This is a genomic window from Streptomyces sp. NPDC053432, assembly GCF_055585365.1.
Window position 1 is genome coordinate 192,518 of record NZ_JBVJKF010000010.1, and the last position, 56,224, is coordinate 248,741.

The window sequence follows — 56,224 nt, forward strand, 5'->3', positions numbered from 1 at the left end:
AACGCCGACGAGGCCGGATGGGGCACCGCCCAGACCCCGCGCCTCGAACGCCGGCGGGGATGGAAGATCGGGTTCGAGGGTGGCCTCAGGCGCCGGAGGGGCGGGGGTTCGCAGGGGACCGGCCCGCCGAGGGCCGGAGGCGGCGAATGGTCATCGACATCAGCGCCGCCACCGCGCACAGCGCGCCCGACGCGTACCAGACCGGGTCGTACGAGCCGAAGGCGTCACGGGCCAGGCCGCCGAGGAAGGCCACCGCGGCCGCGCCGACCTGGTGGGAGGCCAGGACCCAGCCGAAGACGATCGCGCTGTCCTCCCCGTACCGCTCCCGGCACAGGGCGATCGTCGGCGGAACCGTCGCCACCCAGTCCAGGCCGTAGAAGACGATGAAGAACACCAGCGGCGGCCGCACCGCCGGTGCCAGCAGTACCGGCAGGAAGAGCAGCGAGACGCCGCGCAGGGCGTAGTACACGGCCAGCAGGCGCCGGGCCTCGAAGCGGTCCGTGAACCAGCCGGACGCGATCGTGCCGACCACGTCGAACACGCCGACCACGGCGAGCAGTCCCGCGGCCGCCGTCACCGGCATGCCGTGGTCGTGCGCCGCCGGTACGAAATGGGTCCGGACGAGCCCGTTGGTGGAGGCGCCGCAGATCGCGAAGGTGCCCGCCAGCAGCCAGAAGGGCCCGGTCCGGGCCGCCTCGAACAGGACGGTCACGGCCCGCCGCGCCGCGCCCGGGGCCGGCGCCGGCTTCGGGGTGTACGTGCCCCCGTACGGGGCGAGGCCCACGTCCGCCGGGTGGTCGCGCAGCAGCAGCCACACGAAGGGGACCACGGCCAGCGCGGACAGGGACACCGTGACCGCCGCCGGCCGCCAGCCGTGGTGTTCCACCAGCCAGGACAGCAGCGGCAGGAAGATCAGCTGCCCGGAGGCGCCCGCGGCGGTCAGGACGCCCGTGACCAGCCCACGCCGCGCGGTGAACCAGCGGTTGGTCACCGTCGCCGCGAAGGCGAGCGCCATCGAGCCGCTGCCCAGGCCCACCAGCACACCCCACAACAGCACCAGTTGCCAGGCGGCGGTCATCCACACCGTGGCCACGGAGCCGAGGGCGATGACGGTCAGGGCCAGCGCGACGACCTTCCGGATGCCGAAGCGGTCCATCAGCGCGGCGGCGAAGGGGGCGGTGAGCCCGTAGAGGGCGAGGTTCACGGAGACGGCGAGGCCGATCGTGGCGCGCGGCCAGTCGAACTCCTCGTGCAGCGGCTCGATGAGCAGACCGGGCAGTGAGGCGAAGGCGGCGGCGCCGATGATCGTCACGAAGGCGACGGCCGCGGCGAACCAGGCGCGGTGGACGCGTCCGGCCGCGCGGGCCGCGGCAGGGGCGGCGACAGGGGCGTCGGTGGAGGCGACGGTGGAGGCGGGCCCCGGGGCGGCCTCCGGGGCGACCTCCGAGGCGGCCTCCGAGGCGGCCTCCGGGGCGGGCCCGGGAGTGGCTCCGGAGGCGGCGGGTCCGGGGGTGGGTGCTGTCTGCGTCACGTAGGCAGCTTCCGGGCCGCGGGGCACCCTTCGACAGTGGCCGGACCGACATGCTTCGCTACGATCGGGCCATGAAGCCGCATCGCGTCGCCGTCCTCGCGCTCGCGGGCCTGCTGCCCTTCGAGCTCGGCATCCCGCACCGGATCTTCGGTTACTCCAGGGACGCCGACGGGCGCCCCCACTACGAGACCCTCACCTGCGGACTGCGCCCCGGACCGGTGTCCACGAACGCCGACTTCGCGGTCCACGTCGAGCACGGCCCCGAACTCCTCGCCACGGCCGACACCGTCGTGGTGCCGGCCTCGTACGAGCTCGGCCCGGTCCACGAGAAGGGCGTCCTGACCGACGAGCTGGCGGCGGCCCTCGCGCACATCCGGCCCGGCACCCGCCTGGTCTCCATCTGCACCGGCGGCTACGTGCTGGCGGCGGCCGGATACCTGGACGGCCACCGGGCCACCACCCACTGGGCGTACGCGGAGCACTTCCAGCGGCTCTTCCCGGCCGTACGGGTCGACGCGAACGTGCTCTACACCGACGACGGGGACGTCCTGACCTCCGCCGGCGTCGCCTCCGGCATCGACCTGTGCCTGCACATCGTGCGGCGCGACCACGGCGCGGCCGTCGCCAACGACGTGGCCCGGCGCACCGTCGTACCCCCGCACCGGGAGGGCGGGCAGGCCCAGTTCATCGAGCGCCCGGTGCCGCAGCCGCAGTTCGCCAGCACCGCGGCGGCCCGGGCGTGGGTGATGGACCGGCTGCACGAGCCGGTCAGCCTCGGCGACCTCGCCCGGCAGGAAGCGGTGTCCGTACGGACCTTCACCCGCCGGTTCCGGGAGGAGGCGGGCGTCAGCCCGGGCGAGTGGATCACCGCCCAGCGGGTGGAGCGGGCCCGGCAGCTGCTGGAGCGGACCGACCTCCCGATCGAGCGGGTCGCACGGGAGGCGGGCTTCGGGACGGCCCAGTCGCTGCGCAAGCACGTGCAGGCGGCGCTCGGTGTGAGCCCGACCGCGTACCGGCGCACCTTCCGGGCCGGAGGCCGGCCCGCCGCCTGACACTGCCACCTTCTGATGGGCCATCAGTTCGCGCGGGGACCGTGCATTGACTTCTCCCGCCCGCCGCTCGTGAATGGCCCCCAGCAGAGCGGAAGGGGCGGGCGGTGCGAACAGGGGCGCGGAACCGAAGGTGGTCGGCGGCCGTCGGCATGGCGGTGCTCGCCGCCACGACCGGAGGCGCCCTGAGCGCACCGGCCGCCGCCGAGGGGGAGACCCCGGTGGGCCAGGTGGAGTTCCCCACCCACTGCCTGCCGCCCCAGGAAGCCGGACTCCCGCCCGCCGACGGGCCGACCACCGCCAGGATCACCGTCGACAACCCTGCCCCGCGGGTCGGCGACACCGTCACCGTGACGTACCAGGTGGCCCGCACTCCCGCCGTGAACCCCGCCGGGGCCGCCGGACTCCCCGCGGACGCCCTGACCCCGACGGGGCGGGTGCTGCTCTCCGGCGCACAGAGCGGCGAGGTCACCGTGGTCGGCGCCCAGCGCAACGACCCCGTCCCGGCGGGGGCGGTCCTGCCCGCCGTCACCATGACCGGCACCTTCACCGTCACCGCCCCCGGGCAGACGGCCCTCGCCCCGGGCGGCTACACCCTGCACACCAGCCACCCGCTGGGCCTCGACACCGTGTGCACCCCAGCCGCCGCCGAGCCGTCCGGGGTCGCGGTCTCGGCCCGCCTCACCGCGAGCGACCTGCCCACGGCCAACCTGCGCAGCGTCTTCCTCGGCGCCCCCTCCGGGAAACCGGGGGCCGAGGTCGAGGTCACCGCGGCCGGCTTCACCCCCGGCGCGGCCGTGACGGTCGCCGGGCGGGCGGGCGCCGCGGAGACCGCCGACCGGGTCGCCGCCACCGCCGACGGGCGGGGCGTGGCGGTGGCGGTCCTGCCGGTCAAGGACAAGGCCACCACGGCGGTGGTCGCGTACGAGGGCGCGGCGTGGTCGGCGCGGCGGGGGTCCGGGCCGGCGGCGTACGCGGTCGTCGACGCCGGTCGGACCGCCGCGGCGCCGACCGCCACGCAGCGGGTCGCCGCCACCGTCGAGCCGGGCGCGCTGGCGATGAGCCAGGCCGGCGAGGACATCGCCCTGGGGGCGGTCCCGTACGGCGACGGGGGCGCCGCGCCGGGCCGGATCGGAACCGTCACCGTCACGGACGCGCGGGGCGGGCCGGCCGGGTGGTCCCTGATCGGCAAGGTCACCGACTTCACGGGACCGGGCGGGGTGCGCATCCCGGGGGCGTCGCTGTCCTGGACGCCGGTGTGCGTGGCGGCGCCGGGGAGCGCGAGCGCGTGTACGGCGGGCAGTGCGGGGGTGGTGGGGCCGGAGGGGGCGGTGCTGGCGTCCACCGGTGACGCCCCGCTGGTCGGCGGGACGTTCACCGTCGACGCGGCGGTCACGCTCCAGGTGCCGCGGTACACCCCGCCGGGCGCGTACACGGCGGTCCTGACGCTGACCCTGTCGTGACGGGCCCGCTGCCGGTGCGCGGTGCCGCGCGGGCCCTGGCCGGGCCCGCACCTCAATCGTCGGCGGGGCTGGGTGTTCCAGCCCCTCCGGCGCTTGAGGAGCGGGGTCCGGGGCGGAGCCCCGGTTTCGGGAAGGGGCGGGGTGGACGGCTCTGCGCAGCGGCCGCCGTGACGGGCGTGCTTCTGCTCGGGCCCGTGGGGACGGCCGCGGGGGCCGACAACGGGCAGTGGTCCGTGCTGCCGGCCGCCAACGCCGTGGGGCAGCGGCCGTACTTCTACCTCGCGGCCGCCCCCGGCGCGGCCGTCACCGACGCCGTCACCGTCGCCAACCGCACCGACCGCCCCCGCACCTTCCGCCTCTACGCCGCCGACGCCTACAACACCGCCCGCGACGGCGGCTTCGCCCTGCGCGGGCCCGACGAGCCCCGCCGGTCCACCGCCGCGTGGGCGCGGCTCGACCGGGAGACGGTGACCGTCCCGGCCCGGAGCGCGGTCGGCGTCGGGTTCACCGTCACCGTGCCCGACCGGGCCGAACCCGGCGACCACCCCGGCGCGATCGTCGCCCTGGAGGAAAGGCCCGCCCCCACCACCGCGCAGGGGGTGGGCGTGCAGCAGGCCGTCGCCGCCCGGCTGTACCTGCGGGTGACCGGCCCGACCGCCCCCGCCCTCGCCGTCGAGGGGGTCCGGGTCGAGGCGAAGGGCGCCCGCGCGGAGGTTTCGTACACGCTCCGCAACATCGGCAACGTCACTCTCCGGCCCCGCGCCGACCTCACTGCCACCGGGGCCCTCGGCCGGACCCTGGCCGCCGGCCGCCCGCTCGCCGGACTGCCCGCGGAACTGCTGCCGGGTCAGGAAGTGCGGCTCAGCGCCCGCTGGGACGGCCCGCCCGCCGTGGAACGGGCCCGGGTGACGATCCGTGCCCGGGCCGACGGGGCCACGGCCCGGGGCGGCGCGGACTTCGCCGCGTATCCGCCGCTCACGGCCATCGTGGCCCTCGTCACCGTGGCCTGGTCGGCGCTGGGAGCCGCATCGGGGAGAATGGCCCGTATGAGCGATCGTTCCCCCGAGTCCACCGCCCCGCACCGTGCGGGCTTCGCCTGCTTCGTCGGCCGCCCCAACGCCGGCAAGTCGACACTGACCAACGCACTCGTGGGCACCAAGGTCGCGATCACCTCCAACCGGCCGCAGACCACGCGCCACACGGTCCGCGGCATCGTGCACCGCCCCGACGCGCAGCTGGTGCTCGTCGACACGCCCGGCCTGCACAAGCCGCGCACGCTGCTCGGCGAGCGGCTCAACGACGTCGTGCGGACCACCTGGGCCGAGGTCGACGTGATCGGCTTCTGCCTGCCGGCCGACCAGAAGCTCGGCCCCGGTGACAAGTTCATCGCCAAGGAACTCGCGGCGATCAAGAAGACCCCCAAGATCGCCATCGTGACCAAGACGGACCTGGTGGAGTCCAAGGCGCTGGCCGAACAGCTCCTCGCCATCCACCAGCTCGGCGCGGAGCTCGGCATCGAGTGGGCCGAGATCGTGCCCGTCTCCGCCGTCGGCGACAACCAGGTCCAGCTGCTGGCCGACCTGATCGCGCCGCTGCTGCCGGAGAGCCCGCCGCTGTACCCGGAGGGCGACCTCACCGACGAGCCCGAGATGGTCATGGTCGCCGAGCTGATCCGCGAGGCCGCCCTGGAAGGCGTGCGCGACGAACTGCCGCACTCCATCGCCGTGGTCGTCGAGGAGATGATCCCGCGGGAGAACCGCCCGGCGGACCGCCCGCTGCTGGACATCCACGCCAACGTCTACATCGAGCGGCCAAGCCAGAAGGGCATCATCATCGGCCCGAAGGGCTCCCGCCTGAAGGAGGTCGGGATGAAGTCGCGCAAGCACATCGAGGCGCTGCTCGGGACCCCGGTCTTCCTCGACCTCCACGTGAAGGTCGCCAAGGACTGGCAGCGGGACCCCAAGCAGCTCCGCAAGCTCGGCTTCTAGGAGCGCGCCGGCGCCTCAGCGCAGGCGCCGGACCTTGAGCACGTTGTCGTAGCCGGGGCCCGGACGGTCGGCCTCGGCGCCGGTCCGGGCGTGCTCGGCGCACACCAGGACCTCCCAGTCGTCCCCGGCCAGCTCCAGGTCCGCCAGGACCTCCTGCGGGGTGGGGAAGTGCAGCTCCGGGTGGGGGTTGCGGGCCCCGTGCTCCCCGCCGCCGTGGCCGCCCACCAGCAGGACCCCGCCCGGGGCGACGGCCGCCGCGGCGGTACGCAGGATCCGCTCGCGGGGCATGTCCCCCGGGCTGTGCAGGAAGCAGGCGGAGACCAGGTCGAACTCGCCGCCGGGGAAGGACTCCCCGAGGTCGTGGTGCTCGAAGGCGATCCGGTCGTCGACCCCCGCCTCGGCGGCGTGCTCGGCGGCCCGGCCGAGGGCGACCTTCGAGATGTCGACGCCGGTGACCCGCCATCCCCTGCGGGCCAGCCAGACGGCGTCCGCGCCCTCCCCGCAGCCGAGGTCCAGCGCCCGGCCGGGGGCCAGGTCCTCGGTCTCCCGGAGCAGGAGGGCGTTGGGATTGCCGCTCCAGATGCGGGTGCTCTCGCTGTAGCGGCCGTCCCAGAACTCCGCCTCTCCGGCGGGCTCCGCGGCGGGGGAGTCGGCGTGGGTGTGGGCGTGGGCGTGGGCGCCGGTGTGCCGGTGCTCGTGCTGATGCATGGGGCCTTCTTCCGGTTCGGGGCTGGATCGTCCGTCCGCTTGCTGCGATGCTCCGCCCGGTGCCCGGGATCCGGCAAACCCTGTTGCCGATCCGGCAAACCCGCCCTGTGGGGGCTACGCCTCCGGGGGCTCCGCGATCAGGGCCGTCGCCACCCGGCGGAAGCCGATGCGGCCGTAGATGCGGGCCACGTCCTCGTCGCCGGCCGACAGGAAGACCGTCCGCACCCCCTGCTCCTGGGCGCGGGCGACCAGCGCCGAGGTGACCGCGAGGGCCAGACCCTGGCGCCGGGCCGACGGAAGGGTGCCGACGCCGACCACCTCGGCGATGTCGCCGACGGGGTTGTACTGGCCCGCGCAGAGCACGACGCCGTCGCGGACGGCCGCGGCCAGGGCGGTGGTGCCCGCCACGAGCTTCCCGGCCACCCGGGCCCGGCCCTCCTCCGCCCACGGCTCGGCCGTCTTGGCCGCCAGTTCCGCCGGACCGGCCTGCCCGACCGCGGTCCCGGGGTCCGCGAAGGCGAGGGCCGGGACGGTCACCGCCGCCTTCAGCAGCGGGTCGTCCGCGCCGAGCAGGCGTACGTCGGGATGCGCGGGGAGGGGCGCCGCCCCGGCGTCCAGCACCATCAGCGGGTGGGCGTGGACGTGGAGTCCCGCCGCCTCCACCGGGCCCCGCAGCGAGGGGGTGGTTTCGGCCACCCACTCGAAGGATTCGGGGACCTTCAGCTCCCGCTGCCGGGCCAGGACCCGCTCCACGTCCGCCATGGTCGCCGCGCCGCCGCCGAGCGCGGGCCGCGCGTAGTACGGCCAGCCCGCGCCCTCCTGGACGAACAGGGTCAGCGGGCCGAAGTCCTCGGCCCGCGCACCGCCCACCCGGGGCACCGTGTCGTAGTACCGCTCCAGCGAGTCCAAGATCATAGTCATCCCGGCATCCAACCAAAGCGGGGCTGCGGGAGCACCCTCTTATCCGGCCCCTTCCCTCAGGCCCCTTCCTTCAGGACGCGCGAGATCAGCGCGCGCTGCGCGTCCGAGAGGTGCGGGTCGTGGCAGGACACCGTCCGCCCGTCCACCGTGATCTCGTACGAGAACCCGTCCCGCACGCCGGCCGGCGCGTGTCCGTGCGCGTCCGGCCGCAGTGCCAGGTGGGCCAGGGCCCGCCACTCGTCCTCGTCCGCGCGGCCCGAGGTGTCCACCTCCGCCCGTCGCTCGATGCCCGCGAAGCCGCCCGTCCGCACCACCTGAATCCGCATGGCAGTCGTCCTACCCCGCGAGCGGCACGCCCACCACCGACCACGCCTTCTGCAGCGCCCGGTGCTCGGCGCCGCCCTCCCCGTACCGGGCCGCGGCCGCCGCGGTGGACAGCCGGGCGAAGTCCGTGAACGTGGCGTTCGAGGCCAGCTGCCCGCCCGTCAGGGTGTCGTACCAGATCTGCCCGGCCCGCTCCCAGGCCTTGCCGCCGAGTTCGGTCGCCGCGACGTAGAAGGCGTGGTTGGGGATGCCGGAGTTGATGTGCACCCCGCCGTTGTCCCGGTTGGTGTTCACGTAGCCGTCCATGGTGGCCGGCTGCGGGTCCTTGCCGAGCTCGTCGTCGTCGTACGCCGTCCCCGGGGCCTTCATCGAGCGCAGCGCGACCCCGGTGACATTGGGGCCGAGCAGCCCGGCGCCGATCAGCCAGTCGGCCTGCTCGGCGGTCTGGTCCAGGGAGTACTGCTTGATCAGGGAGCCGAAGACGTCCGACATCGACTCGTTCAGCGCGCCGGACTGCCCGAGGTAGGCCAGGTTCGCCGTGTACTGGGTGACCCCGTGGGTGAGCTCGTGCCCGATGACGTCGACCGACACCGTGAAATCGAGGAAGAGGTCCCCGTCGCCGTCCCCGAAGACCATCTGGCGGCCGTCCCAGAAGGCGTTGTTGTAGTCCTCGCCGTAATGGACGCTCGCGTCGAGCGCGAGCCCGGAGTCGTCGATCGAGCGGCGCCCGAAAGCCTTCAGGAACAGTTCGTACGTGGCCCCGAGCCCCGCGTAGGCGCGGTTGACCGTGGCGTCCTTGACCAGGGGGTCGCCCTCGCCGCGCACCTTCTTCCCGGGCAGCCGGGTGCGGTGCTGGGCGTCGTAGACCGTCCGGTCCGGATCGTCGGAGGCGGGCGCCCCGAGCGCGGGGGCGATCCCGCGGACGGTGGTGACCCGTCGCCGGGTGCGCAGCATGGCGTCGTGTTCGAGGGTGTTCTGGGCGAGGTCGGCACGCCGGGAGTCCTGGGACTGGGCGGCCTTGTCGAGCAGGTGGGGCGGCACGACGGTGCAGAAGACGGGGTGACGGAGGGCGTGGGAGGCATTCATGCCCGGAAATGTGGCAGCGGGTCACGACGGTGTCACTACCCGCGACCATGATTCATTCGCATGTCCGAAAGTCGCGTCGCGGGGTTGACGGATCAAACGCACTTTCCTCGCGAAGGAGAGTTTTGGCTCACATATGGTGCAAATCGGACTGGGCGGTCTTGCATACTGAAACAGGTCCTCGCGTTACGGCGCGGCTCGGTTAGGCTCGGCCCATCATGCGTTTCGGGCTGCTTCTCCTTAGCTGCCGCGGCGAGGGTCTGTAGTCGTAGGCCGACCCCCTCCCCGCGGAGATTGGTGTTGCGGTTTTTACGACCGCCGTCGGCCGTTCCAGCGAACTACACGCGGACACGCGAGGAGCCCAACGCCATGAGCCAGCAGCCTTTTGTCGGTCGTCCCACGCCCATCACCAACGCGACCCACACCCAGAAGTCCTCCGGGATGCCCATCCACAAGTACGGCCAGTACGAGCAGGTGGACCTCCCCGACCGCACCTGGCCGGACGCCCGCGTCACCAAGGCTCCCCGCTGGCTCTCCACGGACCTGCGCGACGGCAACCAGTCGCTGATCGACCCGATGACCCCCGCCCGCAAGCGCGAGATGTTCGACCTGCTGGTGCGCATGGGCTACAAGGAGATCGAGGTAGGCTTCCCGTCCTCCGGCGAGACCGACTTCGCCTTCGTGCGCTCGATCATCGAAGAGGGCGCGATCCCCGACGACGTCACCATCTCCGTGCTGACCCAGGCCCGCGAGGACCTGATCGAGCGGACCGTCGAGTCGCTGATCGGCGCCAAGCGCGCCACCGTGCACCTGTACAACGCGACCGCCCCGACCTTCCGCCGGGTCGTCTTCCGCGGCTCCAAGGAGCAGATCAAGCAGATCGCCGTCGACGGCACCCGCCTGGTCATGGAGTACGCCGAGAAGCTGCTGGGCGACGAGACCGTCTTCGGCTACCAGTACAGCCCCGAGATCTTCACCGACACCGAGCTGGACTTCGCCCTGGAGGTCTGCGAGGCGGTCTGTGACGTATGGCAGCCGTCCGAGGGCCGCGAGATCATCCTGAACCTGCCCGCCACCGTGGAGCGCTCGACGCCCTCCACCCACGCGGACCGCTTCGAGTGGATGGCCCGCAACCTGACCCGCCGCGAGCACATCTGCATCTCCGTGCACCCGCACAACGACCGCGGCACCGCCGTCGCCGCCGCCGAGCTGGCCCTGATGGCCGGCGCCGACCGCATCGAGGGCTGCCTGTTCGGGCAGGGCGAGCGCACCGGCAACGTCGACCTGATCACGCTGGGCATGAACCTGTTCTCGCAGGGCATCGACCCGCAGATCGACTTCTCCCAGATCGACGAGATCCGCCGCACCAGCGAGTACTGCAACCAGATGGAGGTCCACCCGCGCCACCCCTACGCGGGCGACCTGGTCTACACCGCCTTCTCCGGCTCCCACCAGGACGCCATCAAGAAGGGCTTCGACGCCATGGAGGCCGACGCGGCCGCCCAGGGCAAGACCGTCGACGACATCGAGTGGGCGGTCCCGTACCTGCCGATCGACCCGAAGGACGTCGGCCGCTCCTACGAGGCCGTCATCCGCGTCAACTCGCAGTCCGGCAAGGGCGGCATCGCGTACGTCCTGAAGAACGACCACAAGCTGGACCTGCCGCGCCGCATGCAGATCGAGTTCTCCCGCATCATCCAGGCCAAGACCGACGCCGAGGGCGGCGAGGTCACGCCGAAGGCGATCTGGGAGGTCTTCTCGGACGAGTACCTGCCCAACCCCGAGAACCCGTGGGGCCGCATCCAGCTGCGCTCCGGCTCGACCACCACCGACAAGGACGGCACCGACACCCTGACCGTCGAGGCGGTCGTGGACGGGATCGAGACGGTCCTGAGCGGCACCGGCAACGGTCCGATCTCGGCCTTCTTCGACGCGCTGGCCGAGATCGGCGTCGACGCCCGCCTGCTGGACTACACCGAGCACACCATGAGCGAGGGCGCCTCCGCCGTCGCCGCCTCGTACATCGAGTGCGCGATCGACGGCCGGGTCCTGTGGGGCATCGGCATCGACGCCAACACCACCCGCGCCTCCCTGAAGGCGGTCATCTCCGCCGTCAACCGCGCGGGCCGCTGATCCACCCGCACGTGAACCCCGCTCCTCCCCCGTGGAGGGGCGGGGTTCCGCCGTTCCCGGCCCCCGGGGCCGCCGGCTCAGCGGGCCAGGTAGCCGCCGTCCACCGGCAGCACCACGCCCGTCACGAACGAGGCCGCGTCCGAGGCCAGGAAGGCGATCACCCGGGCCACCTCCTCCGGCTCGCCGAGCCGGCCCATCGGATGCGCCGCGGAGATCTCCGCGAGGTACTCCGGACCGCCCGGCTCGTCGTCGAGCGCCAGCACCCGTTCCGTACGGATGGTGCCGGGGGCCACCGCGTTGACCCGGATCCCGCGGTCCGCCCACTCCACCGCGAGGTGCTTGGTCAGCCCCGACGCCACGAACTTCGCCGGCCCGTACGCGGCCTGCCGCGCCTGCCCGGCCACCCCCGAGATCGAGGACACGCACACCAGCGCCCCGCCGGGCCGCTCCTGCCCGGTCATCGCCTCGATGGCGTACTTGCACGTCAGGAACATGCCGCGGCCGTCCACCGCCATGACGTGGTCCCAGTCCTCGGGACTGGTCTCCCGTACATCCGAAAGAGGGAGCACCCCGGCGTTCGCCACGGCGACGTCGAGCCGCCCGTAGACCTCCACGGCGGCGGCGACCATCGCGCGGTTGGCCTCCGGATCGGCCACGTCGCCGGTCACCGTCGTGATGGCGAACCCCTCGTCGGCGAGCGACGCGCGCAGGGATTCGACGCCGGGGCCGTTGATGTCGGCCGCGGTGACCCGGGCCCCGGACCGGGCCAGCAGCGTGGCGGTGGCCCGGCCGATGCCGCTCGCGGCGCCCGTCACCAGGCAGGACTTCTCGTTCATGGGGCAGACCCTAGGGCTCGGGGGCAGGGGCGCGGATCGGCCAAGTCCGCGCGGCATCGCATGTTGTCCTGTCACACGACTGACGCGGCCTCACCTATGTGGCTAACATCACGCCAACCCGGCGATGTTGCCGGAAGGTTACGGAGGTGCGACGTGCTGCCAGTTCGGGGTGGGGACGGCCGGAAGATGACGGTCTGGGGCATCCGTACCACCTGGAGCACCGTGGGCGACGGGGAGTTCTTCTGTCCGTCGTGCGGTGGCGACCGCAACTACCGCAGGCGCGTCGGGCGCCGCCGGTTCACCGTCATCGGGGTTCCGCTGCTGCCGCGCGGGCAGGCCGGGCCGGTCGTCGAGTGCCAGGGCTGCCGCGAGCGCTTCGACACCGAGGTCCTGGAGCACCTGACCACCTCCCGCTTCACGGCGATGCTGCGCGACGCCGTGCACACCGTGAGCCTCGCCGTGCTCGCGGCGGGCGGTACGGCCTCGCGCGGGGCGCTGGAGGCCGCGGCGGGCTCCGTGCGGGCCGCAGGGTTCCCCGAGTGCACCGAGGAGCAGCTGGAGGCCCTCGTGGCCGCGCTCACCGCGGACGAGGGCCGGCTCGGCCTGTACGACGTACCGGAGTGCTGCGGGGCCGCCCTTTCGATCGAACTCCACGAGGCCCTGGAGCCGCTGGCACCGCACCTGGCGGGACCGGGCCGCGAGTCGATCCTGCTGCAGGGCGCTCGCATCGCGCTCGCGGACGGCCCGTACACCCCGGCCGAGCGGGAGGTGCTGACCACGGTGGGCGCGGCGCTGCGCATCGACGTCGACGAGGTGGGACGGCTGCTGTCGGCGGTGCGCGCTCCGTAGCAGCCCCCCTCTGCACGGTGACGCCCGGACCTTGCTGTCCGGGCGTCTCCGTGTTCCCGGACGGTCACATCCGCTGAGCGGATCACATCCGTCCGAAACGGATGCCTCAGGAGGTAACGATCCGGCCTCACAGGGGTCGAACAGGCCCTCGTGAACGTCCTGTGAACGCCGGAATCACGCCATCCCCACAGGATCGGTCCAAGGGGCGGACATCTGGGGCCGGTGCTTCGACTTCGCGGATCCGAACGCCCGTGAACTGCCTATCCGCAGCTCACGCCCGGTGTGCTTCGCGGGTGCAGGGCTGGAGGGGTCGGTTCCGCGCGGCACTTCGCATAGCGCCCCCGCGGGATCCGCGCCACCGGAGAAACCTACAGATCCGACGTCACCACGGGTCAACAATTTGTGTAAGTCGACGATATCTGTGAGGACCCCCACAGGCGTTCAATTCCGGTCACACGACAAGACGGCGCCGGAAACAAGGCCCGGCTTGGATGCAGCGCAACAGCGTGAACGTGAACGCACTGAAACCCCGGCGGATCAACGGGATAACGGACCCACTCCGGCCAGGGATAACCAGATCTCCTCTCAATTACCTACCTCTTGAAGGGCAAGGCAGAGATGGCACGTGTCGCCGCCCGGCTTTCCAGCAGTGGAGAGCAGAGCACGCACCCGGTCGACGAGGTGCTCCCCCTCCCCAAGCTCGCGCTGTACGGCTTCCAGCACGTACTCGCGTTCTACGCCGGCGCGGTGATCGTCCCGATCATCGTCGGCAGCGCGCTCAAGCTGAGCCCTGAACAGCTCGTCTACTTGATCAACGCGGACCTCTTCACCTGCGGTATCGCCTCCATCATCCAGGCCTTCGGCATCGGCCGGATCGGCGCGCGACTGCCGCTGATCCAGGGCGTGACCTTCACGGCCGTGTCCCCGATGATCGCCATCGGCCTCGGTGCCGGCGGTGGAACCGCGGCCCTGCTGGTCATCTACGGCGCCGTCATCACGGCGGGTATCGCGACCTTCGCGTTCGCCTGGCTCCCCGCGGGCGCCTTCAAGGCGGTCATGCGGCTCTTCCCGCCGGTCGTCACCGGCACGGTCATCACGGTGCTCGGCATCGTGCTGATCCCGGTGGGCCTCAAGGACGCGGCCGGCGGTGTTCCGACGCTCGCCGACGGCGGTGTGCCGACACAGCTGGCCTACGCCGGCGGCACCATGCTCTTCATCCTCGTCCTGATGAAGTTCGGCGGACCGTTCCTGCGCAGCATCAGCATCCTGCTCGGCCTGGTCGGCGGTACCCTCGCGGCCTTCGCGCTGGGCGACGCCCGGTTCGGCAACGTGGGCCAGTCCGACTGGATCGGCGTCACCACGCCCTTCCACTTCGGTGCCCCGAAGTTCGAGTGGTTCCCGATCTTCCTGATGCTGATCGTCATGCTGATCACCATGGTCGAGACCACCGGTGACACCTACGCCGTCGGTGACATCGTCGGCAAGGAGGTCGACAGCGAGGTCGTGGCCCGCGCCCTGCGTGCCGACGGCGCCGCCACCGCCCTCGGTGGTGTCCTGAACTCCTTCCCGTACGTCGCCTTCGCCGAGAACGTCGGCCTGGTCCGCATGACCAAGGTCAAGAGCCGTTTCGTGGTCGTCGCCGCGGGTGTGTTCATGATCATCCTGGGTCTGCTGCCCAAGGCCGCCGCGATCGTCGCCTCCGTCCCGCCGGGCGTGCTCGGCGGCGCCGCCACCGTGATGTTCGGCATGGTCGCCCTGGCGGGTATCCAGACCCTGGCCAAGGTGGACCTCAAGGAGGAGAAGAACGCGCTCGTCGTCGGCGTCTCGCTGGCCCTCGCGCTCTTCCCCGCCACCGTGCCGCTGTACTTCGACAAGCACGTGAGCCCCGACGCGTCCTCGCTGCTCAACAGCGGTGTCACCCTCGGTGCCACGGCCGCCATCGTCCTTAACCTGATCTTCAACGGGCTGGCCAAGGACGACGCCCACGACGCCGTCAGGACCGAGCTGCCGGCCCAGTCGGCGACGGCCCCGGCCGGCGCCGAGAAGGCGGCCGACGCCGTGGCCGACGCCGTCGTGGCCGATGACACGGAGGCCGATGACGCCGAGGCCGATGACGCCGAGGCCGGCAAGGCCGACGCGAAGAAGGTGGACGCGGCGGAGACGGCCGCCTCCTGATCCTCCCAAGGGGTGCTGACCCCTCGTCCGGAGACGCTCATCCGGACGAGGGGTCAACGCTGTCCCGCACGGTCCGGCCGCCCGCCCGCCGAAGGACCGGCCGCGCCGTACGGGACAATGGGCGCATGAGCCTGTTCCGCGACGACGGCATCGTGCTGCGCACCCAGAAGCTGGGTGAGGCGGACCGCATCATCACGCTCCTCACCCGGGGTCACGGACGGGTGCGGGCCGTCGCGCGCGGCGTCCGGCGCACCAAGTCGAAGTTCGGGGCTCGGCTGGAACCCTTCTCCCACGCCGACGTCCAGTTCTTCGCCCGGGGCAGCGAGCTGATCGGCCGCAGCCTGCCGCTCTGCACCCAGACCGAGATCATCGCCCCCTACGGCAACGGCATCGTCACCGACTACGCCCGCTACACCGCCGGCACCGCGATGCTGGAGACCGCCGAACGCTTCACCGAGAACGAGGGCGAGCCCGCCGTGCAGCAGTACCTGCTGCTCGTGGGCGCCCTGCGCACCCTCTCCCGAGGCGAACACGAACCGCACCTCATCCTCGACGCCTTCCTGCTGCGCTCCCTCGCCGTGAACGGCTACGCGCCCAGCTTCCAGGACTGCGCGAAGTGCGGGATCCACGGTCCCAACCGGCACTTCTCCGTCGGTGCCGGCGGGGTCATATGCGGGGACTGCCGGGTCCCCGGAAGCGTCGTACCATCTGCTGAGGCCATCGGGCTGCTCAGCGCCCTGCTGTCGGGGGACTGGGTGACCGCCGACGCGGCGGAGCCGCGGCACGTGCGCGAGGGGAGCGGACTCGTCTCCGCCTATCTCCACTGGCATCTGGAGCGTGGGCTGCGTTCCTTGCGTTACGTAGAGAAGTGACCGAGATCGGAGACCAAAGCGCCATGGCAGTACGCGGATTCCTGGGACGCTCCCGCCGCGAGTACAGGCTTCCCGAGCCGCACCCCTCCGGCGCCGTACCGCCGAAGATCCCGGGCGAGCTGGTGCCGGAGCACGTCGCGATCGTGATGGACGGCAACGGCCGCTGGGCCAAGGAACGCGGCCTGCCGCGCACCGAGGGCCACAAGGTCGGCGCGGAGCGCGTCCTCGACGTCCTCCAGGGCGCGATCGAGATGGGCGTCAAGAACATCTCCCTGTACGCCTTCTCCACCGAGAACTGGAAGCGCTCGCCCGACGAGGTGCGCTTCCTCATGAACTTCAACCGCGACTTCATCCGCAAGACCCGTGACCAGCTCGACGCGCTGGGCATCCGGGTGCGCTGGGTGGGCCGCATGCCCAAGCTGTGGAAGTCCGTGGCCAAGGAGCTCCAGGTCGCCCAGGAGCAGACCAAGGACAACGACAAGCTGACGCTGTACTTCTGCATGAACTACGGCGGCCGCGCCGAGATCGCCGACGCCGCCCAGGCGCTCGCCGAGGACGTGAAGGCCGGCCGGCTCGACCCGTCGAAGGTCAACGAGAAGACCCTCGCCAAGTACCTCTACTACCCGGACATGCCGGACGTGGACCTCTTCCTGCGCCCCAGCGGGGAGCAGCGCACCTCCAACTACCTGATCTGGCAGAGCGCGTACGCCGAGATGGTCTTCCAGGACGTGCTGTGGCCGGACTTCGACCGGCGCCACCTGTGGAACGCCTGCCTGGAGTACGCCCAGCGCGACCGCCGCTTCGGCGGCGCCGTCCCCAACCAGCCGGAGCCCGGCCCCACGGCCTGACCGGCCCCGAGCCGCATCCGGCGGCACACCCGCCGGATGCGGACGTGGCGACCCGGATAGGGTCGCCTGTCATGGACATGGAGTACGGCGCGACGGGGCCCGTCGCGGAGACGGTCGAACTGGCCTATCGGATCACTACGAAGGACCTCGCCGAGGCCGTGCGCCTGCGGGACGCGCGGACGGCGGCCGGCCGCCGCAGGCGGTGGCTGTTCCCCCTGACCGGGACGCTGTCGCTGCTCATCGGGGTCCTGGCGATCACGGGGGACGGAACCGCGGTCCGGGCCGCCGGGTTCCTCACCGGCGGCGTGGTGATGTGGGTGTTCGCGCTGTTCGGCCCGCGCGTCCAGGCGCGGGCCTTCCGGGGGCTGCTGGAGAAGGCGGGTGACTGCCGCACCGTCGTCGACGGCACGGGGATCACGGTGCGGACGGCCACCACGGAGTCGCGCATCTCCTGGGCCGCGCAGCCCACGTACGCGGAGGCCGACGGCGCGTTCGTCCTGCTCAGCGACGACAAGGGGGCGGTGGCCATGACGGTCCTGCCCAAGCGCGGCGTCCGGCAGCCGGCCGACGTCGACCGGCTGCGGGCACTTCTGGACGCGAACCTGCGCCGGATCTAGCGCTGGTTCAGCTTGCGGCCGCGCAGTCCGCGCAGGTGCCGAAGATCTCCACCGTGTGGGCCACGTTGACGTAGCCGTGCTCGGCGGCGACGGACTCCGCCCACTTCTCCACCGCCGGGCCCTCCACCTCGACGGCCTTGCCGCACTTGCGGCAGACCAGGTGGTGATGGTGGTCCCCGGTGGAGCAGCGGCGGTAGACGGACTCGCCGTCGCTGGTGCGCAGGACGTCGACCTCGCCCGCGTCCGCGAGGGACTGGAGGGTGCGGTACACGGTGGTCAGACCCACGGAATCGCCACGGTGCCTGAGCATGTCGTGGAGTTCCTGGGCGCTGCGGAACTCGTCCACCTCGTCCAGCGCCGCCGCGACCGCGGCCCGCTGGCGGGTGGATCGTCCTCGTACTGGCGCGTTCATCTCGCCAGGCGCAGTCGCCACCGGTTCCTCCTCGTATAGGCCTGCGGCCATTGTGCCAGGCGGCCGCCGGGCCTAGACCTTCACGTCGTCGCGGGTACACACCTCTTGGGTGGCGGGGGTCGCCTTCGCCCGTCGCTTGGCCAGGGGCGCCGAGACCGCCGTCATGATCATGAACACGGCGATGGCGAGGAGCACGATCGAGCCGCCGGAGGGGGCGTCGACGTAGTACGTGGTGACCGTGCCGGTCAGCGAGACGAGCACGCCGATGGTCATGGCCACGGCCAGGGTCGCGGTGAACCCGCGGGTGACCCGCTGGGCGGCCGCGACCGGGATCACCATCATGGCGCTGACCAGCAGCAGGCCCACGATGCGCATCGCCACCGTGACGGTGACGGCGGCCGTGACCGCCATCAGCAGGTTCAGCGCGCGCACCGGCAGTCCGGTGACCCGGGCGAACTCCTCGTCCTGGCAGACCGCGAACAGCTGGCGGCGCAGGCCGAGGGTGACGGCGATGACGAACACGGCGAGGATCACCACCGCCGTGATGTCCTCGGCCGAGACCGTGGTGATGGAGCCGAAGAGGTAGCTGGTCAGATTGGCGGTGGAGCCGCCCGGCGCCAGATTGATGATCATGACGCCGCCGGCCAGGCCGCCGTAGAAGAGCATGGCGAGTGCGATGTCGCCGCTGGTCTTCCCGCGGGAGCGGATCAGTTCCATGCCGACCGCGCCGATGACGGCGACGAGGGTGGCCATCCACACCGGGCTGGCGTTGAACAGGAAGCCGAGGGCGACGCCGGTCATCGCCACGTGGCCGATGCCGTCGCCCATGACGGCCTGGCGGCGCTGGACCAGGTACGTGCCGATCGCGGGGGCCGTGAGGCCGACCAGCACGGCCGCGAGCAGGGCCCGCTGCATGAAGGCGTAGTCGAGGAGTTCCATCAGCTCAGCAGTCCCGTCCGCAGGGGCTCGGCGTCGTGCGCCGCGTGGGGGTGTACGTGGTCGTGGCCGGGCAGCGCGTGCTGGCCCACGGCCTCGGGGGGCGGGCCGTCGTGGACGACGCAGCCGTCGCGCAGGACGACGGCACGGTCGATCAGCGGCTCCAGCGGGCCCAGTTCGTGCAGGACGAGCAGGACGGTGGTGCCGGCGGCCACCTGCTCGCGGACGGCGCCCGCGAGGACCTCCTGGTTGGCGAGGTCCACACCGGCCATCGGCTCGTCCATGATCAGCAGTTCGGGCTCGACGGCGAGCGCCCGGGCGATGAGCACGCGCTGGTGCTGGCCGCCGGAAAGGGCGTTGACCGAGACCTCGGCGTGCGTCTCCATGCCGACGAGGACGAGGGCGCGCTCGACGGCGGCCTTGTCGGCCTTGCGCAGGAGGCCGAAGCGGGAGCGGGCGAGCCGGCCGGCGGAGACGACCTCGCGCACGGTGGCCGGGACCCCGCTGGCCGCGGTGGTGCGCTGCGGGACGTACCCGATGCGGGACCAGTCGCGGAAGCGCTTGAAGTCCGTGCCGAAGAGGGAGAGGTCTCCGCCGGAGAGGGGGACCTGGCCGACCACGGCCCGGACCGCGGTGGACTTGCCGGATCCGTTGGCGCCGAGCAGGGCGACGACCTCGCCGCGGCGGACGGTGAGGTCGACGCCGCGCAGCACGGGGCGCGAGCCGAGCGAGGCCGTGGCCCCGCGCAGGGATATGACGGGCTGGTCGTCAGCCGGTCGGGGCGTGGACTGCATGGCTCGCGCCTCCGTTGCTGCTGCTGTCATCACTTGGCTCCGAGGGCCTTCTGGAGGTTCTTCAGGTTGGACCGCATGACCTCGAAGTAGTCAGCGCCCTGGGACTTGTCCGAGATTCCCTCGAGCGGGTCCAGGACGTCCGTCTTCAGACCGGTGTCCGTCGCGAGGCTCTTGGCCGTCTTGTCGCTGGCCAGGGTCTCGAAGAACACCGTGGAGACATTCTCCTGCTTGGCGAGGGCCTGGAGTTCCTTCATCCGGGCCGGGCTGGGCTCGGACTCGGGGTCGACCCCGGAGATGCCCTCCTGGTCCAGGCCGTAGCGCTCGGCGAGGTAGCCGAAGGCGGAGTGGGTGGTGATGAAGGTCCTGGAGGCCGTGTTCTTCAGGCCGTCCTTGAACTCGGTGTCCAGCGCGGCCAGTCCGGCGACGAGTTCGGCGGTGTTCTTCCTGTAGTCCGCGGCGTGGCCCGGGTCGGCCTTCTCCAGGGCCGCGCCGACGCCCTTGGCGATCTCCGCGTACTTGGTGGGGTCGAGCCAGACGTGCGGGTCCTGGCCGCCCTCGCCGTGGTCGTGGTCGTGGCCGTGGTCGTGGCCGCCCTCGCCCTCGCCCTCGTGGGCGTGGTCGTGTCCGGAGGCGCCGTGGACCTCCAGCTCGGTGAGGCTGCCCGCGTCGACGACGTTCTTCACGCCGGACTGGGCGACGGCCTTGTCCACGGCGGGCTGCAACGTCTTGAGGTAGAGGACCACGTCGGCCTCGCCGAGCTGCCCGGTCTGCTTCGGCGTGATCTCCAGGTCGTGCGGTTCGACGCCCGGCTTGGTCAGGGTGGAGACCTTCACGTGGTCCTTGCCGATCTGCTCGGCGAGGAACTGCATCGGGTAGAACGACGCCATCACGTCGAGCTTGCCGTCCTTGCCGCTGCCGGCCGCGCCGGCGCCGGAGCAGGCCGTGAGGGCCGTGGCGCCGAGGGCTACGGAGGCGGCGAGGGCGGCGGTGGGTATGAGGCGTCGTACGTTCATGACATCCATTTTCATCAAAGATGGAAACGATTGTCAAAAACCCTGGTGAGGGGCGCCCGGAGCGGCCGCGGAAGGGGGGTCCCGATTTGAAAGGGGAGGTGCGGGCGCCGGTAACCTAGAGACTTCGCCGTTCGTCCTCGTAATGAAGAGAGCACCGTGGCCGCCGACAAGATCGACACCATCGTCAGCCTGAGCAAGCGCCGTGGCTTCGTTTTCCCCTGCAGTGAGATCTACGGCGGCTCCAAGGCCGCCTGGGATTACGGTCCGCTGGGTGTCGAGCTCAAGGAGAACATCAAGCGCCAGTGGTGGAAGGCGATGGTCACCGGGCGTGAGGACATCGTCGGCATCGACTCCTCCGTGATCCTGGCCCCCGAGGTCTGGGTGGCCTCCGGTCACGTCGCGACCTTTTCGGACCCGCTGACCGAGTGCACCTCCTGCCACAAGCGTCACCGCGCCGACCACCTGGAAGAGGCGTACGAGGCCAAGCACGGCCGCCTGCCCGAGAACGGCCTGGCCGACATCAACTGCCCCAACTGCGGTGTGAAGGGCCAGTTCACCGAGCCGAAGCAGTTCTCCGGCATGCTGGAGACCCACCTCGGCCCGACCCAGGACACCGGCTCCAAGGCGTACCTGCGCCCCGAGACCGCCCAGGGCATCTTCACCAACTTCGCCGTCGTGCAGACCACCTCGCGCAAGAAGCCCCCGTTCGGCATCGCGCAGATGGGCAAGTCCTTCCGCAACGAGATCACCCCCGGCAACTTCATCTTCCGCACGCGCGAGTTCGAGCAGATGGAGATGGAGTTCTTCGTCAAGCCGGGCGAGGACGAGCAGTGGCAGGAGTACTGGATGCAGGAGCGGTGGAACTGGTACCGCGACCTCGGCATCCGCGAGGAGAACATCCGCTGGTACGAGCACCCGAAGGAGAAGCTGTCCCACTACTCGAAGCGCACCGCCGACATCGAGTACCGCTTCAACTTCGGCGGCAGTGAGTTCTCCGAGCTCGAGGGCGTGGCCAACCGCACCGACTTCGACCTCAAGGCCCACTCCGCGGCCTCGGGCCAGAACCTGTCCTACCTGGACCAGGAGTCGGGCGAGCGCTACACCCCGTACGTCATCGAGCCGGCGGCCGGTGTCAACCGCGCCATGCTCGCCTTCATGCTCGACGCGTACGTCGAGGACGAGGCCCCCAACGCCAAGGGCGTCATGGAGAAGCGCACCGTGATGCGTTTCGACCCGCGCCTGGCCCCGATCAAGGTCGCCGTCCTGCCGCTGTCCCGCAACGCGCAGCTGTCGCCGAAGGCCAAGGGCCTCGCCGCCGACCTGCGCAAGTTCTGGAACATCGAGTTCGACGACGCGGGCGCCATCGGCCGCCGCTACCGCCGCCAGGACGAGATCGGTACCCCGTTCTGCGTCACCGTCGACTTCGACACCCTCGAGGACAACGCGGTGACCGTGCGCGAGCGCGACACCATGAAGCAGGAGCGCGTCTCCCTGGACCAGATCCAGGGCTACCTCGGCAGCCGCCTGCTCGGCTGCTAGGTCCGCCCCCGCAGACAGAAGACCGGTGGCCCGGTGCGCGAGGTACGCACCGGGCCACTGGTCCTTTACGCGGTCCCGTCCGCTCAGGCGGTCCCGCCCGCCGCGGCTTCGGCGGCCGCGGCCTCGGCCGCGCGGCGCTCGCCCTCGGCCTGCGACCGCTTCCCGTACATCGCGGTCCAGATGCCCAGCGCGCCCAGCACCCCGTAGATCATGATCGGGCTGACGGCCACCATGGTCTTGGTGTCCAGCACGAACGCCAGCACGACGCGGACGATCGCCTCGGCGACATACGCCACGCCCCAGACGAGGGTCATCCGCGTCATGGTGGTGCGGAAGCCCTCGTACTGCCACAGACCGTTCCACCAGGCGGTGCTCTCCGCAGTGCCGTCCGTGGCGAACTTGCGGCCGAAGTAGAACATCAGCGGCCGCGGCGCGAGCAGCGTGGCCAGGCAGAGCAGCCCGAAGAGGCCGGTCACGCACGAGTCCTTGATGAGCAGGGCGCGGGCGGAGGGGTCGCCGACGAGCGAGACGACGGCCGTGATCACTATGAACACCAGGGTGATGACGGCGAATTCGTCGAGCTTGCGCCGCCAGGCCAGGCTGATGGCGCTGTCGAGCACCGGCCAGGCACTGCTGAGGAGCAGTGCCGAGAACTCGCTCCACCCGTGGTCGTCGACGAGCGTGTTGTACGTGATGATCGGCGCGACCACGTTGAGCCCGATGGTCAGGATCCAGCCGATGGCGGTCGCTGCCCCGGAGCGGGCGGGAGGTGCGGGCCGGCTGGGAGGTGCGGGTCGTGCTTCTTGGGCTGACAAGGTTCCCCCTGGAACGTGCAGTTGAGTGCGGTAGGGGGACCGTAAGGACACGGCGATGACATGTACAAGCTGAGACCACTAAAATGATCACCAAGCGGACCGGACGGAATGATTCCGAACGGATCCAGCCAGGTCAGGCGCGCAGACCTCGGATGATCAGGGTGGTGACGGCCTCGAACTCGGCGATGATCCCGGGCGAGCGCCACTCGGCCGCGTACTGCGGGTCGTGGAACCGGCCGGTGGCGTCGAACACCGCACGGGCCGTGGCCGCCACGTCATCCGCGGCGATCGTGCCCGCGGACACCCCTTCGGCGATGATCCGGGCCAACTGGTCGATCAGCTCGCTCAGGTGGGCGTCGACCACGCCGCTGTTCTCGGCGAGCAGCACCGTGTAGGTGGCGAACAGTTCGGGATCGTCGCCGGCCTTGTGCCGCTTCGCCTCGAAGAGCGCCTCCAGCCACGCCTCCAGCTTGGAGGGCGCGCTCTGCGCGGGCGCCGAGGTGATCTCCTCCAGTACCGCGACGCTCTTCGCGAGCCAGCGGTCCGTGACGGCTTCGCGCAGCGCGGCCTTGGACGGGAAGTGCCGGTACACGCTGCCGTGGCTCACGCCCAGGGCGCGGGCCACGTCCACCACGGTGGCCTTGGTCGGGCCGAAGCGTCGCAGCACGTCCTCGGTGGTCTCGAGGATGCGCTCGGGTGTCAGGGGCTCGGCCGCGGCGGGGGACATGGGTACGACCGTACCGCCCGCTCAGTGCTCGCTGTCCAGGTGGGTCATCTGCGCCGCCGGGTAACGCTCCCCGGCCGCGGAACCCTCGGGCACGGCCTCCTCGATGGCGGCCAGGTCCCCGGCCTCCAGGGATATGTCCAGGGCACCCAGTGCCTCGGCCAGCCGCTCGCGGCTCCGGGCGCCGATCAGCGGCACGATGTCCTCGCCCCGGGAGAGCACCCAGGCGATGGCGGTCTGGGCGACGCTCACGCCCTTGCCCTCGGCGACCTTGCGCAGGGCGTCGACCAGATCGAGGTTCCGGTCGAGGTTCTCGCCCTGGAAACGGGGGCTCATGCCGCGGAAGTCGCCCGGGGTGAGCGCCCGGTCCCGGGTGAAGTGGCCGCTGATCAGACCGCGCGAGAGCACCCCGTACGCCGTCACGCCTATGCCGAGCTCGCGCGCGGTCGGCAGGATCTCGGCCTCGATGCCACGCGAGATCAGCGAGTACTCGATCTGGAGGTCCGCGATGGGGGCCACGGCGGCGGCGCGGCGCAGGGTGTCGGCGCCGACCTCGGACAGGCCGATGTGGCGCACGTGCCCGGCCTGGACCGCTTCGGCGATGGCCCCCACGGTCTCCTCGATCGGCACGGCCGGATCCACGCGGGCGATCCGGTAGATGTCGATGTGGTCCCGGCCGAGCCGCTGGAGCGAGTAGGCCAGGAAGTTCTTCACGGCCTCGGGCCGGCCGTCATAGCCGGTGAAGCCGCCTTCGACCGTGCGCAGGGCGCCGAACTTGACGCTGGTCAGCGCCCGCTCGCGGGCCGCGGCGGGCGCGGTGCGCAGGGCTTCGTTGATCAGCAGCTCGTTGTGGCCCATGCCGTAGAAGTCGCCGGTGTCGAGCAGTGTGACGCCCGCTTCCAGGGCGGCGTGGATGGTCGCGAGGGACTCGCCGCGGTCGGCCGTCCCGTACAGGGCGGACATCCCCATGCAGCCCAGCCCCAGCGGGAAGACGGTGGGGCCGGTGCTGCCGAGGGTGCGGTGAACGCGCTCCCGGTGGGCGTTCTCGCGGTGGTCGGTGGTCGCAAGGGTGTTCTCGTTCGTCTCCATGCAACGAGAATGGCATGACGAGTGACAGATTTCAATATCTGTCACTCGTCAGTGTCAGGCCAGGATCCGCAGCACCAGGGCGGCCGCGGCGACCAGGGTGAGCACGGCCGCCGGCGCCAGCTCGTAGTCCTTGACGCGCAGGTGGGCGACGACCGCGCCGATGAAGTAGAGGGTCACGCCGACCGCCGCGGCCACGCCGAGCGGCGTCACCCACAGGCCCGCGACCAGGCCGATCGCCCCGGCGGCCTTGAGGCCGGCCAGTCGCGGCAGCCAGGAGTCCGGGACCTGGACGCGTCGCATGCTCGCCACGATCTGGTCGTTGCGCTGGAGCGAGAAGGCGGCGGAGGCGGCGAGGGCCAGGGCGAGCAGGAGGCCGACGACGGCATAGGCGAGGAACATGAAAATCTCCAACGGTCGGTGGTTGCTAACCATTGAATAGCATCAACGATCTGATCCATGCAATCATTTCTTCATTGCTACGATGTGACACATGACGGCAGATCAGGACGGATCGCATCCCCCGCAGCGGCTGGGCCTGCTGCTCGCCTGGCACGGATCGATCACCCAGACCCGTATGAAGAAGGCGCTCGGCGCGGCAGGGCTCACCCCCCGGCACGCCATGACGCTGATGCACCTGGAGGACGGCCCCCTCAGCCAGCGGGCGCTCGCCGACCGGCTGGAGGTGGACCCCAGCGTGCTCGTCGGCATCCTGAACGACCTGGAGGGCGACGGCCTCGCCGAACGCCGCCGGGACCCGGCCGACCGCCGCCGTCACAACGTGGTGATCACCGCCGCGGGCCGGGCAGCCCTCGGCACGACCAACGCCGCCCTCGACGAGGTCGAAGGCGGCATCTTCGGCGCGCTGTCGGTACAGGAGCGCGAGGTCCTGCGCGGCCTCCTCGACCGGGTCAACACCTCGGCCGAGGACTTCACCTGCGGGGAGTAGTCACCCGCGGCCGGCGCCGGGCCGGCGCCTCACAGCGCGCACCGAGCCCGCACGCGCGGCGCCCCTCACACGCCGGGCCTTACGCGCGGCGCCCCCCACGCGCGGCGCCCCCCACGCGCGGCGCCCCTCACGCGCGCGGCGCGCCCATCTCCGCCAGGGGCCCCGGCGGCTCCTCCAGGGCGCGGGCCGTCCGGTCCGCCGTGCGCAGCGCCCACGTGCCGGTCGACGCCGCGCCCAGCACCAGCACCAGCACCCCGCACAGCGTGATGATCCACCACGCCGGGACGGCCGCCCCGGTGAAGTCCCGGCCGTCCGCCATCCCGGCGGCCAGCACCGCCCCCACCACGGCGACGCCGAGCGTGCTGCCGGTCTGGCGGCTGGTGGAGGCGATGGCGGCCGCGACGCCCGCCTGGGAGCGCGGCATGCCGGAGACGGCCGTGTTGGTGACGGGCGCGTTGACCATGCCGAAGCCGATCCCGAACAGCACGTACCCGGTGAACAGCAGCGGGGTGGACGTCTCACCCCGGAACACGGCGAACAGCAGCCCGCTCGCGCCCATCGCCGACCCCGCGATCAGCAGCGGAAGCCGCGGCCCGCGACTGCCCACGAGACGCCCCGACAGCGGCGCGATGACCAGCGTCATCGCGGCCATGGGCAGCATGTACAGCCCCGCGTTCAGCGCGTCCAGCCCCCGTACGTCCTGCAGGTACAGGGTGTTCACGAAGAGGAAGCCGGCCATCGAGGCGAAGGCGCTCACCGCGATCACCGTCGCCCCGCTGAAGGGCACGCTCCGGAAGAACCGGAAGTCGATCAGCGGCTCCTCGCGCCGGGGCTCGTGGACCAGCAGCCCCACCAGCGCGACGACGGACACCAGGGCGCACCCCAGGATCACCGGCGAACGCCAGCCCGCCGACGGCGCCTCGATGATCCCGTACGTCACACAGCCGAGCAGCACCATGATCAGGACCTGGCCCACCGGGTCGGGCCGCCGCGGCCTGGCCGCCCGGGACTCCGGGATGTGGCGCAGCGTCAGCACCAGCGCCAGGAGGCCGATCGGCAGGTTGACCCAGAAGATCGAGCGCCAGCCCACGGAATCCACCAGGAGCCCGCCGATCAGCGGCCCCGCGGCCATGGAGATGCCCGCGACGGCGCCCCACACGCCGATGGCCCGCGCCCGCTGGGCCGGATCGGTGAAGGTGTTGGTGATGATCGACATCGCCACCGGGTTCAACATCGCGCCGCCGACCGCCTGGACCATCCGGAAGGCGATGAGCCATTCGAGTCCGGGCGCCAGCGAACACAGCAGGGACCCCGCGGTGAAGAGCACGAGGCCGGTGACGAACACCTTGCGGCGTCCGATCCGGTCGGCCGTGGAGCCCATCAGCATCAGCAGCGAGGCCAGCACGAGCGTGTAGGCGTCGATGGTCCACTGCATGCCCGCGACCGAGGCGTCCAGTTCCGTGCGCATGGTGGGGAGCGCGACGTTCAGGACGGTGTTGTCGAGGCTGACGATCAACAGGCTCATGCAGCAGATCGCCAGGACGAGCATGCGCTGCCGGGAACTCGTCTCGATCATGCCGCCGATGGTACGTCCGCACCCATGGCCGCGGCATGCGGGACAATGGGCGGATGACCACGCTCCCCCCGCCTCTCGCGATCGGCCCGCACACCGTGCAGCCCCCCGTGGTGCTCGCCCCCATGGCCGGCATCACCAATGCCCCCTTCCGTACCCTCTGCAGGGAGTTCTCGGGCGGCAAGGGGCTGTTCGTGAGCGAGATGATCACGACCCGCGCCCTGGTCGAGCGCAATGAGAAGACCATGCAGCTGATCCACTTCGACGAGACCGAGAAGCCCCGGTCGATTCAGCTGTACGGGGTCGACCCCGTGACGGTCGGCAAGGCGGTCCGCATGATCGTCGAAGAGGACCGTGCCGACCACATCGACCTGAACTTCGGCTGCCCCGTCCCCAAGGTGACCCGCAAGGGCGGCGGCTCGGCCCTGCCCTACAAGCGCAACCTGCTGCGCGCGATCCTGCGCGAGGCCGTTGCGGGCGCCGGCGACCTGCCGGTGACCATGAAGATGCGCAAGGGCATCACCGACGAGCACCTCACCTACCTCGACGCCGGCCGGATAGCCGTCGAGGAGGGGATCACCGCGATCGCCCTGCACGGGCGCACCACCGCCCAGCACTACGGCGGCACCGCCGACTGGGACGCCATCGCGAGGCTCAAGGAGCACGTGCCGGAGATCCCGGTGCTCGGCAACGGCGACATCTGGTGCGCCGAGGACGCGCTGCGCATGGTCCGCGAGACCGGCTGCGACGGCGTGGTGGTCGGGCGCGGCTGCCTGGGGCGGCCGTGGCTCTTCAACGACCTCGTGGCGGCCTTCGAGGGGCGCCCGGAGGACTTCCACAAGCCCACGCTGCGCGAGGTCGCGGGCACCATGCTCCGGCATGCGCAGCTGCTGGGGGAGTGGATCGGGGACGAGACGCGCGGGGTGATCGACTTCCGTAAGCACGTGGCCTGGTACCTCAAGGGCTTCTCGGTGGGCTCCGAGATGCGGGGCAAGCTCGCGGTGACCTCTTCGCTCGCCGAATTGGACGCTCATCTGAGCGAGCTCGACCTGGACCAGGGCTGGCCCGAGAGCGCGGACGGCCCGCGCGGCAGGACGTCCGGAAACAACCGGGTTGTCCTGCCGGACGGCTGGCTGAAGGACCCGTACGACTGCGCCGGTGTGAGCGAGGACGCCGAACTGGACACGTCCGGAGGCTGACAAATCGCCCTGCGTGGCGCGTGATATACGCCACGCATGGGTAGGGGTTTGCTCAGATGAGCGCGTAAGTCACGGGTAAGACTTCCAAAGGGTGGCACTGGGTGCCACCCTTTGTGCGTTCAAGACTTGAACGCAAATGTATCGATGATCGCTCATCCGAGCGTGATCCCGGGCCAAACGCCCCTTCTTCCTTCGGCTTATGAAGGCTCTTCGTACTTTCTCATTACCCGTGAGTTACTTTCGATCTGCTGGCGCACGGGTGGTTACAGCCGTATGACGGCCAAGTGGACGTACCCATAAGCCTTCGATCTGGGTATGTTCCTGGCCGTCAGGGCAGCCACCGAGCCTCGAGGAGTCGAGACCCGTGTCGGAAAACAAAGATCAGAAGTTCGTCTACGACTTCACCGAGGGCAATCGCGACCTCAAGGACCTTCTCGGCGGCAAGGGAGCCAACCTCGCCGAGATGACCAACCTTGGTCTCCCGGTCCCTCCCGGCTTCACCATCACCACCGAGGCCTGCAAGGTCTACCTCGAGAGCGGTTCGGCCCCGGCCGTCCTGCGCGACGAGGTCAGCGCCCACCTTGCCGCCCTCGAGACGAAGATGGGCAAGAAGCTCGGCCAGTCGGACGACCCGCTGCTGGTCTCGGTGCGTTCCGGCGCCAAGTTCTCGATGCCCGGCATGATGGACACCGTCCTCAACATCGGCCTCTCCGACGAGTCCGTCACCGGCCTCGCCACCCAGGCCGGCAACGAGCGCTTCGCGTGGGACTCGTACCGCCGCCTCATCCAGATGTTCGGCAAGACCGTCCTCGGCATCGAGGGCGAGCTCTTCGAGGACGCCCTCGACGAGGCCAAGGCCGCCAAGAAGGTCACCGTCGACACCGACCTCGACGCAGCCGACCTGAAGAAGCTCGTCAAGGCCTTCAAGAAGATCGTGGCGAAGGAAGCCGGCCGCGAGTTCCCGCAGGACGCCCGCGAGCAGCTCGACCTCGCCGTCGAGGCCGTCTTCAACTCGTGGAACACCGACCGCGCCAAGCTCTACCGCCGCCAGGAGCGCATCCCGAGCGACCTGGGCACCGCCGTCAACGTCTGCTCCATGGTCTTCGGCAACCTCGGCCCCGACTCCGGCACCGGCGTCGCCTTCACCCGCGACCCGGCCAGCGGCCACGCGGGCGTCTACGGCGACTACCTGCAGAACGCCCAGGGCGAGGACGTCGTCGCGGGCATCCGCAACACCGTGCCGCTCGCGGACCTCGAGTCCATCGACAAGACCTCGTACGACCAGCTCATGACGATCATGACGACGCTGGAGACCCACTACAAGGATCTCTGCGACATCGAGTTCACCATCGAGCGCGGCCAGCTGTGGATGCTGCAGACCCGTGTCGGCAAGCGCACCGCCGGCGCCGCCTTCCGCATCGCCACCCAGCTCGTGGACCAGGGCCTGATCGACGAGGCCGAGGCCCTCCAGCGGGTCAGCGGCCACCAGCTCGCGCAGCTGATGTTCCCGCGCTTCGACGAGGGTGCCAAGACCACCCTGCTCGGCCGCGGCATCGCCGCCTCCCCGGGCGCGGCCGTCGGCAAGGCCGTCTTCGACTCCTACACGGCCGTCAAGTGGTCCCGGTCCGGCGAGAAGGTCATCCTGATCCGCCGCGAGACCAACCCCGACGACCTGGACGGCATGATCGCCTCCGAGGGCATCCTGACCTCCCGCGGTGGCAAGACCTCCCACGCGGCCGTCGTAGCCCGCGGCATGGGCAAGACCTGTGTCTGCGGCGCCGAGGAGCTCGACGTCGACACCAAGCGCCGCCGCATGACGGTCGGCGACACGGTCATCGAAGAGGGCGACGTCGTCTCCATCGACGGCTCCACGGGCAAGGTCTACCTCGGTGAGGTACCCGTCGTACCCTCCCCGGTCGTCGAGTACTTCGAGGGCCGCATGCACGCCGGCGCCGACGACGCCGACGAGCTCGTCGCCGCCGTGCACCGGATCATGGCGTACGCGGACCGCGTCCGCCGCCTGCGGGTGCGCGCCAACGCCGACAACGCCGAGGACGCGCTGCGCGCCCGCCGCTTCGGCGCCCAGGGCATCGGCCTGTGCCGCACCGAGCACATGTTCCTCGGCGAGCGCCGCGAACTGGTGGAGCGACTGATCCTCGCGGACACCGACGGCGAGCGCGAGGAGGCACTCAGTGCCCTCCTGCCGCTGCAGAAGAAGGACTTCGTCGAGCTGTTCGAGGCGATGGACGGCCTGCCCGTCACCGTCCGCCTCCTCGACCCGCCGCTGCACGAGTTCCTGCCCGACATCACCGAGCTGTCGGTGCGCGTCGCCCTCGCCGAGTCCCGCAAGGACCCCAACGAGAACGACCTGCGCCTGCTCCAAGCCGTGCACAAGCTGCACGAGCAGAACCCGATGCTGGGTCTGCGCGGCGTCCGCCTCGGCCTGGTCATCCCCGGCCTGTTCAAGATGCAGGTCCGGGCGATCGCCGAGGCCGCGGCCGAGCGCAAGAACGCCAAGGGCGACCCGCGCGCCGAGATCATGGTCCCGCTCGTCGGCACCGTCCAGGAGCTGGAGATCGTCCGCGAGGAGGCCGACGCGGTCATCGCCGAGGTCGAGGCCGCCACCGGCACCAGCCTCAAGCTGAGCATCGGCACGATGATCGAGCTGCCGCGCGCCGCCCTGACGGCCGCCCAGATCGCCGAGGCCGCGCAGTTCTTCTCCTTCGGCACGAACGACCTGACCCAGACGGTGTGGGGCTTCTCCCGCGACGACGTCGAGGCCAGCTTCTTCACGGCCTACCTGGAGAAGGGCATCTTCGGGGTCTCGCCCTTCGAGACCATCGACAAGGACGGCGTCGGCTCGCTGGTCCGCCACGCGGTCGAGCAGGGCCGGGCCACCCGCCCCGACCTCAAGCTCGGCGTCTGCGGCGAGCACGGCGGTGACCCCGAGTCCGTCCACTTCTTCCACGAGGTCGGCCTCGACTACGTCTCCTGCTCGCCCTTCCGGATTCCGGTGGCGCGCCTGGAGGCCGGTCGTGCGGCCGCCGAGGCGAAGGGCAGCGACAGCCGCTGACCCCCGGCCCTGGGAAGGGCCTCCCAAGACGGCGCGTCTGCCCCCGGGTTCCCTGACCCCCGAGGGCAGACGCGCCCATTTTTTCTTGTTCAACAAATCTTTACGCCAGCAGGCGGTGGACGGATCCCCACCCGTCCACCGCCGCTGTCATTCTGCCGGGCACGTCGGCGCTTCCCGTGCGACCGACCGCCAGGCCCCGCAAAGCCCCCCACGGCCTTCGCGGAGCGTTTCGGTCGCATCGGAGTGTGCCCGGCGGAGTACAGGATTTCGGTTGTCACGCCTCTGCCGAAAGGGGTTTCAACTGTGGCCGAAAGGGCGTGGTGACCACGTGTGACTGCATGCATACTCATGGGGCGGGGGGATTGCGGTTGCACAGGTGGGGGTTCGGTGCTGCGTATCCATTTCACTGGAGTGGACCTGGCACGCGTACGGATGGCAGGGCGTCCCGATGCGTTGTGGGAAACGATTCTCAGCTTTCATCGGCTAAGGGACCGGCGAGATGTCCGGTTGTTCGGTGAATGGCGGACGGAATCGCGCATCAGGTTGAACAGTGAAACACGCACGCTCGGTATGCTTATACCGAGCAAGGGGTATTTCCCTGATTTCCTGACGCCCGTCGAGGGGCAGTACGGGTGGGACGTGGGCCTGGACGCCCTGCGCGGGATCCGTCCCGAGCGGATCCGGCGGGAGCTGGAGCTGCTGGGCGGCGGCGTCGCGGGCGCGGGTGCCGGCTCCGGTGCGGGCGGCGGTGTGGCGCTGCCGCCGCGGCTGCGTGAGTTCATGGACGACTCCGCCAAACACCTGCCGCGACTGCTGGGCGAGCTGCGGGCGTACCACCGGGCGGCCGTGGAGCCGTACTGGACGCACATCCAGGCCCAGATCGAGGCCGAGCGGGCCGCGCGCGGCCGGGCCCTGCTGGACGGGGGCGCGGACGAGCTGCTGGCCTCGCTGCCGCCGATGCTGCGCTGGCGGGCTCCGGTGCTGGAGTGCGACTACCCCGTGGACCGGGACGTACGGCTGCGGGGCCGCGGGCTGCTGCTCCAGCCGTCCTTCTTCTGCCGCCGCACGGCGGTGACGCTGCACGACCCGGAGCTGCCGCCGGTCCTGGTCTATCCGGCAGCCGCGCAGCTCGCGTCGGCGCCCACGGGGGGTGAGGCGGCCCGGCCGACGGTGGAGGAGCAGCGGGTGCGCACCCTGGGCAAGCTCGTGGGGCACACCCGCTCGGTGGTGCTGCGGGCCATAGGGGACGGCGCGACCACGAGTGAGCTGGCCCGGCGGGCCGGGGTGTCGCTGGCCTCGGCCAGCCAGCACGCGTGCGTGATGCGGGAGGCGGGGCTGGTGACCACGCTGCGGCACGGGAACGCGGTGCTCCATACCGTGACGCCGTTGGGGGCCGCGCTGCTGAAGGGCGGGGCGGTGGCCTCGTGACGCGCCGGCGCCGCCCCGGCGGGTGCGGTGCCCCTGCGGGGGCTGCCGGTGGTGCGGTGCGGCGCCGTCGCGGGGGCTCCGCCCCCGGGCCCCCGCGGGCTCCGCCCCCGGGCCCCCGCGCCTCCAACGCCGGCGGGGCTGGACTGGCGAGGGCGCGGGACCTTCTGCCCTGGCCCGGCCCGGCGCGGTGGAGGATGGTGCTCCCATGTGCCACTTCGCCGCCGCCGCCGACATCTCCGGCCGCGCCGACCTGGAGGTCGTGCTGCGCCGTTTCTACACGGCCGCCTTCGCCGACTCCCGGATCGGGCCGTTCTTCACCGAGATCGCGGGCACGGACCTGGAGGTTCACCTCCCCCGGATCGCCGACTTCTGGGAGCGCGCCCTGTTCCGCAGCGCCGACTACCGGCGCAACGCCTTCGCCCCGCACGCCGCGTTGGACTCGGTACGCAAGATGACCGCCGCGGACTTCGGCCGCTGGGTGCAGCTGTGGCACGCGACCGTCGACGGCCTGCACCGCGGGCCGAACGCGGAGCGGGCCAAGGCCCAGGGCGAGCGGATCGCGCTGACCCTGCACAGGCGGCTCGCGGGGGCCGGCGCATCCATGGAGACCGGGGACGGCATCGGCTTCATCCCGCTGGCCGCGCTGGAGCTGCGCTTGACGGGAACGCTCTGACCTGCGGTTTCGTGCCGGCCCGAGGGAGGGCCGAAGAAAAGCCGAAAAAACTTCGGGCGGGAGCGATGAGTTTCCCGCGCGGCCCCGGTCCACCTCTCGTAAGCAGCGAGCAGAGCTCAGCCACGCGAGAGAAGAGAGACCGAGATGTCCCAGCCCCAGATGATCTTCGTCAACCTGCCGGTCAAGGACCTGGACGCCGCCAAGGACTTCTGGGCGAAGCTCGGCTACTCCACCAACCCGCAGTTCACCGACGAGAACGCGGCCTGCCTGGTCATCAGCGACACGATCTTCGCGATGCTGCTGACCGAGGCCCACTTCAAGACGTTCGCCACCAAGCCGATCGCCGACGCCGGCTCCGTCACCGAGGTGATGGTGGCCCTCAGCGCCGACAGCCGCGAGAAGGTCGACGAGATCGTCGACGCCGCCCTGGCGGCGGGCGGCACCGAACCCCGCCCGGCCATGGACATGGGCTTCATGTACGGCCGCGCCTTCGAGGACCTGGACCACCACGTCTGGGAGTTCGTGTGGATGGACCCGGCCGCCGTCCAGGGCTGAGCCGTACCCCTACGAGGTAGCGGCGGTCCGCACCGGGTAGGTCCGGACCGTCACCTCGTCGTCGTCCAGGCAGCGTCCCGACTCCAGGTCGAAGCGCTGCTTGAGCAGCGGCGAGGCCACGAAGGGCCGGCCCGCCGCGGCTCCCAGCAGCCCCCGCGAGAGCACCTGCGCGCCGGTGAAGGGGTCCCGGTTGGCGATGGCGTACGTGCGCCCCGCGCGGTCGACGAAGACCGCGGCCTGGCTCCCGTCGGGCAGCAGCGCCGCCACCCCGCGCCCGGGCGTGAGCGAGGACAGCTCGCACACCGTCAGCCAGCCCTCCGCCACCTGCAGTTCCACGGTCATCGGACTCCTCCGATCGTCAGGACGGCCAGGTCGGGCTTGACCTGGTCGCGCTCGGGCACGAACTTCACGGTCGGGTCGGGGGCGCCGGGCGCGTTGACGAAGGACACGAACCGGCGCAGCCGCTCCGGGTCCTGGAGCGTCTCGGCCCACTCGTCCCGGTAGTGGGCGACGTGGTCGGCCATCAGGGCCTCCAGCTCGTCGCACAGCCCGAGCGAGTCGTGCACGATCACGTCCCGCAGGTGGCCCAGGCCCCCCTCCAGCCGCTCCAGCCAGGTGGAGGTCCGCTCCAGCCGGTCGGCGGTGCGGATGTAGAACATCAGGAACCGGTCGATGAGCCGGACCAGCTCGGCGTCCGACAGGTCCTGGGCGAGGAGGTCCGCGTGGCGCGGGGTGGCCCCGCCGTTGCCGCCGACGTACAGGTTCCACCCGGCGGCCGTCGCGATGACCCCGAAGTCCTTGCTCTGCGCCTCCGCGCACTCGCGGGCGCAGCCGGAGACCGCCGACTTCAGCTTGTGCGGGGCGCGCAGACCCCGGTAGCGCAGCTCCAGGCCGATGGCCATCTTCACGCTGTCCTGGACCCCGTAGCGGCACCAGGTCTGCCCCACGCAGGACTTCACCGTGCGCAGCGCCTTCCCGTAGGCGTGCCCGGATTCGAAACCGGCGTCGACGAGCCGGGCCCAGATCCGCGGGAGCTGGTCCACGCGCGCGCCGAAGAGGTCGATCCGCTGACCGCCGGTGATCTTGGTGTAGAGGCCGAAGTCGCGGGCCACCTCGCCGATCACGATCAGCTTGTCGGGGGTGATCTCACCACCCGGGATGCGCGGCACGACCGAGTAGGAGCCGTTGCGCTGCATGTTCGCGAGGAAGTGGTCGTTGGTGTCCTGGAGCGCGGCCTGCTCCCCGTCGAGGACGTAGCCGCTCGCGCCGAGGGTCGGTGCGAGCGAGGCGATGATCGAGCCGACGGCGGGCTTGCAGACCTCGCAGCCCTCGCCGCCGCGTGCCTCCGGGCGGCCGTGCCCGTCCAGGATCTCCCGGTACGAGGTCAGGCGGCGGGTGCGGACGATCTCGTAGAGCTCGGCACGGGTGAAGGGGAAGCAGCCGCACAGCCCTTTGTCGGCGGCGGCCGGCAGCAGCTGCCCGATCACCTTGACGCAACTGCCGCAGCCGGTGCCCGCCTTGGTGCACTTCTTGACCTCGGGGAGGGTGGCACAGGCGATGATCGCCTTCTTGGTGACGTTGTGGCACGAGCAGATCACCGCGTGGTCGGGGAGCGATGACGGGCCGAGCGCGACGGGCGCTCCGACCCCGGCGGGCAGCACCAGCTGCTCGGGGGCGACGGGCGGCACGCTGCCGGTGAGCGGGCGCAGCAGCCCGTACGCGTCCGCGTCGCCGACCAGGACCCCGCCGAGCAGGACCCCGTCCGGGGAGACCACGAGCTTCTTGTAGACGCCGGAGCGGGAGTCGGACCAGACGACGTCGAGGCTGTCGGGGGCGGTGCCGTGGGCGTCGCCGAAGGAGGCCACGTCCACGCCGAGCAGCTTGAGCTTGGTGGAGAGGTCGGCGCCCGTGAACTCCTTCTCCCGGCCCAGCAGATCGTCGGCGGCGGTCTCGGCCATCTCGTAGCCGGGGGCGACCAGGCCGTAGACGCGGCCGTCGACGGCGAGGGCGCACTCGCCGATGGCGTAGACGTACGGGTCGGAGGTGCGGCAGCGGGCATCGACCGAGATGCCGCCGCGCTCGCCGACGTCCAGACCGCAGTCGCGGGCCAGCTGGTCGCGGGGGCGGACGCCGGCGGAGAAGACGACGAGGTCGGTGTCGACGGTGGAGCCGTCGGACAGCCGCATCCCGCTGACGCGGCCGTCCTCGCCGGTCAGCACCTCCTGCGTGCCGACGCCGGTGTGGACGGCGAGGCCCATGCCCTCGATGGTGCGCAGGAGGGCCGCGCCGCCGCCCTCGTCGACCTGTACGGGCATCAGGCGCGGGGCGAACTCGACGACGCGCGTGGCGAGTCCGAGCCCCTGCAGGGCGCCGGCGGCCTCCAGCCCCAGCAGCCCGCCGCCGACGACCGCGCCGGCGGCCTTGTCCTTCGCGTACTCCTCGATGGCGAGGAGGTCCTCGATGGTGCGGTAGACGAAGCAGCCGGGCGCGTCCTTGCCGGGTACGGGCGGCACGAAGGGGTAGCTGCCGGTGGCCAGGACCAGGACGTCGTACGGGAACACCTCGCCGGAGCGGGAGGTGACGGTGCGGGCGGCCCGGTCGATGTGCTCGGCGGGGTCGTCGAGGCGCAGGGTGATGCCGTGCTCGGCCATGAAGCCGGGGGGCGTCAGGGACAGGTCCTCGGGAGTGCTGCCGGAGAAGTACGAGGTCAGGTGCACGCGGTCGTAGGCGGGCCGGGGCTCCTCGCAGAGCACGGTGATCCGGTGGGTGGCGGTGACCCCGCGCTCGGCGAGCGCTTCGAGGTAGCGCTGGCCGACCATGCCGTGCCCGATGAGCACGATCGTGGGCAAGGGCTCGGTCACGGTCATGTCAGTGGCCTCCGTCGTCGGTGAGCAGGTGGAACAGGTCGTGCGGTGCTTCGCCGCCCTCCCAGGTGCGGGCGAGGGCCCCCACGGTCGAGAGCTCGCCGAGCAGCACGCCGCCGACGAGGCGGTCGCCGCGGACGACGACCTTGCGATAGGTCCGGCGGGTGGCGTCGGCCAGGCGGACCACGTCGTCGCCGGGGAGGGGGGTGGTCTCGCCGAAGGCGGCGAGGTCGAGGGAGCCGTCCGCGCCGGGGAGGGTGAGGCGGGTGAGGGCGCGGGTGCCGGTGTAGGGGGTGGGGCGGCCGGTGAGGGTGGCGGCGAGGGCCTCGGCCTGCTCCAGGGCGGGGCCGGCCAGGCCGTACACCTGGCCCGCGTGCTCGGCGCAGTCGCCGATGGCGTGGACGCGGGGGTCGCTCGTGCGGAGGTGGTCGTCGACCACGATGCCGGTGCGGATCTTCAGCCCGGCGGCCTGGGCGAGGCCGGTGCGGGGGCGTACGCCGCAGGCGAGCACGACGATGTCGGCCGCCAGGTGGTAGCCGTCGGCCAGCTCCACCCCGGTGACGCGACGGTTGCCGTGCGGCGCCGCCACGGGGGCGCTGCCCCGGGGGGCCCGCGCCTCGATCGCCGGCGGGGCCGAAGGATCGGGGCTCCGCCCCGGACCCCGCTCCTCAAACGCCGGAGGGGCTGGGTCGTTCCCCGGCGAGGCTGGGTTTGCCTCCTGAGGTGCCGGACCGGTGGCCGGCGACATCAGCCCGAATCCAGCCTCGCCGGCGTTTGAGGCGCGGGGTCCGGGGCGGAGCCCCGGGAGCGGACCTGTGGTCAGGCCCCTGACCCGGCACTCCGTGTGGATCTCCACGCCGAGCGCGGTCAGGTGGGCGTGCAGCAGCGCGGAGGCGTCCGCGTCCAGCTGGCGTTCCATCAGGCGCTCGCCCTGCTGCGCCAGGACCACCTGCGCGCCCCGCGCGGCCAGCGCACGGGCCGCCGAGACGCCCAGCAGGCCTCCGCCGATCACCACCGCCCGCACCCCGGGGCCCACGGCCGCCGACAGGGCCAGGCAGTCGTCCATCGTGCGGAAGGCGTGCACCCCGTCCGGGAGTTCGCGGCCCTCCGGCTCGAACAGGCCCCGCAGCGGCGGCAGCACCGCGTTCGAGCCCGTCGCCAGGACCAGGGCGTCGTAGGACAGTGCCGCGCCGTCGTCGCAGTGGACCGTACGGTCGGCGCGGTCGACGCGGACCGCCCGCACCCCGCGCCGCAGCGCCGGTCCGACCGCCGGGAGGGCGGTCACCTCCGGGGCGTACCGGCCCGCCAGGACCTCGGCGAGCAGCACCCGGTTGTACGGGACGTGGCTCTCCTCGCCGAGGACGGTCACCGCCGCCGCGCCGTCCAGACGCGCGGCGAGTCGCAGGCCCGCGAGGCCGCCGCCGATCACCACCACACGCTGCTCCGATGTCATGGAACGAGCGTGCGGGGCGGCTGTTTCCCCTCCGCATCGCTCCTGTTACCCGGACGGAACGCCGATCTCAGCATGGGGATTAAGGGTCGGTGAGGCGTTCCTCAAGGCGGGCTTAAGGATCATCCGGGCCGCCTGCGGGGCCCTTAGCGTGCTGCGCATGCGAGATGCGGCGGTGCGGGTCAGGGGCGGGATCGCGGCCGGGGCGGGGGTGGTGACCCTGCTCTGGGCGGCGCAGGTGCGGCCCTCGGCCCGGCCCGACGCGCTGTTCGCGACCGCCGCGCACCTCACGGGCCTGCTCGCCGGGTACGGGGTGCTCGTGCTGCTGTTCCTGATGGCCCGGGTACCGGCGGTCGAGCACGGGGTCGGTGCCGACCGGCTCGCGCGCTGGCACGCCTTCGGCGGCCGGCACGTCCTGCTGCTCTGCTTCGGGCACGGGCTGTTCGCCCTGCTCGGATACGCCGTGCACGAGGGGGTCGACGTGGTCTCCGCCGTCCGGGAGCTGCTCGGCTACCGCGCGCTCGCCGCCGCCGCGGCCGGGACCGTCCTCCTGGCGGCGGTCGGCGTGACCTCCGCCCGGGCGGTACGCCGCCGGGTCTCGCACGAAACCTGGCGTGGGGTCCACCTGTTCGTGTACCTCGCCGCCGCCCTCGCCTTCGCGCACCAGATGGCCGGGCCCGACCTCGCCCCGGTCGCCTGGTTCTGGACGCTGGCCCACACCATGGTGGCGGTGCTGCTGGTCTGGTACCGCGCGGTGGTTCCCGTACGGCAGGCCCTGCGGCACGGGTTGCGGGTCGCGGAGGTACGGCCGGAGGGGCCCGGTGTGGTCTCCGTCGTGGTCCGCGGGGAGCACCTGGCGGAACTGCGCGCGGAGCCGGGGCAGTTCCTGCGCTGGCGGTTCCTGGAGCGGCGGCTGTGGCACACGGCCCTGCCGTTCTCGCTGTCCGCGCCGGTGTACGGGGACACGCTGCGGATCACCGTCAAGGGGCTCGGCGGCCACTCCCGGCGGATCCGCCGGCTGCGTCCCGGCACCCGGGTGCTGGCGACCGGGCCGTTCGGCGCGCTCACCGCCGCCCGGCGGACCAGGCCCAAGGTGCTGCTGATCGCGGGCGGGGTCGGCATCACCCCGCTGCGGGCGCTGTTCGAGACGCTGCCCGGCGGCCCCGGGGACATCACCCTCCTCTACCGGGCCGGGGCCGAGGAGCACCTCGTACTGCGCCGCGAACTGGAAGCCATCGCCGACGAGCGGGGGGCGGGCCTGCACTACCTGCTCGGGCCGTCCGGCGCCGCCTACGATCCGCTGGCCCCGCAGGCGCTGGCCGCGCTCGTGCCGGACCTGGCCGAGCACGACGTGTACCTGTGCGGGCCGCCGGGGATGGCCTACGCGACCCGGGGCGCGCTGCTGCGGGCCGGGGTGCCGGCCGGACGTATCCATTCCGAGTGCTTCAGCTTCTGAGCCCCCTTCCGATTCAGAGAGGTGTGCCGGGTGTCCGTGCGCCATCCGCTCCACGTGTCCGTGCCCGTGTCGTCCGTGCCCGTGTCGTCCGTGTCCGCGCCCGTCGCCGTGGCGCCGGGGGCCCGGCACCGCAAGCCGCGGCGGTGGCCGGCCGTACCGGTTTCCCTGGGACCCGGGCAGCGCCTGGCGGCCGGGCTGGGGCTGGCCGGCGTACTGGCCGCGACCGTGCTGACGGCCGTGCTGGATCCGGCGGCGCCGGCGGCCCCGGACCGGGCCGCGGACCGGAGAAGCTCAACCTTTGCGCAAGTTTCCGGAGATCGATGGTCACTGCACCCGACAGGTCCATAGGGTCGGGTCGTGCCTGACATATCAACGACCATGATCATCGTGCTGTGCGTGGCCGCCGCGGCGGCGGGCTGGATCGACGCCGTGGTGGGCGGCGGCGGCCTGCTGCTCCTGCCCGCCCTCCTGCTCGGCCTGCCGAACGCCCACCCAGCCACCGTCCTCGGCACCAACAAGGCGGTGGCCATCGTCGGTACCACGGGCGCGGCGATCACCTACGCGCGCAGGGCCCCGGTGGACGTGAAGCTCGCCGTCCGGATCGGCCTGGCCGCCCTAGCCGGTTCGATGGGCGGCGCCGCGCTCGCCGGCGGGATCAGCAAGGACGCGCTCCGACCGCTGATCATGGTGGTGCTGGTGGTCGTCGCCGCCTTCGTGCTCCTCCGGCCCGGCTTCGGTGCCGCTCCGGCCGCCTCGCCCGTCAGCCGCCGGCGGGTCCTGCTGGCCATCGGCCTGGCCGGCCTGGGCATCGGCTTCTACGACGGCCTCATCGGCCCGGGCACGGGCACCTTCCTGGTGCTCGCACTGACGGCGCTGCTCCACCTCGACCTGGTCACCGCCTCCGCGACCGCCAAGATCGTCAACTGCTGCACCAACGCGGGGGCGCTCGCGATGTTCGCCTACCAGGGCATGGTGCTCTGGCAGCTGGCCGCGCTGATGGCCGTGTTCAACCTGGCCGGAGGCATGATCGGCGCCCGCATGGCGCTGAGGAAGGGCAGCGGCTTCGTCCGCGCGGTGCTGCTGACCGTGGTGAGCGCGCTCGTGGTGAAGCTCGGCCTGGAGCAGTGGGGTTAGCACCCGCACGGGGCTTTCGCAACACCCCCTAGCCGGTCCCGCCCCGGTCAGTACGTCCCGGTGAGGTGGGCGAAGACGACCACGTTCCCGCGGTAGCCGGTACGCGGCGAGAAGCCTCCCCCGCAGGTGATCACCCGGAGCTCGGCGCGCCGCGAAGCCCCGTACACGCGGGCGTCGGGGAAGGCCCCGGCGTCGTACACCTCGACCGCGTGGACCGTGAACACCGCGGTACGGCCGTCCGCGCGCGCGACCTCGATGGAAGCCCCCCGGTGCAGCGCGCCCAGGTGGTAGAAGACGGCCGGCCCGGCCGCGTTGTCCACGTGCCCGGCGATGACGGCGGTGCCCGTGGCGCCCGGGGTGGTGCCGTCGCGGTACCAGCCGGCCAGGTCGCGCCGGGCCGGCGGCGGCACCTCCAGGCTGCCGCCCGGCTCCAGCCCGAGCCCGGTCAGCGGTGCGTCGACCCGGATCGAGGGGATCCGGATCCGGGTGGGCGGGGAGCCGGGCAGCGGTGCGACGGTGGGCCCCGTGGTTCCGGCGGAGCTCAGGGCGTCGGCGGGGGAGGGCAGGGGCGGCCCGATCGGCTCGCGCGAGCCGCTGGAGACGAGCCAGATGCCGATACAGGCGGCGAGCGCGACGACGCCCCCGTGCCGGGGGGCCGGAGAGCGGAGGGGGCACTTCCGCGGGTGTCCGCCCGCTCCGGTGCGGCCACCCCGGGAATCGCCGCCGAAAACGCCACCCACTCGAACCCCCTCGGCGTCCGTGTCGGGGTCAATGGCCGTCGCCCGCCCGCGAACGGGGGGACCTCGCGGAGCGGGCGACGGGGACGGTACCGGTCGGACCGCGGCCGGAGCCGCGGTGGGCGTCCGTCAGCTCCGCGTGCCGCTCGCCCGGCGACGCAGGAGCCAGGTACCGCCGACGGCGGTCGCGGCCAGCACTGCCGCTCCCGCCGCGATCTTGGCGGGGTCGGTGGTGGTGGTCGTGCCACCGCCCACCCCGGTGTGGACGTGACCCTGGGGGCCGCGTTCCGTGACGGCCAGGTCACCGGTCGCGAACTTGCCGTCCGCGCAGGTCACGCCGATGCCGTAGCTTCCCGGCCGGGTGCCGCGGGCGACCTGGAACTGCCCCACGACCACCTCCTTGTGGGTGGTGGGGACCAGCTTGAACCGCCCGCCGCCCACCGTGGTCGCATCGCCCTCGGCGTGGCTGCCGGGGCCGCACGCGGTGGTGTTCACGGTGACCGTGGCCCCCGGCATCGCGGACTTGGGCCACACCTCCAGCGGCGCGAAGTCGCCGGGCGCGAAGGCCACCATGCCGATGTCCGAGGCCAGGGCCGCACCTGCCACCGGGCCGGTGAACGCCGCGGCGGTCAGCGCGGTCGCGGTCAGCGCGTGTGCGGTACGTCGGCGCATGGGGCTCTCCTGGAGACACGGGGTCGTGTCTCCGAGGTAACCCGGCCCTCCCGCGAGCCGCCTGCTGATGTTTCGTCAGATATCGCCCGGCATGCCCCGCCGCCGCGCGTTCGTGCACGTCAGCGGGGTGGCGAGGCCATTCGTGCCACCCCACCCCGTCCGGGTGACCGGCGGGCACCGCGAACGGTTCAGGCCGGCGGCAGCACCACCTCCGCGCGGGCCGCCGAGGGCTCCGCGTTCGACAGGAGCGTGCCCGTCAGGAACCGCTGCGGGCCCTCGCGCAGCACCCGCTCCGGGAAACCGGGCCCATGGCCCCGGACCGTCACCGTGACCGGGCCGCCGCCGTGCCGCCGCGCAGCAGGGGTCACGGGGACCGGAAGGTTGTGCGACAGCGGTGCGTACGGTGGAGTGGCGCCGGAAAGTCGGGACTTTCGGCCCGGCCCGAGGGCATCACGCCACCCGAAGGAGAGCCCCGTGACATCGCTCCCGTTCTTCGTCTACGGGACCCTGCGGCCGGGCGAGGTCAACCACGACCTGTTCCTGCGCGGACGCACCGCCTCGGAGGAGCCCGCGCGCCTCCCGGACGCGGCGCTCTACGACGGCCCCGGCTATCCGTACGCGGTCCCGCGGCGCGGCTCGGTCGTCGTGGGGGAGCTGGTCACCGCGGCGGCGGGTGCGTACGGGGAGCTGCTGGCCGCGCTGGACCACCTGGAGGAGTACCGGGGCCCGGGGCTCCCGGGGAACGTGTACGACCGGGTCGCCTGCGAGGCGGTGCGGTCCGACGGCACGGCGGTCCGGGCCTGGGTCTACGTGGCGGCCCCACCGGTGGCCCGGCGGCTGGCGGAGTCCGGCAGGGAGATAACCGGGGGCGACTGGCTCCGGCGGGCCGGGTCGTGACACCCCCGCGCCGGCGGGGTCGGGTGTGCGGTGGGGTGCCCCCGTTCGTACCCCGCGCCGGCGGGGTCGGGTGTGCGGTGGGGTGCCCCCGTTCGTACCCCGCGCCGGCGGGGTCGGGTGTGCGGTGGGGTGCCCCCGCAGGGCGTCGAACGCAACCACGCTTGCTTGCCGGTGCCTCTGCAGGTTCGACGCCCGAGGAGGTGCCCCGGCGCGCGCCCGGCCCCGGCGGCCGTTACGCGCGGCCGAACCGGGGTGCCGCTGCGCGGAGCGGTCCCCTACCCGCCCTTCCACCGTTCCCCGGGCTCCGCCCGGACCCGTTCCTGGGGCTCCGCCCCAGACCCCGCGCCTCAAACGCCGGCGGGGCTGGATGGGGGGGGCTCCGCCCCGGACCCCGTGCCTCGAACGTCGGCGGGGCTGGATCGGACCCCGTGCCTCGAACGTCGGCGGGGCTGGATCGTACGGCCCCCGCGCCTCGAACGTCGGTGGGGCTGGATCGGACCCGCCTCCAACGCCGGCGGGCGGTCAGAGGCCTTCCGCGCCTCGGTTGCGGAGGCGCTGGCCGTACTGCTGGAGGACCCACAGTTCCTCCTGGACCGCGGCCAGTTGTTCCGGCGGGGCCTGCGGGCCAAGGCGGGACAAGGTGCCCTGGACCTCGTGCACCCGGCGGTCCACCGCGCGCAGCCTTACCTGGACCAGCTGGACGCCCGCGTACATCTCGTCCACCGTCTTCGCGTGGATCGCCTCCACCGCCAGCTCGGTGACCAGCGCCCGCACGGTGTCGTTCGGCGCCGCCTCCCGCACCCGGGCCAGGTAGTCCGCGGCGCCGAGCGAGGCGCCGCCCGCGTCCTGGATGGCCTGGCGCACGGCCGCGTACGGCGGCGCGGTGAACTCGTCGGTCCCGTACGCGTCGAAGGCCGGCGAGACCAGGGCCGGATGCTGCAGCGCCAGCTTCAGCAACTCGCGCTCGGTGCGGTGGGCCGGGCTGCGCAGGTTCAGGGCCGGGCCCGACGGCTGCGGGGCCGCCGGCTGGGGAGCGGGGTCGGACGACCGGCGGCTGCCGGGCCGGCCCTGCTGCGGCTGGTTCCCGCGCTCGCGCGCCCACCGCGCCAGCTGCGCCACCCGCTTGACCACGAACTGCTCGTCGCGGATGCCCAGCATGCCCGCCAGCTGGACCGCCGACTCGTGCTGGATCGCGATGTTCTTGATGTTGGCGACCACCGGGGCCGCCTCGTCCAGCGCGGCCGCCCGCCCCGCCGGGTTCTCCAGGTTGTGCCGGGACACGATGTGCCGCAGCGCGAACTCGAACAGCGGGGTGCGGGAGTCCACGAGCGCGGCGACCGCCGCGTCGCCCTGGGCCAGCCGCAGGTCGCAGGGGTCCATGCCGTTCGGGGCGATGGTGATGGAGGTCTCGGCGGCGAACTTCTGGTCGTCCTCGAAGGCCCGCAGCGCGGCCTTCTGGCCCGCCGCGTCACCGTCGAAGGTGAAGATCACCTCGGCGGTGGCGTTGTCCATCAGGAGCCGGCGCAGGATCTTGATGTGGTCCCCGCCGAAGGCGGTGCCACAGGTGGCGATCGCGGTGGTGACCCCTGCCAGGTGGCAGGCCATGACGTCCGTGTAGCCCTCGACGACGACCGCCCGCGAGGTCCTCGCGATCTCCTTCTTGGCGAGATCGATGCCGTAGAGGACCTGGGACTTCTTGTAGATCGCGGTCTCGGGCGTGTTCAGGTACTTCGGGCCGTTGTCGTCGTCGCGCAGCTTGCGCGCGCCGAAGCCGACCACCTCGCCGCTGATGTCGCGGATGGGCCACATCAGCCGGCCGCGGAAGCGGTCGATCGGCTTGCCGCTGCGGCTGTCCTGGGCGAGCCCGGAGGTGATCAGCTCCTTGTCGCTGAAGCCCTTGCCGCGCAGGAAGCGGGTCAGGTGGTCCCAGCCGGCCGGGCTGTAGCCCACGCTGAAGTGCGCGGCCGCGGCCTGGTCGAAGCCGCGCTCCGCCAGGAACCTGCGGCCGATCTCCGCCTCGGGGCTGCCCAGCTGGTCCACGTAGAACTGCGCGGCGGCCTTGTGGGCCTCGACCAGCCGGATGCGCTCGCCGCGGCCGCTGGTGCCGGCGGTGTAGCCGCCCTCCTCGTACCGCAGGGTGATGCCCGCCTGGCCGGCGAGCCGTTCGACCGCCTCCGAGAAGGAGAGGTGGTCGATCTTCATGATGAAGTCGAGGGTGTCCCCGCCGGCCTGGCAGCCGAAGCAGTGGTAGAGGCCCTTACTGGGGCTGACCTGGAAGGACGGGGACTTCTCGTCGTGGAAGGGGCAGAGGCCCTTGAGGTTGCCGCCGCCCGCGTTGCGCAGCTGGAGGTAGTCGGAGACCACGGCGTCGATCGGGACCGCGTCCCGTACCGCCTTCACGTCGTCGTCATTGATCCGTCCTGCCACCCGTGAAGTCTACGGCCGGGCACGGGCGAACCCGTCAGGCCCCCTCGGCCGGGATCAGCGACTCGAGCGGAACGGACGGGTCCGCCAGGGCCTCGCGGTCCACCGGGGCCTTCGACCTGATCAGGGCCTGGATGTGCTCCGTGACGTCCCACACGTTCACGTTCATCCCGGCCAGCACCCGGCCCTCGGAGAGCCAGAACGCGATGAACTCCCGCTTGCCCGCGTCCCCGCGCACCAGCACCTGGTCGTAGCTGCCGGCCGGGGCGTGTCCGGAGTACTCCATGCCCACGTCGTACTGGTCGGAGAAGAAGTACGGCACCCGGTCGTACGCGACCTCCTGGCCCAGCATCGCCCGCGCGGCCGCCGGGCCGCCGTTGAGGGCGTTCGCCCAGTGCTCCACCCGCAGCCGGGTCCCGAGCACCGGGTGGTGGGCGGCCGCCACGTCGCCGGCCGCGTACACGTCCGGGTCCGAGGTGCGCAGCGAGGCGTCCACGGCGATGCCGCCGCCGTGCTCCCGGTCGACCAGGGCCAGCCCGGAGGTCTCGGCGAGCGCGGTGCGCGGGGCCGCCCCGATCGCGGCGAGCACGGCGTGCGCCGGGTGCTCCTCCCCGTCGTCCGTACGGGCCGCCAGCACCATGCCGTCCTGGCCGACGATCTCCGTCAGCTTCGCCCCGAAGTGGAAGCGCACCCCGTGCTCGGCGTGCAGGTCGGCGAAGAACTGGCCGATCTCCGGGCCGAGCACCGCGTGCAGCGGCCCGGGCAGCGGCTCGACCACGGTGACCTCGGCGCCGTACGAGCGGGCCGCGGCCGCCACCTCCAGGCCGATCCAGCCCGCGCCGGCGATCAGCAGGTGGCCGTTGTCCCGGCCCAGCGAGGCCAGCGCCTTGCGCAGCAGGTCGGCGTGGGTGAGACGGCGCAGGTGGTGGACCCCGGCCAGGCCGGTGCCCGGGATGTCCAGGCGGCGCGGTTCGGAGCCGGTGGCCAGCAGCAGCTTGTCGTAGTGCAGCAGGGTGCCGTCGCCCAGGCGCACGGTCTTCGCGTCGCGGTCCAGGTGCACCGCGGGCTGGCCCAGGTGCAGCTCGACGTCGGCGCTCGCGTACCAGGACTGCTCGTGCACGAAGACGCTGTCGCGTTCCTCCTTGCCGAGCAGGTAGCCCTTGGACAGCGGGGGCCGCTCGTAGGGGCGGTCGCGTTCGTCGCCGATGAGGATCACCCGGCCGGTGAACCCCTCCGACCTCAGCGTTTCGGCGGCCTTCGCCCCGGCCAGTCCCGCGCCGACGATGATGAACGTCTGGTGTGCGTCGACCACCTGATGCCTCCTCATAACCTCTCCGCCACATGCGACCACATGCGAGCGTCCCGCACTGAGCCTGCCGCGTGAAGGGGGAGTGGCCCGATCAACTCACCCTTCGGCGCGTCGCGTGCGCCGGGTGAGGCGGGCGTGCAGCGAGCGGGCGGACGCGTCGGTGAGGCACGCGATCTGGTCGATGACCGCTCGCTTCCTGGCCTTCTCGTCCGGCGCCGCGTCGAAGATCGCCCGGAACTGCGGGTCCAGCCCTTCGGGCGCGCGGGCCTGGAGCACCTCGGCGAGTTCGGCCAGGACGATGCGCTGGTCGGCGCGGATCCGCTCCTGTTCGTCGCGCTGCATGACGTACAGGTCCGCGACCGCCTTCAGCACCGCGCACTCGTTGCGCGCGGCCCGGGGCACCACCAGCTCCGCGCCGTACCGGGTCAGCCGCCCGCTGCCGTAAGCCTCGCGCGTCGCGCCCTCGGCGGCCAGGCAGAAGCGGCCGATGAGCTGGCTCGTGGCGTCCTTCAGGCGGGCCTGCGCCACGGCCGAGCCGTCGTAGCCGTGCGGCCACCACTCCTGCTCCATCAGCCGGTCGAGGGCCTCGCGCAGTTCCTCCGGGGAGGTGTCGGCGGGGACGTAGCGGCCGATGGCCACCTGCCAGATCGCGGCGCGCTCGGGCTCGGCGAAGAGCAGGTTCGGGTCGAGGTGGCCGGCGTGCAGACCGTCCTCGAAGTCGTGGACGGAGTACGCGACGTCGTCGGACCAGTCCATCACCTGTGCCTCGAAGCACTTGCGGTCGGCGGGCGCGCCGCGGCGCAGCCACTCGAAGACCGGCAGGTCGTCCTCGTACGCGCCGAACTTCACCGAGCCCGGGTCGGTGGGGTGCTCCCCGCGCGCCCAGGGGTACTTGGTGGCGGCGTCCAGGCAGGCCCGGGTGAGGTTGAGGCCGACGCTGACCGGTCCGCCGTCGGCGGCGGTGACGAACCGCTTGGGCTCCAGGCGGGTCAGCAGCCGCAGCGACTGCGCGTTGCCCTCGAAACCGCCGCAGTCCTTGGCGAATTCGTTCAGCGCCTCCTCGCCGTTGTGGCCGAAGGGCGGGTGGCCCATGTCGTGGGAGAGGCACGCGGCCTCGACCAGATCGGGATCGCAGCCGAGCGCGGCCCCCAGCTCCCGGCCGACCTGGGCGCACTCCAGGGAGTGCGTCAGCCGGGTGCGGGGGCTCGCGTCCCAGTCGTACGAACGGGTGCCCGGCGTGACCACCTGGGTCTTGCCCGCGAGCCGGCGCAGCGCGGCCGAGTGCAGGACCCGCGCCCGGTCGCGCTGGAAGGCGGTCCGCCCCGGCCGCTTGTCGGGCTCGGCGGCCCAGCGTTCGGTGGCGGAGGAGTCGTAGAGGTCGGTCGTATCGTCTGCGGGGGCGTGCGCGGTGCCTTCCATGGATCGACGGTAACCGCAACGGCCGGCGAACCGGGATCAGACGGAGACGAGTTCCGGCCGGTGCGGGGTGACGGGCAGGGCGGCGGCCTCGTCGTAGCGGTGCAGCAGCAGCCGCGCGAGGGCCGGGTGATCGCCCAGCGGGGCGGAGGCCGGGCCCGGGGCGGCCGCCGCGCACTGGGTGGCGAACCGGCCGGGCGCGGCGAAGTACGAGGCCACGGCGATGCGGTGGCGGCCGCGGGCGGCCAGGGCCCGGACCGCGTCGGGCACGGTCGGCGCGGCGGCCGAGGCGTAGGCGGGCACCACCGGGACGCCGCCGAGCCGTTCACAGAGCAGGGCGGCGGTGCGGCGGGTGTCGGCGGCCGAGTCCGGGTCGCGGGACCCGGCCGCGGCGAGCACCACGGCGGCCGCGGGGTGCGGGGTCCAGCCGGTCTCCGCGAGGCGCTCGTACAGGGCCTCGACCAGCAGCGGATGCGGGCCGAGGGGCGCGGCGACCCGGGTGCGCAGGTGCGCGGCCCGGGCGGCGGCCGCGGGCAGGTCGCGCTTCACGTGGTGGCCGCGGCCGAGCAGCAGCGGCACGAGCACCGCCGCCCCGGACGTCTCGCGGAGCGTGTCGTCGAGCAGCGGCCGGTTCAGCTCCACGTGGCCGAGGCGGACGTCGAGGCGGGGCCGGAGTTCGCGGACCCGGTCGAGGAGTGCGAGGGCGGTGTGGAGGGCGCGCGGGTCGCGGCTGCCGTGGGCCACGGCGACGAGGGTGGGCTGCTGCATGGGCGGTCTCCGTGGGGACGGGCGCGGGGCGGTCGCAGCCCGCTGAGCTGCGTGCCGAGCTGCGCGGTGATCCGGCTCAGCAGCTCGGCCGTGCTGCCGAAGGGGAGGGGCGGGATGGCGGGAGGGTGCACCGGCTCCGTCATGGACCGATCCTGCGCGCCGGAGGTTGCCGATGCGTTGCGCGGGGGTGACGGGTGTTTTCCGGCTGCTCACAGGGCGGTGGCCGCGCCTGTCGGCGGGCCGGTCCGCGGGTCTGTCGGCGGGCCGTCCGCGCGCCTGTCGGCCGGCCTGCCCCGGGCCTTCGCGGGGACGTGCTCCGCCGCGCCCCGCGAAACCGTGCGGTCCCAGGAGGCGTCCTGACCAGCGGAACGACTGCCGAGGAACCGGGGGATGGATGATGCGCGTACCGCGCCTGCCGAAGGTCGAGTGGAGCCGGGCGGCCGCGCGGCCGCGCACCGTGCGGGCGCGGCGGCGGGCGGTGCAGGCGGTGATGGCGGGCTGCGTGCTGGCGCTGCTGCCGTCGGCGTGGACGCACGCGGCGGCCTCCGGCCGGCTGGGGACGACGGCGCAGGCTCCGGCCGGCGAGGTGGCCGTGGTGTTCGGGGCGGGGCTGTGGAACGGCCGGCCGACGCCCTATCTGGCCCGCCGGCTCGACGCCGCCGCCGAGCTGTACCGGACCGGCAAGGTCAGGGTCGTCCTGGTGACCGGGGACAACAGCCGCACCGAGTACGACGAGCCGAGCGCGATGCGCACCTACCTCACCGGCCACGGGGTGCCGGCGGACCGGATCGTGAACGACTTCGCGGGCTTCGACACCTGGGACTCGTGCGTGCGGGCCAAGAAGATCTTCGGGGTCGACCGGGCGGTGCTGATCAGCCAGGGCTTCCACATCCGCAGGGCCGTCGCCCTGTGCCAGAGCGCGGGCGTGGAATCGTACGGGATCGGGGTGGACGACGAGCACGACTCCACCTGGTACTACGGCGGGACCCGCGAGGTCTTCGCAGCGGGCAAGGCGGCGCTGGACGCGGTCTTCGAACCGGAGCCGCGGTTCCTGGGGCCGAAGGAGCAGGGGGTGTCGCAGGCCCTGGGCGCTCTGGCACACTGACCGGCACATCGGTTATTCCGATTAGTCATATACCGATCAGTCTCATGTGGCAGAGGTGGAACCGTGGCTGTTGTGGATCTGAGCGGCAAGGCCGTCGTCATCACCGGCGGAGCCCGCGGCCTGGGCGCGGCGGCGGCGCGGGCCGTCGTGGACGGCGGCGGCAAGGTGCTGATCACCGACGTGCTGGAGGCGGAGGGCGCCGAGACGGCCGCCGAGCTCGGCGACGCGGCCCGCTTCATCCGGCACGACGTGACGAGCGAGGCCGACTGGGCCGCGGCGCTGGAGTACGCGGTCGCCGAGTTCGGCCGGATCGACGGACTGGTCAACAACGCCGGGATCTCCACCGGTTCCTTCCTGGAGCACGAGAGCGTCGAGCACTTCCGCCGGGTGATCGAGATCAACCTGGTCGGCGTGTTCATCGGCATCAAGGCCGTGATCCCGCTGCTGCGCGCGGCCGGCGGCGGCTCCATCGTCAACATCTCCTCCGCCGCCGGCCTGACCGGCCTCGCGCTCACCGCCGGTTACGGGGCCTCCAAGTGGGGCGTGCGCGGCCTGTCGAAGATCGGCGCGGTCGAGCTCGCCGAGGCGAAGATCCGCGTCAACTCCGTGCACCCCGGCATGACGCTGACCCCGATGACCGCGCCGATCGGCATCCGGACCGGCGACGGCAACTACCCCGGGGCCCCGCTGGGCCGCGTCGGCGTCCCCGAGGAGATCGCGGCCGCGGTCGCCTTCCTGCTCTCGGACGCCGCCGGGTACATGACGGGCGCCGAGCTCGCGGTCGACGGCGGCTGGACGGCCGGCCTGACGGTGAAGTACCTGACCGGCCAGTAGCGGGGTCCGGGGCGGGTCGGGCCGGGTCGGGACCGGGTCTGGTTCCGGGTCGGGACCGGGTCTGGTCCGGGCCCGGGTCGGGTCCGGGCCCGCTGCGCGGACCGGGGTCCCCTACCCGGCCGGCGGGCTGGATCTCGCGCAGCGCATCTCCGGCCCGCGCGGCGTTCGGGCCGCGGCCCTCACAGCCCGCGTCCGCCTGCGCTGAGCCCCCGCACCCCCGCCCGTTACGCGGTGGCGCGCCCCGCCGTAACACCCCCCGCGCACCCTGGGCCGTATGCACAGCATCCAGGAAGCCACTGCCACGCACTGCCCGTACTGCGCCCTGCAGTGCGGCATGAACCTCCGCCCCCAGCCGGACGGTGACGGCACCGGCGTCGTGGTCGAGGAGCGGGCCGACTTCCCGGTGAACCGGGGTGCGCTCTGCGGCAAGGGCCGCACCGCCCCCGCCGTGCTCTCCTCCCGGGTGCGTCTGACCGAGCCGCTCGTCCGCACCCACGCCGGGCGGCTCGAACCGGCCACCTGGGAGGAGGCCCTCGCCGCCGTCGCCGAAGGCCTCGCCCGCACGGGCCGCACGTACGGGCCCGACGCCGTCGGGGTCTTCGGCGGCGGCGGGCTCACCAACGAGAAGGCGTACGCGCTCGGCAAGTTCGCCCGCGTCGCCCTGCGCACCTCGCAGATCGACTACAACGGCCGCTTCTGCATGTCCTCGGCCGCCGCCGCGCACCAGCGGGCCTTCGGGCTCGACCGCGGGCTGCCCTTCCCGCTGGAGGACGTCCCCCGCACCGGCTGCGTGATCCTCGTCGGCTCCAACCTGGCCGAGACCATGCCGCCCGCCCTGCGCTACCTCACCGAGCTCAAGGCGGGCGGCGGCACCCTGATCGTCATCGACCCCCGCCGCACGCGCACCGCCGACCAGGCCGACCTGCACCTGGCCCCCCGCCCCGGCACCGACCTCGCGCTCGCCCTGGGCCTGCTGCACCTGATCGTCGCCGAGGGCCGCACCGACGAGGAGTTCATCGCCGCGCGCACCACCGGCTGGGAGGAGGCCCGGGCCGCCGCCATGGCGCACTGGCCCGAGCTGGTCGAACGCATCACCGGTGTGCCGGTCCCGAAGCTCCGCGAGGCGGTGGAGCTCTTCTGCGCCCCCGAGTCGGCCATGGTCCTCACCGCCCGCGGCCCCGAACAGCAGTCCAAGGGCACCGACACCGTCGGCGCCTGGATCAACCTCTGCCTGGCCACCGGCCGGGCCGGCCGCCCGCTGTCCGGCTACGGGTGCCTCACCGGCCAGGGCAACGGCCAGGGCGGCCGCGAGCACGGCCAGAAGGCCGACCAGCTCCCCGGCTACCGCAAACTGACCGACCCGGCGGCCCGCGAGCACGTCGCCGGGGTCTGGGGCGTCGACCCCGCGGACCTCCCCGGCCCGGGCCGCAGCGCGTACGAACTCCTCGACGCCCTCGGCACGGACGTGAAGGCCCTCCTCCTCATGGGCTCCAACCCGGTGGTCTCGGCCCCCCGCGCCGCCCACGTCGAGGACCGCATCCGCTCCCTCGACTTCCTGGCCGTCGCCGACGTGGTCCTCTCCGAGACGGCCGCCCTCGCGGACGTGGTCCTCCCCGTCACCCAGTGGGCGGAGGAGACGGGCACCACCACCAACCTGGAAGGCCGCGTCCTGCTCCGCCGCCGCGCCCTCACTCCGCCGCCGGGGGTCCGCACCGACCTGTACGTCCTGCACGAACTCGCGGCCCGCCTCGGCGTGGAGAAGGGGTTCCCGACCGACCCCGAAGAGGTCTTCGACGAACTGCGCCGCGCCTCGGCGGGCGGCCCGGCGGACTACTCGGGCATCGACTACGCCCGCATCGAGGCCGAGCAGGGCGTCTTCTGGCCCTGCCCGGACGGCACTTCGGGCACACCGCGGCTCTTCCTCGACCGGTTCGCCACCGAGGACGGCCGGGCCCGCTTCGCCCCCGTCTCCCACCGCGAGGCGGCCGAGGTCCCGGACGCCGAGTACCCCCTCCTCCTGACCACCGGCCGGGTGGTCTCCCAGTACCAGTCGGGCGCCCAGACCCGCCGCGTCGACGAGCTCAACGCGGCCGCCCCCGGCCCCTTCGTGGAACTCCACCCGCGCCTCGCCGCCCGCATCGGCGCCGTCGAGGGCAGCCCGCTCGCCGTCACCTCCCGCCGCGGCCGCGCGGTGGCCCCGGCCCGGATCACGGACGCCATCCGCGCGGACACGGTCTTCATGCCCTTCCACTGGCCGGGCGAGGGCCGCGCCAACACCCTGACCAACCCGGCGCTGGACCCCACGTCCCGGATGCCGGAGTTCAAGGTGTGCGCGGTCCGCGTCGAGCCGGCCGAGGAGTCTGCGGTGCTCCCTCGAACGTCGGCGTGACCGCCGCCACCAGCCGCCGCACGTACTCCTCCTCCGAACCGGCGAGCCGCGGGTACTCCGCCACGAAGTGATCCCACTCGTGGCCGACGTTCCCGAAGGCCGCGGTGTCCTCCAGGGTCACCCCGGGGTTGGGGAGCGGCTGTTCGGGCGCCAGCCGGAACACCAGGTCCAGCAGCTCCCACGGGAGCGGATACCGCTCGGCGAGCAGGACCGCGTCGTACAGGTCCTTGCCCTGCGGATGGGCGTCGCTCACCAGCCACAGCAGCTTCCAGGCCAGGGAGAGGGCGGGCGTGGCCGCCAGGACCAGGGCCCCGCACTTCAGCTCCGTCAGCTCGGGTTCGGCCGGCACCCTCTCGTTGAACACGAAGTCGAGCTGGACCTGCCCGGCCGGCAGTCCCGGCACCTCCCACGGGAGCACCATCCGCAGACCCGGTACCCGGTCGTAGGTCCAGATGTCCTCGACCACCGCGCCGGACGCCTTGACCCCGGCCCGTCCGGCCGCACCGGCTGCGATCGCGTCCAGCATCCGAGCGGTCCGCCCGTCCCCGATGTTCCAGCTGCGCGGCACGACCACGAAGTCCAGGTCGCCCGGTTCCCGGGCCGCCGCCCCGAACCAGTCGGCGAGCAGTACGCTCCCGCGCAGCACCAGCGAGTCCCCGTACGCGGACTCGGAGACGGCCATCAGTACGGCGTCCAGCGCCGCCCGCCGCGCGGCCAGCCAGGCGGCTGTCCGCGCCGGGTCCTCGAACTCCGGGTCGGCACCCCGGTACGCCCGGCTGAAGTGCTTCAGCGACGGATCGAACACCGCCTTCTGACGGAGGTCGTCACCCGTCACCGGGCGCAGCGTCAGCGGGAGGTCGCGTGCCCGGCGCGTCTCCTCGTCCAGCGGCTCCCGGGGGAGCTCAGCGCTCCGCCAGTCGAAACCCTGCCAGCTCATCGGCGTCCCCCTCCTGGATCCACCCGTCGTCCACCGACAGGTCACTGTCGTAGAGCACGAACTCCCGCTCCTGCGAGCGGATCTCGTACCCCGCCGAGCCGAGCGCGGCGGCCAGCGCGGCGCAGGCCGCAGCCGCCTGCGCCGCCGTGCCGCGCCACCGCTGGGTCACGAACCGCTCGTGCAGGCGGCCCCCGGACACGGCGCGGCGGGCGTTCCACGACAGGTGGGCGCCGTGCCGGACGGCCAGGGCCTCCAGGGCCGCCCGGTCGAAATCCGCCGGCAGCAGCAGCTTCAGGTGGTGCTCGAAGTAGCCGCCGCCCGGGCCCGGCCGGTCCGTGGTCCAGGGGACCGTCTCCACCTTCACCCGGACCGGGTCGAAGCCGGCCGCCCGCAGCTGCGGCACCAGGCTCTCGTGCCCCGTGCGGTCCCGCAGGGTCAGCATCGGCTGCGACACCATCCGGCCCCGGGCCAGCAGGATGTGGGTGACCTTCAGCCCCCGCGCCCCGGCCCACGCGTCGAGCCGGGCCAGCACCTCCGCGTCGGGGCAGCGCACCGTGACGTGGGTTTCGTACTCGTACATGACGCAGATCCTCTCGGACATGTGTCCGATCCGCATCGGCACAAGGGCCAGGGGGTAACCATCGGTCACGCGCCGGAATCAGAAAGTGCTCGCACGCCCCTCGTGGCCGTGATGTGTCGTACCCCACACTGAGGTGCGGTGCCCCCGTCCTCGGAGCCCTGGAGGTCGCCCCCGTGCAGACCCGGACCCTGACCGTGAACGAGAGCGAGTCCTCGGAGGTCGAAGCCGTGGACGAAGAGCGCGACGCCGAAGCCGAGGGCGAAGACCCCGGGCCCGAAGTGCTGGAGCTCATCGAGCAGCCGGTACCGGAGCAGCGCGGGCGCGCCAACGCCGAGGGCACGGGCGGAGGCGGATCGGGACCGTCCGCCGATCTCTTCCGCCAGTACCTGCGCGAGATAGGCAGGATCCCGCTGCTCACCGCCGCCGAGGAGGTCGACCTCGCACGGCGCGTCGAGGCCGGCCTCTTCGCCGAGGAGAAACTCGGCAGCACACCCGATCTGGACTCCCAGCTCGCCGTCGACCTCGACAAGCTCGTCGTCATGGGCCGGATGGCCAAACGCCGCCTCATCGAGTCCAACCTGCGGCTCGTCGTCTCCGTCGCGAAGCGGTACGTGGGCCGCGGGCTCACCATGCTCGACCTCGTGCAGGAGGGGAACCTCGGACTCATCCGGGCCGTCGAGAAGTTCGACTACGCCCGCGGGTACAAGTTCTCCACGTACGCCACCTGGTGGATCCGGCAGGCGATGTCCCGGGCCCTCGCCGACCAGGCCCGGACCATCCGCGTCCCCGTCCACGTCGTCGAACTCATCAACCGCGTCATCCGCGTACAGCGCCGCATGCTCCAGGAGCGGGGGTACGAGCCCACGGCCGAAGAGGTCGCCGTCCACCTGGAACTGACCCCGGAGCGGGTCATGGAGGTGCTCCGCCTCGCCCAGGAGCCGGTCTCCCTGCACGCGCCGGTCGGCGAGGAGGACGACGTCGCGCTCGGCGACCTCATCGAGGACGGCGACGCCGCCTCGCCCGTGGAATCCGCCGCGTTCTTCCTGCTCCGCGAGCACCTCGAAGCGGTCCTCTCCACGCTCGGCG

The 56,224-nt window shown here is 72.4% G+C and carries 49 protein-coding genes and 1 pseudogene (1 of these 50 only partly in view); 23 read left to right on the plus strand and 27 right to left on the minus strand.

Going from position 1 to position 56,224, the window contains the following annotated elements; genetic code table 11:
* Positions 1–85: 85 nt before the first annotated feature.
* Complete coding sequence (locus ACZ6Y1_RS18955; protein WP_469630483.1) at positions 86–1,531, minus strand: MFS transporter; 1,446 nt, start codon at positions 1,529–1,531, stop codon at positions 86–88.
* A gap of 71 nt (positions 1,532–1,602) precedes the next feature.
* Between ACZ6Y1_RS18955 and ACZ6Y1_RS18960 the strand changes: the two genes are divergently transcribed.
* The 3 genes from ACZ6Y1_RS18960 to era all read left to right on the plus strand — a co-directional run bounded on the left by ACZ6Y1_RS18960 (position 1,603) and on the right by era (position 6,031).
* Positions 1,603–2,583, plus strand: coding sequence for a GlxA family transcriptional regulator (locus ACZ6Y1_RS18960; RefSeq protein WP_469630486.1), 981 nt, complete (start codon positions 1,603–1,605; stop codon positions 2,581–2,583).
* A 149-nt stretch (positions 2,584–2,732) separates the two neighbouring features.
* On the plus strand, positions 2,733–4,043 hold the full coding sequence (locus ACZ6Y1_RS18965; RefSeq protein ID WP_469630699.1) for a WxL domain-containing protein: 1,311 nt from the start codon (positions 2,733–2,735) through the stop codon (positions 4,041–4,043).
* A gap of 1,037 nt (positions 4,044–5,080) precedes the next feature.
* On the plus strand, positions 5,081–6,031 hold the full coding sequence (era, locus tag ACZ6Y1_RS18970; protein WP_469630702.1) for a GTPase Era: 951 nt from the start codon (positions 5,081–5,083) through the stop codon (positions 6,029–6,031).
* 15 nt (positions 6,032–6,046) lie between these two features.
* Here era and ACZ6Y1_RS18975 read toward each other — a convergent pair whose 3' ends face one another.
* The 4 genes from ACZ6Y1_RS18975 to ACZ6Y1_RS18990 all read right to left on the minus strand — a co-directional run bounded on the left by ACZ6Y1_RS18975 (position 6,047) and on the right by ACZ6Y1_RS18990 (position 9,070).
* Positions 6,047–6,739 (minus strand): SAM-dependent methyltransferase, encoded by a 693-nt coding sequence (locus ACZ6Y1_RS18975; protein WP_469630489.1) that lies wholly within the window; start codon positions 6,737–6,739, stop codon positions 6,047–6,049.
* 114 nt (positions 6,740–6,853) lie between these two features.
* Positions 6,854–7,660 carry a GNAT family N-acetyltransferase gene (locus ACZ6Y1_RS18980; RefSeq protein WP_469630493.1) on the minus strand — a complete coding sequence of 269 codons (807 nt, stop codon included), beginning with the start codon at positions 7,658–7,660 and terminating at the stop codon, positions 6,854–6,856.
* Between the two features lie 56 nt (positions 7,661–7,716).
* Positions 7,717–7,986 (minus strand): protealysin inhibitor emfourin, encoded by a 270-nt coding sequence (locus ACZ6Y1_RS18985; protein WP_469630496.1) that lies wholly within the window; start codon positions 7,984–7,986, stop codon positions 7,717–7,719.
* A 10-nt stretch (positions 7,987–7,996) separates the two neighbouring features.
* The gene (locus ACZ6Y1_RS18990) at positions 7,997–9,070 is read right to left on the minus strand and encodes a M4 family metallopeptidase (protein WP_469630499.1); all 1,074 of its coding nucleotides are present in this window, start codon (positions 9,068–9,070) and stop codon (positions 7,997–7,999) included.
* Positions 9,071–9,436: 366 nt separating this feature from the next.
* Here ACZ6Y1_RS18990 and leuA point away from each other — a divergent pair, with 366 nt between their 5' ends.
* A complete protein-coding gene (leuA, locus tag ACZ6Y1_RS18995; RefSeq protein WP_469630502.1) occupies positions 9,437–11,200 on the plus strand; it encodes a 2-isopropylmalate synthase in 1,764 nt (587 codons plus the stop codon).
* A 77-nt stretch (positions 11,201–11,277) separates the two neighbouring features.
* On the opposite strand, the gene ACZ6Y1_RS19000 is transcribed toward leuA, so the two are convergent.
* The gene (locus ACZ6Y1_RS19000) at positions 11,278–12,036 is read right to left on the minus strand and encodes an SDR family NAD(P)-dependent oxidoreductase (RefSeq protein ID WP_469630507.1); all 759 of its coding nucleotides are present in this window, start codon (positions 12,034–12,036) and stop codon (positions 11,278–11,280) included.
* A gap of 153 nt (positions 12,037–12,189) precedes the next feature.
* On the opposite strand from ACZ6Y1_RS19000, the gene ACZ6Y1_RS19005 reads away from it, so the two are divergent.
* The 5 genes from ACZ6Y1_RS19005 to ACZ6Y1_RS19025 all read left to right on the plus strand — a co-directional run bounded on the left by ACZ6Y1_RS19005 (position 12,190) and on the right by ACZ6Y1_RS19025 (position 17,397).
* Positions 12,190–12,885, plus strand: a complete 696-nt coding sequence (locus ACZ6Y1_RS19005; RefSeq protein ID WP_469630510.1) for a TerB family tellurite resistance protein — start codon at positions 12,190–12,192, stop codon at positions 12,883–12,885.
* 618 nt (positions 12,886–13,503) lie between these two features.
* Positions 13,504–15,060 carry a nucleobase:cation symporter-2 family protein gene (locus ACZ6Y1_RS19010; RefSeq protein ID WP_469630513.1) on the plus strand — a complete coding sequence of 519 codons (1,557 nt, stop codon included), beginning with the start codon at positions 13,504–13,506 and terminating at the stop codon, positions 15,058–15,060.
* Between the two features lie 125 nt (positions 15,061–15,185).
* Positions 15,186–15,932, plus strand: a complete 747-nt coding sequence (gene recO / locus ACZ6Y1_RS19015) for a DNA repair protein RecO (protein ID WP_469630516.1) — start codon at positions 15,186–15,188, stop codon at positions 15,930–15,932.
* Between the two features lie 23 nt (positions 15,933–15,955).
* Positions 15,956–16,780 carry an isoprenyl transferase gene (locus tag ACZ6Y1_RS19020; protein WP_469630519.1) on the plus strand — a complete coding sequence of 275 codons (825 nt, stop codon included), beginning with the start codon at positions 15,956–15,958 and terminating at the stop codon, positions 16,778–16,780.
* A gap of 71 nt (positions 16,781–16,851) precedes the next feature.
* Positions 16,852–17,397 carry a YcxB family protein gene (locus ACZ6Y1_RS19025; RefSeq protein WP_469630522.1) on the plus strand — a complete coding sequence of 182 codons (546 nt, stop codon included), beginning with the start codon at positions 16,852–16,854 and terminating at the stop codon, positions 17,395–17,397.
* 7 nt (positions 17,398–17,404) lie between these two features.
* Here the strand turns inward: ACZ6Y1_RS19025 and ACZ6Y1_RS19030 are convergent, their stop codons facing one another.
* From ACZ6Y1_RS19030 to ACZ6Y1_RS19045, 4 genes are read right to left on the minus strand one after another with little or no spacing between them, the layout of a single operon-like run.
* Entirely contained in the window at positions 17,405–17,830 is a 426-nt protein-coding gene (locus ACZ6Y1_RS19030) for a Fur family transcriptional regulator (RefSeq protein ID WP_469630525.1), read from the minus strand.
* Positions 17,831–17,881: 51 nt separating this feature from the next.
* On the minus strand, positions 17,882–18,748 hold the full coding sequence (locus ACZ6Y1_RS19035) for a metal ABC transporter permease (protein ID WP_469630529.1): 867 nt from the start codon (positions 18,746–18,748) through the stop codon (positions 17,882–17,884).
* The gene (locus ACZ6Y1_RS19040) at positions 18,748–19,539 is read right to left on the minus strand and encodes a metal ABC transporter ATP-binding protein (RefSeq protein WP_469630705.1); all 792 of its coding nucleotides are present in this window, start codon (positions 19,537–19,539) and stop codon (positions 18,748–18,750) included. Before ACZ6Y1_RS19040 ends, ACZ6Y1_RS19035 begins: the two co-directional genes overlap by 1 nt.
* 29 nt (positions 19,540–19,568) lie before the next feature.
* Entirely contained in the window at positions 19,569–20,552 is a 984-nt protein-coding gene (locus ACZ6Y1_RS19045) for a metal ABC transporter substrate-binding protein (RefSeq protein ID WP_469630532.1), read from the minus strand.
* A gap of 156 nt (positions 20,553–20,708) precedes the next feature.
* Between ACZ6Y1_RS19045 and ACZ6Y1_RS19050 the strand changes: the two genes are divergently transcribed.
* Positions 20,709–22,091 (plus strand): glycine--tRNA ligase, encoded by a 1,383-nt coding sequence (locus ACZ6Y1_RS19050; protein WP_469630535.1) that lies wholly within the window; start codon positions 20,709–20,711, stop codon positions 22,089–22,091.
* Positions 22,092–22,174: 83 nt separating this feature from the next.
* Here the strand turns inward: ACZ6Y1_RS19050 and ACZ6Y1_RS19055 are convergent, their stop codons facing one another.
* The 4 genes from ACZ6Y1_RS19055 to ACZ6Y1_RS19070 form a co-directional block, all read right to left on the minus strand.
* Positions 22,175–22,906, minus strand: coding sequence for a VC0807 family protein (locus tag ACZ6Y1_RS19055; RefSeq protein WP_469630538.1), 732 nt, complete (start codon positions 22,904–22,906; stop codon positions 22,175–22,177).
* Positions 22,907–23,039: 133 nt separating this feature from the next.
* On the minus strand, positions 23,040–23,633 hold the full coding sequence (locus ACZ6Y1_RS19060) for a TetR/AcrR family transcriptional regulator (protein WP_469630541.1): 594 nt from the start codon (positions 23,631–23,633) through the stop codon (positions 23,040–23,042).
* 21 nt (positions 23,634–23,654) lie between these two features.
* The gene (locus ACZ6Y1_RS19065; protein WP_469630544.1) at positions 23,655–24,719 is read right to left on the minus strand and encodes an aldo/keto reductase; all 1,065 of its coding nucleotides are present in this window, start codon (positions 24,717–24,719) and stop codon (positions 23,655–23,657) included.
* Between the two features lie 54 nt (positions 24,720–24,773).
* The gene (locus ACZ6Y1_RS19070; RefSeq protein ID WP_469630546.1) at positions 24,774–25,118 is read right to left on the minus strand and encodes a DoxX family protein; all 345 of its coding nucleotides are present in this window, start codon (positions 25,116–25,118) and stop codon (positions 24,774–24,776) included.
* A gap of 91 nt (positions 25,119–25,209) precedes the next feature.
* Between ACZ6Y1_RS19070 and ACZ6Y1_RS19075 the strand changes: the two genes are divergently transcribed.
* The gene (locus tag ACZ6Y1_RS19075) at positions 25,210–25,665 is read left to right on the plus strand and encodes a MarR family winged helix-turn-helix transcriptional regulator (RefSeq protein ID WP_469630548.1); all 456 of its coding nucleotides are present in this window, start codon (positions 25,210–25,212) and stop codon (positions 25,663–25,665) included.
* A 127-nt stretch (positions 25,666–25,792) separates the two neighbouring features.
* Here ACZ6Y1_RS19075 and ACZ6Y1_RS19080 read toward each other — a convergent pair whose 3' ends face one another.
* Positions 25,793–27,241 carry an MFS transporter gene (locus ACZ6Y1_RS19080; protein ID WP_469630551.1) on the minus strand — a complete coding sequence of 483 codons (1,449 nt, stop codon included), beginning with the start codon at positions 27,239–27,241 and terminating at the stop codon, positions 25,793–25,795.
* A 35-nt stretch (positions 27,242–27,276) separates the two neighbouring features.
* Here ACZ6Y1_RS19080 and dusB point away from each other — a divergent pair, with 35 nt between their 5' ends.
* The 5 genes from dusB (at position 27,277) to ACZ6Y1_RS19105 (ending at position 34,166) form a co-directional block, all read left to right on the plus strand.
* A complete protein-coding gene (dusB, locus tag ACZ6Y1_RS19085) occupies positions 27,277–28,437 on the plus strand; it encodes a tRNA dihydrouridine synthase DusB (RefSeq protein WP_384595387.1) in 1,161 nt (386 codons plus the stop codon).
* Positions 28,438–28,801: 364 nt separating this feature from the next.
* Positions 28,802–31,510: a pyruvate, phosphate dikinase gene (gene ppdK / locus ACZ6Y1_RS19090; RefSeq protein WP_469630556.1), complete on the plus strand. Its 2,709-nt coding sequence runs from the start codon at positions 28,802–28,804 to the stop codon at positions 31,508–31,510.
* 387 nt (positions 31,511–31,897) lie between these two features.
* Positions 31,898–32,938, plus strand: coding sequence for an ArsR/SmtB family transcription factor (locus tag ACZ6Y1_RS19095; protein ID WP_469630559.1), 1,041 nt, complete (start codon positions 31,898–31,900; stop codon positions 32,936–32,938).
* Positions 32,939–33,143: 205 nt separating this feature from the next.
* A complete protein-coding gene (locus ACZ6Y1_RS19100; RefSeq protein WP_469630563.1) occupies positions 33,144–33,611 on the plus strand; it encodes a group III truncated hemoglobin in 468 nt (155 codons plus the stop codon).
* 144 nt (positions 33,612–33,755) lie between these two features.
* Entirely contained in the window at positions 33,756–34,166 is a 411-nt protein-coding gene (locus tag ACZ6Y1_RS19105) for a VOC family protein (protein ID WP_469630566.1), read from the plus strand.
* A gap of 9 nt (positions 34,167–34,175) precedes the next feature.
* On the opposite strand, the gene nirD is transcribed toward ACZ6Y1_RS19105, so the two are convergent.
* Genes nirD through ACZ6Y1_RS19120 form a run of 3 tightly spaced genes read right to left on the minus strand, consistent with a single transcriptional unit; the run spans position 34,176 to position 38,483 of the window.
* Positions 34,176–34,508 carry a nitrite reductase small subunit NirD gene (nirD, locus tag ACZ6Y1_RS19110; RefSeq protein ID WP_469630569.1) on the minus strand — a complete coding sequence of 111 codons (333 nt, stop codon included), beginning with the start codon at positions 34,506–34,508 and terminating at the stop codon, positions 34,176–34,178.
* Positions 34,505–37,033 (minus strand): nitrite reductase large subunit NirB, encoded by a 2,529-nt coding sequence (nirB, locus tag ACZ6Y1_RS19115; RefSeq protein ID WP_469630573.1) that lies wholly within the window; start codon positions 37,031–37,033, stop codon positions 34,505–34,507. Before nirB ends, nirD begins: the two co-directional genes overlap by 4 nt.
* A 1-nt stretch (position 37,034) precedes the next feature.
* Positions 37,035–38,483, minus strand: coding sequence for an NAD(P)/FAD-dependent oxidoreductase (locus ACZ6Y1_RS19120; RefSeq protein WP_469630576.1), 1,449 nt, complete (start codon positions 38,481–38,483; stop codon positions 37,035–37,037).
* A gap of 157 nt (positions 38,484–38,640) precedes the next feature.
* Here ACZ6Y1_RS19120 and ACZ6Y1_RS19125 point away from each other — a divergent pair, with 157 nt between their 5' ends.
* On the plus strand, positions 38,641–39,936 hold the full coding sequence (locus ACZ6Y1_RS19125) for a ferredoxin reductase family protein (RefSeq protein WP_469630579.1): 1,296 nt from the start codon (positions 38,641–38,643) through the stop codon (positions 39,934–39,936).
* Between the two features lie 357 nt (positions 39,937–40,293).
* The gene (locus ACZ6Y1_RS19130) at positions 40,294–41,070 is read left to right on the plus strand and encodes a sulfite exporter TauE/SafE family protein (RefSeq protein ID WP_469630582.1); all 777 of its coding nucleotides are present in this window, start codon (positions 40,294–40,296) and stop codon (positions 41,068–41,070) included.
* 47 nt (positions 41,071–41,117) lie between these two features.
* Here the strand turns inward: ACZ6Y1_RS19130 and ACZ6Y1_RS19135 are convergent, their stop codons facing one another.
* The 3 genes from ACZ6Y1_RS19135 to ACZ6Y1_RS19145 form a co-directional block, all read right to left on the minus strand.
* Positions 41,118–41,687 carry a class F sortase gene (locus ACZ6Y1_RS19135; protein WP_469630708.1) on the minus strand — a complete coding sequence of 190 codons (570 nt, stop codon included), beginning with the start codon at positions 41,685–41,687 and terminating at the stop codon, positions 41,118–41,120.
* A gap of 249 nt (positions 41,688–41,936) precedes the next feature.
* Positions 41,937–42,479, minus strand: a complete 543-nt coding sequence (locus ACZ6Y1_RS19140) for a hypothetical protein (RefSeq protein ID WP_469630585.1) — start codon at positions 42,477–42,479, stop codon at positions 41,937–41,939.
* 188 nt (positions 42,480–42,667) lie between these two features.
* Positions 42,668–42,847: a hypothetical protein gene (locus ACZ6Y1_RS19145; RefSeq protein WP_469630588.1), complete on the minus strand. Its 180-nt coding sequence runs from the start codon at positions 42,845–42,847 to the stop codon at positions 42,668–42,670.
* 106 nt (positions 42,848–42,953) lie between these two features.
* Between ACZ6Y1_RS19145 and ACZ6Y1_RS19150 the strand changes: the two genes are divergently transcribed.
* Positions 42,954–43,376 (plus strand): gamma-glutamylcyclotransferase family protein, encoded by a 423-nt coding sequence (locus ACZ6Y1_RS19150; RefSeq protein ID WP_469630591.1) that lies wholly within the window; start codon positions 42,954–42,956, stop codon positions 43,374–43,376.
* 522 nt (positions 43,377–43,898) lie between these two features.
* Here ACZ6Y1_RS19150 and dnaG read toward each other — a convergent pair.
* From dnaG to ACZ6Y1_RS19170, 4 genes and pseudogenes are all read right to left on the minus strand, one after another.
* Positions 43,899–45,803, minus strand: a complete 1,905-nt coding sequence (dnaG, locus tag ACZ6Y1_RS19155; protein ID WP_469630594.1) for a DNA primase — start codon at positions 45,801–45,803, stop codon at positions 43,899–43,901.
* 34 nt (positions 45,804–45,837) lie between these two features.
* Positions 45,838–47,112, minus strand: a complete 1,275-nt coding sequence (locus ACZ6Y1_RS19160) for an NAD(P)/FAD-dependent oxidoreductase (protein WP_469630597.1) — start codon at positions 47,110–47,112, stop codon at positions 45,838–45,840.
* Positions 47,113–47,205: 93 nt separating this feature from the next.
* Entirely contained in the window at positions 47,206–48,528 is a 1,323-nt protein-coding gene (locus tag ACZ6Y1_RS19165) for a deoxyguanosinetriphosphate triphosphohydrolase (protein WP_469630600.1), read from the minus strand.
* Between the two features lie 36 nt (positions 48,529–48,564).
* A pseudogene (locus tag ACZ6Y1_RS19170) lies at positions 48,565–49,436 on the minus strand (sirohydrochlorin chelatase).
* Between the two features lie 254 nt (positions 49,437–49,690).
* Between ACZ6Y1_RS19170 and ACZ6Y1_RS19175 the strand changes: the two are divergent.
* The 3 genes from ACZ6Y1_RS19175 (at position 49,691) to ACZ6Y1_RS19185 (ending at position 53,621) form a co-directional block, all read left to right on the plus strand.
* Entirely contained in the window at positions 49,691–50,398 is a 708-nt protein-coding gene (locus ACZ6Y1_RS19175; protein ID WP_469630711.1) for a SanA/YdcF family protein, read from the plus strand.
* Positions 50,399–50,461: 63 nt separating this feature from the next.
* A complete protein-coding gene (locus ACZ6Y1_RS19180; protein WP_469630603.1) occupies positions 50,462–51,232 on the plus strand; it encodes a glucose 1-dehydrogenase in 771 nt (256 codons plus the stop codon).
* Positions 51,233–51,506: 274 nt separating this feature from the next.
* Entirely contained in the window at positions 51,507–53,621 is a 2,115-nt protein-coding gene (locus tag ACZ6Y1_RS19185) for a molybdopterin oxidoreductase family protein (protein WP_469630607.1), read from the plus strand.
* Here ACZ6Y1_RS19185 and ACZ6Y1_RS19190 read toward each other — a convergent pair.
* Together ACZ6Y1_RS19190 and ACZ6Y1_RS19195 are read right to left on the minus strand one after the other, a co-directional pair.
* Positions 53,554–54,558, minus strand: coding sequence for a nucleotidyl transferase AbiEii/AbiGii toxin family protein (locus ACZ6Y1_RS19190; protein ID WP_469630610.1), 1,005 nt, complete (start codon positions 54,556–54,558; stop codon positions 53,554–53,556). The two genes, ACZ6Y1_RS19185 and ACZ6Y1_RS19190, sit on opposite strands and share 68 nt — an antisense overlap.
* The gene (locus ACZ6Y1_RS19195) at positions 54,524–55,138 is read right to left on the minus strand and encodes a hypothetical protein (RefSeq protein WP_469630613.1); all 615 of its coding nucleotides are present in this window, start codon (positions 55,136–55,138) and stop codon (positions 54,524–54,526) included. Before ACZ6Y1_RS19195 ends, ACZ6Y1_RS19190 begins: the two co-directional genes overlap by 35 nt.
* Before the next feature lie 173 nt (positions 55,139–55,311).
* Between ACZ6Y1_RS19195 and ACZ6Y1_RS19200 the strand changes: the two genes are divergently transcribed.
* Positions 55,312–56,224, plus strand: the 5' portion of a protein-coding gene (locus tag ACZ6Y1_RS19200) for an RNA polymerase sigma factor (RefSeq protein WP_469630616.1). Its footprint extends 182 nt past the window's final position; only the first 913 of its 1,095 coding nucleotides appear in the window; the start codon lies at positions 55,312–55,314; its stop codon lies off the right edge, out of view.

Coding starts and splice junctions, on each gene's coding strand:
- ACZ6Y1_RS19165 (WP_469630600.1), bottom strand. CDS start 48,528: ATGGAAGGCACCGCGCACGCCCCCGCAGACGATACGACCGACCTCTAC.
- dusB (WP_384595387.1), top strand. CDS start 27,277: ATGCGGGACAATGGGCGGATGACCACGCTCCCCCCGCCTCTCGCGATC.
- ACZ6Y1_RS19195 (WP_469630613.1), bottom strand. CDS start 55,138: ATGTACGAGTACGAAACCCACGTCACGGTGCGCTGCCCCGACGCGGAG.
- ACZ6Y1_RS19060 (WP_469630541.1), bottom strand. CDS start 23,633: ATGTCCCCCGCCGCGGCCGAGCCCCTGACACCCGAGCGCATCCTCGAG.
- ACZ6Y1_RS19125 (WP_469630579.1), top strand. CDS start 38,641: ATGCGAGATGCGGCGGTGCGGGTCAGGGGCGGGATCGCGGCCGGGGCG.
- ACZ6Y1_RS19070 (WP_469630546.1), bottom strand. CDS start 25,118: ATGTTCCTCGCCTATGCCGTCGTCGGCCTCCTGCTCGCCCTGGCCCTC.
- ACZ6Y1_RS19185 (WP_469630607.1), top strand. CDS start 51,507: ATGCACAGCATCCAGGAAGCCACTGCCACGCACTGCCCGTACTGCGCC.
- ACZ6Y1_RS19100 (WP_469630563.1), top strand. CDS start 33,144: ATGTGCCACTTCGCCGCCGCCGCCGACATCTCCGGCCGCGCCGACCTG.
- nirD (WP_469630569.1), bottom strand. CDS start 34,508: ATGACCGTGGAACTGCAGGTGGCGGAGGGCTGGCTGACGGTGTGCGAG.
- ACZ6Y1_RS19020 (WP_469630519.1), top strand. CDS start 15,956: ATGGCAGTACGCGGATTCCTGGGACGCTCCCGCCGCGAGTACAGGCTT.
- ACZ6Y1_RS19120 (WP_469630576.1), bottom strand. CDS start 38,483: ATGACATCGGAGCAGCGTGTGGTGGTGATCGGCGGCGGCCTCGCGGGC.
- ACZ6Y1_RS18975 (WP_469630489.1), bottom strand. CDS start 6,739: ATGCATCAGCACGAGCACCGGCACACCGGCGCCCACGCCCACGCCCAC.
- ACZ6Y1_RS19190 (WP_469630610.1), bottom strand. CDS start 54,558: ATGAGCTGGCAGGGTTTCGACTGGCGGAGCGCTGAGCTCCCCCGGGAG.
- ACZ6Y1_RS19065 (WP_469630544.1), bottom strand. CDS start 24,719: ATGGAGACGAACGAGAACACCCTTGCGACCACCGACCACCGCGAGAAC.
- ACZ6Y1_RS19140 (WP_469630585.1), bottom strand. CDS start 42,479: ATGCGCCGACGTACCGCACACGCGCTGACCGCGACCGCGCTGACCGCC.
- ACZ6Y1_RS19175 (WP_469630711.1), top strand. CDS start 49,691: ATGCGCGTACCGCGCCTGCCGAAGGTCGAGTGGAGCCGGGCGGCCGCG.
- ACZ6Y1_RS19045 (WP_469630532.1), bottom strand. CDS start 20,552: ATGAACGTACGACGCCTCATACCCACCGCCGCCCTCGCCGCCTCCGTA.
- leuA (WP_469630502.1), top strand. CDS start 9,437: ATGAGCCAGCAGCCTTTTGTCGGTCGTCCCACGCCCATCACCAACGCG.
- ACZ6Y1_RS19035 (WP_469630529.1), bottom strand. CDS start 18,748: ATGGAACTCCTCGACTACGCCTTCATGCAGCGGGCCCTGCTCGCGGCC.
- ACZ6Y1_RS18960 (WP_469630486.1), top strand. CDS start 1,603: ATGAAGCCGCATCGCGTCGCCGTCCTCGCGCTCGCGGGCCTGCTGCCC.
- ACZ6Y1_RS19000 (WP_469630507.1), bottom strand. CDS start 12,036: ATGAACGAGAAGTCCTGCCTGGTGACGGGCGCCGCGAGCGGCATCGGC.
- ACZ6Y1_RS19025 (WP_469630522.1), top strand. CDS start 16,852: ATGGACATGGAGTACGGCGCGACGGGGCCCGTCGCGGAGACGGTCGAA.
- ACZ6Y1_RS19075 (WP_469630548.1), top strand. CDS start 25,210: ATGACGGCAGATCAGGACGGATCGCATCCCCCGCAGCGGCTGGGCCTG.
- ACZ6Y1_RS19080 (WP_469630551.1), bottom strand. CDS start 27,241: ATGATCGAGACGAGTTCCCGGCAGCGCATGCTCGTCCTGGCGATCTGC.
- nirB (WP_469630573.1), bottom strand. CDS start 37,033: ATGACCGTGACCGAGCCCTTGCCCACGATCGTGCTCATCGGGCACGGC.
- era (WP_469630702.1), top strand. CDS start 5,081: ATGGCCCGTATGAGCGATCGTTCCCCCGAGTCCACCGCCCCGCACCGT.
- ACZ6Y1_RS18980 (WP_469630493.1), bottom strand. CDS start 7,660: ATGACTATGATCTTGGACTCGCTGGAGCGGTACTACGACACGGTGCCC.
- ACZ6Y1_RS18965 (WP_469630699.1), top strand. CDS start 2,733: ATGGCGGTGCTCGCCGCCACGACCGGAGGCGCCCTGAGCGCACCGGCC.
- ACZ6Y1_RS19040 (WP_469630705.1), bottom strand. CDS start 19,539: ATGCAGTCCACGCCCCGACCGGCTGACGACCAGCCCGTCATATCCCTG.
- recO (WP_469630516.1), top strand. CDS start 15,186: ATGAGCCTGTTCCGCGACGACGGCATCGTGCTGCGCACCCAGAAGCTG.
- ACZ6Y1_RS18990 (WP_469630499.1), bottom strand. CDS start 9,070: ATGAATGCCTCCCACGCCCTCCGTCACCCCGTCTTCTGCACCGTCGTG.
- ACZ6Y1_RS18985 (WP_469630496.1), bottom strand. CDS start 7,986: ATGCGGATTCAGGTGGTGCGGACGGGCGGCTTCGCGGGCATCGAGCGA.
- ACZ6Y1_RS19105 (WP_469630566.1), top strand. CDS start 33,756: ATGTCCCAGCCCCAGATGATCTTCGTCAACCTGCCGGTCAAGGACCTG.
- ACZ6Y1_RS19010 (WP_469630513.1), top strand. CDS start 13,504: ATGGCACGTGTCGCCGCCCGGCTTTCCAGCAGTGGAGAGCAGAGCACG.